Origin of the sequence: Allobacillus halotolerans (genome assembly GCF_018967645.1) — a bacterium.
Lineage (GTDB): Bacteria > Bacillota > Bacilli > Bacillales > Alkalibacillaceae > Allobacillus > Allobacillus halotolerans.
The window spans coordinates 1-57671 of record NZ_JAHLZF010000006.1 but is presented as its reverse complement, the minus strand read 5'-3'; the positions used below and the strand labels follow the sequence as shown (position 1 = coordinate 57671).

Annotated in this window: 54 protein-coding genes (1 of these 54 running past the window's edge); 46 read left to right on the top strand and 8 right to left on the bottom strand. The window is 38.3% G+C overall.

Annotated elements, in window-relative coordinates; all coding sequences use genetic code 11:
• Positions 1-608 carry the 3' portion of a pyruvate carboxylase gene (pyc, locus tag KQ486_RS05710; RefSeq protein WP_144159770.1) on the top strand. Its footprint begins 2836 nt before the window's first position, so only the last 608 of its 3444 coding nucleotides appear in the window; its start codon lies beyond the left edge, outside the window; the stop codon is at positions 606-608.
• A 107-nt stretch (positions 609-715) separates the two neighbouring features.
• Here pyc and KQ486_RS05705 read toward each other — a convergent pair whose 3' ends face one another.
• Complete coding sequence (locus KQ486_RS05705) at positions 716-1630, bottom strand: COX15/CtaA family protein (protein ID WP_144159767.1); 915 nt, start codon at positions 1628-1630, stop codon at positions 716-718.
• A 406-nt stretch (positions 1631-2036) separates the two neighbouring features.
• On the opposite strand from KQ486_RS05705, the gene cyoE reads away from it, so the two are divergent.
• The 15 genes from cyoE (at position 2037) to KQ486_RS05630 (ending at position 19757) form a co-directional block, all read left to right on the top strand.
• Positions 2037-2975, top strand: coding sequence for a heme o synthase (cyoE, locus tag KQ486_RS05700; protein WP_144159764.1), 939 nt, complete (start codon positions 2037-2039; stop codon positions 2973-2975).
• Between the two features lie 85 nt (positions 2976-3060).
• Positions 3061-4266 (top strand): cytochrome c oxidase subunit II, encoded by a 1206-nt coding sequence (gene coxB, locus KQ486_RS05695; protein WP_144159760.1) that lies wholly within the window; start codon positions 3061-3063, stop codon positions 4264-4266.
• Positions 4267-4311: 45 nt separating this feature from the next.
• Complete coding sequence (ctaD, locus tag KQ486_RS05690; RefSeq protein WP_216687034.1) at positions 4312-6177, top strand: cytochrome c oxidase subunit I; 1866 nt, start codon at positions 4312-4314, stop codon at positions 6175-6177.
• Positions 6170-6790 carry a cytochrome (ubi)quinol oxidase subunit III gene (locus KQ486_RS05685; RefSeq protein ID WP_144159754.1) on the top strand — a complete coding sequence of 207 codons (621 nt, stop codon included), beginning with the start codon at positions 6170-6172 and terminating at the stop codon, positions 6788-6790. Before ctaD ends, KQ486_RS05685 begins: the two co-directional genes overlap by 8 nt.
• A gap of 3 nt (positions 6791-6793) precedes the next feature.
• Positions 6794-7126, top strand: a complete 333-nt coding sequence (gene ctaF / locus KQ486_RS05680; protein WP_144159751.1) for a cytochrome c oxidase subunit IVB — start codon at positions 6794-6796, stop codon at positions 7124-7126.
• A 262-nt stretch (positions 7127-7388) separates the two neighbouring features.
• A complete protein-coding gene (locus tag KQ486_RS05675) occupies positions 7389-8405 on the top strand; it encodes an ABC transporter ATP-binding protein (protein ID WP_144159748.1) in 1017 nt (338 codons plus the stop codon).
• A complete protein-coding gene (locus KQ486_RS05670) occupies positions 8386-9354 on the top strand; it encodes an ABC transporter ATP-binding protein (RefSeq protein WP_216687033.1) in 969 nt (322 codons plus the stop codon). The genes KQ486_RS05675 and KQ486_RS05670 overlap by 20 nt, the downstream gene beginning before the upstream one ends.
• Before the next feature lie 45 nt (positions 9355-9399).
• Positions 9400-11103 carry an ABC transporter substrate-binding protein gene (locus KQ486_RS05665; RefSeq protein ID WP_216687032.1) on the top strand — a complete coding sequence of 568 codons (1704 nt, stop codon included), beginning with the start codon at positions 9400-9402 and terminating at the stop codon, positions 11101-11103.
• Positions 11104-11186: 83 nt separating this feature from the next.
• Positions 11187-12188: an ABC transporter permease gene (locus KQ486_RS05660; RefSeq protein ID WP_216687031.1), complete on the top strand. Its 1002-nt coding sequence runs from the start codon at positions 11187-11189 to the stop codon at positions 12186-12188.
• A gap of 69 nt (positions 12189-12257) precedes the next feature.
• Entirely contained in the window at positions 12258-13121 is an 864-nt protein-coding gene (locus tag KQ486_RS05655) for an ABC transporter permease (RefSeq protein ID WP_246569212.1), read from the top strand.
• Between the two features lie 377 nt (positions 13122-13498).
• On the top strand, positions 13499-15034 hold the full coding sequence (gene istA / locus KQ486_RS05650; protein WP_246569211.1) for an IS21 family transposase: 1536 nt from the start codon (positions 13499-13501) through the stop codon (positions 15032-15034).
• A gap of 1 nt (position 15035) precedes the next feature.
• The gene (gene istB, locus KQ486_RS05645) at positions 15036-15803 is read left to right on the top strand and encodes an IS21-like element helper ATPase IstB (RefSeq protein ID WP_144163348.1); all 768 of its coding nucleotides are present in this window, start codon (positions 15036-15038) and stop codon (positions 15801-15803) included.
• A gap of 312 nt (positions 15804-16115) precedes the next feature.
• Entirely contained in the window at positions 16116-16508 is a 393-nt protein-coding gene (gene merR, locus KQ486_RS05640) for a mercury resistance transcriptional regulator MerR (RefSeq protein ID WP_144159733.1), read from the top strand.
• A 24-nt stretch (positions 16509-16532) separates the two neighbouring features.
• Positions 16533-18173 carry a mercury(II) reductase gene (merA, locus tag KQ486_RS05635; protein WP_144159730.1) on the top strand — a complete coding sequence of 547 codons (1641 nt, stop codon included), beginning with the start codon at positions 16533-16535 and terminating at the stop codon, positions 18171-18173.
• A gap of 261 nt (positions 18174-18434) precedes the next feature.
• Positions 18435-19757: an ISL3 family transposase gene (locus KQ486_RS05630; RefSeq protein ID WP_144159727.1), complete on the top strand. Its 1323-nt coding sequence runs from the start codon at positions 18435-18437 to the stop codon at positions 19755-19757.
• Between the two features lie 153 nt (positions 19758-19910).
• Here KQ486_RS05630 and KQ486_RS05625 read toward each other — a convergent pair whose 3' ends face one another.
• Positions 19911-20435: a hypothetical protein gene (locus KQ486_RS05625; protein WP_144159724.1), complete on the bottom strand. Its 525-nt coding sequence runs from the start codon at positions 20433-20435 to the stop codon at positions 19911-19913.
• Positions 20436-20894: 459 nt separating this feature from the next.
• Here KQ486_RS05625 and KQ486_RS05620 point away from each other — a divergent pair, with 459 nt between their 5' ends.
• From KQ486_RS05620 to KQ486_RS05605, 4 genes are all read left to right on the top strand, one after another.
• The gene (locus tag KQ486_RS05620; protein WP_144159722.1) at positions 20895-21212 is read left to right on the top strand and encodes a PadR family transcriptional regulator; all 318 of its coding nucleotides are present in this window, start codon (positions 20895-20897) and stop codon (positions 21210-21212) included.
• The gene (locus tag KQ486_RS05615; protein WP_144159719.1) at positions 21209-21925 is read left to right on the top strand and encodes a DUF2812 domain-containing protein; all 717 of its coding nucleotides are present in this window, start codon (positions 21209-21211) and stop codon (positions 21923-21925) included. The genes KQ486_RS05620 and KQ486_RS05615 overlap by 4 nt, the downstream gene beginning before the upstream one ends.
• 186 nt (positions 21926-22111) lie before the next feature.
• On the top strand, positions 22112-23023 hold the full coding sequence (gene ctaG, locus KQ486_RS05610; RefSeq protein WP_144159716.1) for a cytochrome c oxidase assembly factor CtaG: 912 nt from the start codon (positions 22112-22114) through the stop codon (positions 23021-23023).
• Positions 23024-23029: 6 nt separating this feature from the next.
• Entirely contained in the window at positions 23030-23479 is a 450-nt protein-coding gene (locus KQ486_RS05605) for a DUF420 domain-containing protein (protein WP_144159713.1), read from the top strand.
• Between the two features lie 293 nt (positions 23480-23772).
• Here the strand turns inward: KQ486_RS05605 and ytvI are convergent, their stop codons facing one another.
• A complete protein-coding gene (ytvI, locus tag KQ486_RS05600; RefSeq protein ID WP_216687028.1) occupies positions 23773-24831 on the bottom strand; it encodes a sporulation integral membrane protein YtvI in 1059 nt (352 codons plus the stop codon).
• 242 nt (positions 24832-25073) lie between these two features.
• The gene (locus KQ486_RS05595; protein ID WP_144159707.1) at positions 25074-25448 is read right to left on the bottom strand and encodes a YugN family protein; all 375 of its coding nucleotides are present in this window, start codon (positions 25446-25448) and stop codon (positions 25074-25076) included.
• Positions 25449-25623: 175 nt separating this feature from the next.
• On the opposite strand from KQ486_RS05595, the gene ylbD reads away from it, so the two are divergent.
• The 3 genes from ylbD to KQ486_RS05580 are packed head-to-tail and all read left to right on the top strand — an operon-like array spanning position 25624 to position 26832.
• Positions 25624-26001, top strand: coding sequence for a spore coat protein YlbD (gene ylbD / locus KQ486_RS05590; protein WP_144159704.1), 378 nt, complete (start codon positions 25624-25626; stop codon positions 25999-26001).
• A 60-nt stretch (positions 26002-26061) separates the two neighbouring features.
• Positions 26062-26508, top strand: a complete 447-nt coding sequence (locus tag KQ486_RS05585; RefSeq protein ID WP_144159701.1) for a YlbF/YmcA family competence regulator — start codon at positions 26062-26064, stop codon at positions 26506-26508.
• 39 nt (positions 26509-26547) lie between these two features.
• A complete protein-coding gene (locus KQ486_RS05580) occupies positions 26548-26832 on the top strand; it encodes a YlbG family protein (RefSeq protein WP_216687027.1) in 285 nt (94 codons plus the stop codon).
• A 57-nt stretch (positions 26833-26889) separates the two neighbouring features.
• On the opposite strand, the gene KQ486_RS05575 is transcribed toward KQ486_RS05580, so the two are convergent.
• Positions 26890-27279: a DUF7147 family protein gene (locus KQ486_RS05575; RefSeq protein WP_144159695.1), complete on the bottom strand. Its 390-nt coding sequence runs from the start codon at positions 27277-27279 to the stop codon at positions 26890-26892.
• 454 nt (positions 27280-27733) lie between these two features.
• On the opposite strand from KQ486_RS05575, the gene rsmD reads away from it, so the two are divergent.
• Together rsmD and coaD are read left to right on the top strand one after the other, a co-directional pair.
• Complete coding sequence (rsmD, locus tag KQ486_RS05570) at positions 27734-28306, top strand: 16S rRNA (guanine(966)-N(2))-methyltransferase RsmD (RefSeq protein ID WP_144159692.1); 573 nt, start codon at positions 27734-27736, stop codon at positions 28304-28306.
• Positions 28303-28782 (top strand): pantetheine-phosphate adenylyltransferase, encoded by a 480-nt coding sequence (gene coaD / locus KQ486_RS05565; RefSeq protein WP_216687026.1) that lies wholly within the window; start codon positions 28303-28305, stop codon positions 28780-28782. Before rsmD ends, coaD begins: the two co-directional genes overlap by 4 nt.
• A 12-nt stretch (positions 28783-28794) precedes the next feature.
• Here coaD and spoVV read toward each other — a convergent pair whose 3' ends face one another.
• Positions 28795-30024 carry a dipicolinic acid transporter SpoVV gene (gene spoVV, locus KQ486_RS05560; protein WP_255439629.1) on the bottom strand — a complete coding sequence of 410 codons (1230 nt, stop codon included), beginning with the start codon at positions 30022-30024 and terminating at the stop codon, positions 28795-28797.
• Positions 30025-30170: 146 nt separating this feature from the next.
• Between spoVV and KQ486_RS05555 the strand changes: the two genes are divergently transcribed.
• Entirely contained in the window at positions 30171-30953 is a 783-nt protein-coding gene (locus KQ486_RS05555; protein ID WP_144159686.1) for a patatin-like phospholipase family protein, read from the top strand.
• The gene (locus KQ486_RS05550) at positions 30954-31982 is read left to right on the top strand and encodes a SepM family pheromone-processing serine protease (RefSeq protein WP_216687025.1); all 1029 of its coding nucleotides are present in this window, start codon (positions 30954-30956) and stop codon (positions 31980-31982) included.
• Between the two features lie 151 nt (positions 31983-32133).
• On the opposite strand, the gene KQ486_RS05545 is transcribed toward KQ486_RS05550, so the two are convergent.
• Positions 32134-33345: a nucleotidyltransferase gene (locus tag KQ486_RS05545; protein ID WP_216687024.1), complete on the bottom strand. Its 1212-nt coding sequence runs from the start codon at positions 33343-33345 to the stop codon at positions 32134-32136.
• Positions 33346-33502: 157 nt separating this feature from the next.
• Here KQ486_RS05545 and KQ486_RS05540 point away from each other — a divergent pair, with 157 nt between their 5' ends.
• From KQ486_RS05540 to KQ486_RS05525, 4 genes are all read left to right on the top strand, one after another.
• Positions 33503-34057: a YceD family protein gene (locus KQ486_RS05540; protein WP_144159677.1), complete on the top strand. Its 555-nt coding sequence runs from the start codon at positions 33503-33505 to the stop codon at positions 34055-34057.
• 40 nt (positions 34058-34097) lie between these two features.
• Entirely contained in the window at positions 34098-34271 is a 174-nt protein-coding gene (gene rpmF, locus KQ486_RS05535; protein WP_144159674.1) for a 50S ribosomal protein L32, read from the top strand.
• Positions 34272-34976: 705 nt separating this feature from the next.
• Complete coding sequence (locus KQ486_RS05530; RefSeq protein ID WP_144159671.1) at positions 34977-35738, top strand: enoyl-CoA hydratase/isomerase family protein; 762 nt, start codon at positions 34977-34979, stop codon at positions 35736-35738.
• Between the two features lie 86 nt (positions 35739-35824).
• Complete coding sequence (locus tag KQ486_RS05525; protein WP_144159668.1) at positions 35825-36292, top strand: RsfA family transcriptional regulator; 468 nt, start codon at positions 35825-35827, stop codon at positions 36290-36292.
• A 152-nt stretch (positions 36293-36444) separates the two neighbouring features.
• Here the strand turns inward: KQ486_RS05525 and KQ486_RS05520 are convergent, their stop codons facing one another.
• Positions 36445-36924 (bottom strand): N-acetyltransferase, encoded by a 480-nt coding sequence (locus tag KQ486_RS05520; RefSeq protein ID WP_144159665.1) that lies wholly within the window; start codon positions 36922-36924, stop codon positions 36445-36447.
• A gap of 138 nt (positions 36925-37062) precedes the next feature.
• On the opposite strand from KQ486_RS05520, the gene KQ486_RS05515 reads away from it, so the two are divergent.
• From KQ486_RS05515 to ftsZ, 15 genes are all read left to right on the top strand, one after another.
• Positions 37063-37938 carry a ketopantoate reductase family protein gene (locus tag KQ486_RS05515; protein WP_186278505.1) on the top strand — a complete coding sequence of 292 codons (876 nt, stop codon included), beginning with the start codon at positions 37063-37065 and terminating at the stop codon, positions 37936-37938.
• A 759-nt stretch (positions 37939-38697) separates the two neighbouring features.
• Positions 38698-40320, top strand: coding sequence for a bacillithiol biosynthesis cysteine-adding enzyme BshC (gene bshC, locus KQ486_RS05510; RefSeq protein ID WP_216687023.1), 1623 nt, complete (start codon positions 38698-38700; stop codon positions 40318-40320).
• 185 nt (positions 40321-40505) lie between these two features.
• Positions 40506-40937, top strand: coding sequence for a division/cell wall cluster transcriptional repressor MraZ (gene mraZ, locus KQ486_RS05505; protein WP_144159656.1), 432 nt, complete (start codon positions 40506-40508; stop codon positions 40935-40937).
• A gap of 17 nt (positions 40938-40954) precedes the next feature.
• Entirely contained in the window at positions 40955-41929 is a 975-nt protein-coding gene (gene rsmH, locus KQ486_RS05500) for a 16S rRNA (cytosine(1402)-N(4))-methyltransferase RsmH (RefSeq protein ID WP_216687022.1), read from the top strand.
• A 4-nt stretch (positions 41930-41933) separates the two neighbouring features.
• Complete coding sequence (gene ftsL, locus KQ486_RS05495) at positions 41934-42308, top strand: cell division protein FtsL (RefSeq protein ID WP_216687021.1); 375 nt, start codon at positions 41934-41936, stop codon at positions 42306-42308.
• Positions 42309-42329: 21 nt separating this feature from the next.
• A complete protein-coding gene (locus KQ486_RS05490; protein WP_216687073.1) occupies positions 42330-44540 on the top strand; it encodes a PASTA domain-containing penicillin-binding protein in 2211 nt (736 codons plus the stop codon).
• 136 nt (positions 44541-44676) lie between these two features.
• Positions 44677-46596, top strand: coding sequence for a stage V sporulation protein D (locus tag KQ486_RS05485; protein WP_216687020.1), 1920 nt, complete (start codon positions 44677-44679; stop codon positions 46594-46596).
• 728 nt (positions 46597-47324) lie between these two features.
• A complete protein-coding gene (locus KQ486_RS05480; protein ID WP_216687019.1) occupies positions 47325-48794 on the top strand; it encodes a UDP-N-acetylmuramoyl-L-alanyl-D-glutamate--2,6-diaminopimelate ligase in 1470 nt (489 codons plus the stop codon).
• Position 48795: 1 nt separating this feature from the next.
• A complete protein-coding gene (locus KQ486_RS05475; RefSeq protein ID WP_144159638.1) occupies positions 48796-50142 on the top strand; it encodes a UDP-N-acetylmuramoyl-tripeptide--D-alanyl-D-alanine ligase in 1347 nt (448 codons plus the stop codon).
• 32 nt (positions 50143-50174) lie between these two features.
• Positions 50175-51158: a phospho-N-acetylmuramoyl-pentapeptide-transferase gene (mraY, locus tag KQ486_RS05470; protein ID WP_144159635.1), complete on the top strand. Its 984-nt coding sequence runs from the start codon at positions 50175-50177 to the stop codon at positions 51156-51158.
• The gene (gene murD / locus KQ486_RS05465) at positions 51158-52510 is read left to right on the top strand and encodes a UDP-N-acetylmuramoyl-L-alanine--D-glutamate ligase (RefSeq protein ID WP_216687018.1); all 1353 of its coding nucleotides are present in this window, start codon (positions 51158-51160) and stop codon (positions 52508-52510) included. The genes mraY and murD overlap by 1 nt, the downstream gene beginning before the upstream one ends.
• Positions 52511-52602: 92 nt before the next feature.
• Positions 52603-53718: a stage V sporulation protein E gene (gene spoVE / locus KQ486_RS05460; RefSeq protein ID WP_216687017.1), complete on the top strand. Its 1116-nt coding sequence runs from the start codon at positions 52603-52605 to the stop codon at positions 53716-53718.
• A 440-nt stretch (positions 53719-54158) separates the two neighbouring features.
• The gene (locus tag KQ486_RS05455) at positions 54159-54953 is read left to right on the top strand and encodes a cell division protein FtsQ/DivIB (protein ID WP_144159626.1); all 795 of its coding nucleotides are present in this window, start codon (positions 54159-54161) and stop codon (positions 54951-54953) included.
• 156 nt (positions 54954-55109) lie between these two features.
• The gene (ftsA, locus tag KQ486_RS05450) at positions 55110-56402 is read left to right on the top strand and encodes a cell division protein FtsA (protein WP_144159623.1); all 1293 of its coding nucleotides are present in this window, start codon (positions 55110-55112) and stop codon (positions 56400-56402) included.
• 62 nt (positions 56403-56464) lie between these two features.
• Positions 56465-57589 carry a cell division protein FtsZ gene (gene ftsZ / locus KQ486_RS05445; RefSeq protein WP_216687016.1) on the top strand — a complete coding sequence of 375 codons (1125 nt, stop codon included), beginning with the start codon at positions 56465-56467 and terminating at the stop codon, positions 57587-57589.
• Positions 57590-57671 lie beyond the last annotated feature (82 nt).

Below are 57671 nucleotides of genomic sequence, written 5' to 3'. Positions count from 1 at the left end.
GACCAGGCGAACAGTTAAAACCTGTTAATTTTGAGGCGTTAAAAGAACAATTATATGAGAAAGTAAATCGTCAAGTAACTTCACATGAAGTGATATCCTATGCACTCTATCCGAAGGTCTTCTTAGATTATGAGCGATTTGTCGATCAATATGGGGATATATCCGTACTTGATACACCATCTTTTGTTTACGGTTTACGATTAGGTGAGGAAGTATCAGTCGAAATCGAGCAAGGAAAGACATTGATCATCAAGTTAGTATCCATTGGAGAACCACAAAAAGATGGAACGCGCGTCGTCTATTTTGAACTGAATGGTCAACCACGTGAAGTGGTCGTTCGCGACGAGCGGATCAAAGATGTTCAAGATCAAAAGTTGAAAGTAGATCCTGACAATTCAAAACAAATTGGAGCTTCGATGCCTGGAACGGTCGTTGAAGTGCTTGTTAAAGAGGGAGAAGCTGTCAGCAAGAACGATTATTTGATGATTACTGAGTCGATGAAAATGGAAACGACTATTCAAGCTCCATATGATGGGAAAATCAAATCCGTACAAGTAAAAGATGGAGAAGCGTTGGAATCAGGCGACTTGTTAATAGAGTTTGTATAATTGAAAAAAGCTGTCCAGTAACGATAGGGTTGCTGGACAGTTTAATATTAAAACGTATTTAATCATATAAGAAAGCCGCCACCCTATTTAGTGACGGCTATTCGTATTTACTTATTTGATAACTTACTTCTTCGGGCTAACATTAAGAAATAGCACAGAATTGTAAAGAATAATGAAATGAATGTTGCGTGCAATAATCCAACAAATATGTTCCCAGTAGTGAAAATAATGAATGCTCCAAGTATAACCTGCAATAAAATAAATATCGTTGCAATCAGCCAAACTTTACGAATGAATGGTTGATCTATTTTACGTAGCACTTGAATAAATAAAACAACTACCCATAAAAATAATAACCCAGCCATGAGACGATGTCCCATTTGGATCCATTGATCTAGATTGAGCCCGGCTACACTTGGTGAATCATTATAGCAGAAGGGCCAATCTGGACAAACTAAACTTGAATATTTGTGTCGCACTAACGCACCCGAATAGACAACAATTAATGTGTAAATGAACAATCCCCAAAAGTTTACTCGTAACCATTTAGGTATATGAATCCGTTCGGTGTGAAGCTTTCGATCGACATCAAATATAATCAAAGCTAGGAGTACAGATGCAGCAAAGGCTACTAGAGAGATGCCAAAATGCATCGCTTTAATGATGCTTGACTGTTCAAAAAGAACGGCTGCAGCCCCCAGTAAAGATTGGATGACTAAAAATAGAATCGAAAGAAAGACCAAAAATTTCGTTTCTTTAATATCGCGGTAATCTTTCCAAGCGATATAAGAAAGAAGTAAAACAAGAATGATGCCGAGACCGGACATGATTCGGTGCCCGAATTCAATAACTAATTCAAATGTTATATCGGTAGGTATTAGTTGACCATCACAAAGAGGCCAACTTCGACCACATCCAAGACCCGATTCGGTTTTTGTAACTAATGCTCCACCGATTAAAACCAAAAACATAACAATGGATGTAATGATAGCAATTGGTTTCGGTTGCAATATTTTTTTCATATAATTAATTCACCTTTCTGACAGGCCAGTAAGACATTCATCATCTATCTTAATATAAAATCCATCAGATGAAAATAAACAATGGTTACAACTTTTTAACATTAGCTATAATGTATATATTAGTTGTTGAAAAATATATAACTGCCAGCTTAAAATGAAAAGGGTTTAGTTTCGAAAAAAAATAGGTTAGAATAATGTTATAAACACTTATTGACTGTTTCGAACGAAATTTGTAGAAAAAAATATGACAATCACTTTTCACATATTTTTCACACATAAGAAATCAATATATGCTTTAATAGAAGTAGTTGTGTTTACATGGTACAATAACTATGTAAATAAAATGAAACATTATGTACGTCAGGGTATAAATGTAACAAGGGTTGAAACGAGAGGGGATCCTGCAATGAATGAATCACGCACAGTTCAAACTTCGTCCTCACAGTTGATGGATTCACCGAGTACTGGTGTAAAAGCCCTGTGGACAGATTTTCTCGCATTGATTAAGATTGGAATAGTGAATTCAAATCTTATGACAGCTTTTGCGGGTTTTTGGCTAGCGTTATACTATACAAATCAAACGTTTTCGAGCAATTGGCTAGCGTTTGTTGGAATGATGGCAGGAACAGCGCTTGTAATCGCTGGCGGTTGTGTCATCAACAATTACTATGATCGTGATATCGATCATTTAATGTCCCGAACAAAGGGGCGAGCGACGATTACTGGAACGATTCCATTGAAAGTAGTACTGGCTATGGGGATTGGCTTTTCAGCTATAGGAATGATTATATTGTTCTTTGTTTCTCCAGTCGCTGCTGTCTTTGGATTTTTTGGGTGGTTTGTGTATGTATTTCTATATACAATGTGGTCAAAAAGAAAATATACAATAAATACAGTTGTAGGATGTTTTTCTGGAGCAGCTCCACCATTAATTGGTTGGGCAGCAGTTGACTCCACACTTCATCCAGTCGCATTAGTTTTATTCTTAATTATGTTTCTCTGGCAGATTCCACATTTTCTTTCTTTGGCTATCATGAAAAAAGAAGATTATTCAATAGCTAATGTACCGATGCTGCCAGTTGTATATGGAAATAAGATTACTAAAAGACAAATCTTCATTTATACGATTTGCCTATTGCCTTTACCATTTTATTTCTTTTCATTGGGAATAATATTTATGGTGTTTTCTACATTATTAACACTTGGGTGGGTCATCCTTGCTTTCACAGGTTTTCGTACAAAAGATGACGACAAATGGGCAAAAAGAATGTTTATTTACTCATTAAACTATTTAACCTTATTTTTCATTGGAATAGTCATTGCGACAATTCCACCAATCTTTTGAAATAATTAAGAAATTTTTTCTTAATTCTTTTATAAATTTTCACACAACATAAGAATGAATAAGAGAAAGAGAGGTATCCAAAGACATGAAAGGTTTGACTAGTAAGTTTAAAGCTGTAGGAGCTTTAATGATTCTAGCACTTATATTGTCAGGTTGTGGCGAAGAATTTCTAAGTGCACTCCGTCCACAAGGACAGGGAGCAAGTGATATTCTAAGCCTGATGATTTTAAGTATTGCTGTCATGATGTTTGTTTTTGTTGTAGTTATGGTCATTTATGTATTTGTCATTTTAAAATTCCGTAAGAAAAAAGGGCAAGAAGACTTTATACCTGAACAGGTTGAAGGAAGTCACACATTAGAAACATTATGGACAGTCGTTCCAATTATTCTTATTTTGATTTTAGCTGTACCAACAGTACAATATACCTTCTCCTTGGTAGATACTTCGCCACAAGTAAATGCTGAAGGTGAAGAAGAAGATCAAATTTGGGTTAATGTTACAGGTAAGCAATACTGGTGGCATTTCGAGTATGAGGGAATGGACGTAACAACAAGTCAGGAAATATATATTCCTACTGACCGTCGAGTGTACCTATCGCTACATTCAGAAGATGTCATACACTCTTTCTGGGTCCCTACATTACAAGGTAAGATTGACGTAAACCCAACAGGTAACCGGAACGAAATCTGGATAGACGCTGATAAAGAAGGCGTTTACTGGGGTAAATGCGCTGAATTTTGTGGACCATCACACTCATTGATGGACTTTAAAGTTGTAGCAGTAAGTCCAGGAGAATTTGAACAATGGGTGAAAGACATGCGTAACATTGATCCTGAGGAAACTCCAGAAAGTGAAGTTGCCACAGCTGGTCAAGAAGTTTTCGCGAACAACTGTATGTCATGTCACGCTAACGGAACTTCACCGAACAAAATCGGACCGAACGTATCAAACTTCGGTGATCGTGAGCGAATTGCAGGGGTTCTTGAATATAACAAAGAAAACTTAATGGAATGGATTGAAACAAAAGGTGAAGAGATGAAACCTGGAAACATGATGACAACCGCAGCTTACGACCTATCTGATGAAGAATTGGATCAAGTAGCTGAGTACCTAATGTCATTAAGTCCAAGTGAAATCACACCTGAAAATGCTGAAGATAATGAATATATCGAATCGGACTTAAGCGATTTATTCATTGATCAGGAAGAAAACGAAGATGAAGGCTCTGAAGGTGAATCAGAAGGAGATTCTGAAGGCGAATCAGAGGAAGATTCCGATAGTAATCAATAATGCTATCTTTCGGATGAATAGAAATAATATAGGGAGGTTAATATTGTGAGTGCAACAGCTACTAAAAAGGCTGGATTCGGTTCCGTATTGTGGGATTACTTAACCACTGTAGACCATAAAAAGATTGCCATATTGTACTTGATTGGCGGATTCTTTTTCTTCATTCTCGGTGGTTTAGAAGCTATGTTGGTCCGGATCCAACTGATACAACCAGATAATAACTTTGTTTCGGCTCAGTTTTATAACGAATTAATAACGATGCATGGAACAACGATGATTTTCCTTGCAGCCATGCCATTATTATTAGCTTTAATGAACATTGCAATGCCGCTTCAAATTGGAGCGCGAGATGTTGCTTTTCCGTTTGTGAACGCATTAGGTTTTTGGCTGTTCTTAATTGGAGGAATTGTTCTTAATATTTCTTGGTTTACAGGTGGAGCTCCAGACGCTGGTTGGACGGCGTATACTCCGTTATCAATATTCTCAGAAGGCCATGGACTCGATTATTATTCCATTGGTCTACAAATCGCAGGTTTTGGTACGTTAATGGGTGGTATTAATTTCCTTGTAACAGTTATTACAATGCGTGCTCCAGGAATGACCATGATGCGTATGCCATTGTTCTCATGGACAACATTCATTGCGAGTGTATTGATTTTATTCGCATTCCCTGCGTTGACTGTAGGTTTATTCTTGCTTACATTTGACCGATTGTTCGGAGCAAACTTCTTTGATCCGTCCATGGGTGGTAACGTTGTTATTTGGGAGCATTTATTCTGGATTTTTGGACACCCTGAAGTGTATATACTGATTTTGCCGGCATTTGGTGTATTTAGTGAAGTTATACCAACATTCTCCAAAAAACGTTTGTTTGGTTACTCTTCGATGGTGTTTGCAACCGTATTAATTGCATTTCTAGGTTTCATGGTTTGGGCACACCATATGTTTACAGTGGGCCTAGGACCAATCGCCAACTCAATATTTGCGATTGCAACGATGGCTATCGCGGTTCCTACGGGAATTAAAATCTTTAACTGGCTATTTACGATGTGGGGTGGAACCCTTCGTTTTACGTCACCAATGTTATTTGCACTAGGTTTTATTCCGTCATTTACAATTGGAGGAATGACAGGTGTTATGCTAGGTGCAGCAGCTGCTGACTTCCAGTATCATGACACATATTTTGTTATTGCTCACTTCCACTATGTAATTGTCGGAGGAACTGTATTTGGAATCTTTGCAGGATTAATTTATTGGTGGCCAAAAATGTTTGGTAAAGTACTCAATGAGAAAATGAACCATTGGTTCTTCTGGTTGTTTTTCATTGGTTTCCATTTAACATTCTTCCTGCAGCATTTCTTAGGATTAATGGGTATGCCTCGTCGTTACTGGGTATTCTTAGAAGGTCAAGGTTTAGACCTATTCAACTTTATCAGTACGATTGGTGCATTCTTTATGGCTGCCGGTACAATATTATTTATGTATAATATCGTTTGGACTGCTATGAAAGAACCAAAAGCTTCTGGAGATCCTTGGGATGGTCGTACACTTGAATGGGCAGTCTCTTCACCACCACCACACTACAACTTCAAACAGTTGCCGTTGGTACGTGGATTGGATCCATTATGGATTGAGAAAACAGAAGGTAATGGAAAAATGCAACCGGCAGAACCGCTTGGAGATATCCATATGCCGAACAACACCATTATTCCACTAATCATGTCTATTGGTTTAGGAATTGCAGGTATGGGTATTATCTATCAAGTGGATAATCCAATGTGGTGGATTGTTGCTGTGATCGGATTTATTATCTTCTTCGGTAGCATGGCAGTTCGCTCACTGAAAGATGATTTAGGTCACCACATTCACAAAGAAGACTTGGAAAAAGAGGGGGATGGTTCTAATGGCTGATGAACTTTTAAAATCAACTAACTTGCCACATGATCCCGAAAGAGCCACCCTTGAAGGAAAAAACAAATTCTTAGGATTTTGGTTCTTCCTTGGTGGAGAAACAGTCTTGTTTGCAAGTTTGTTTGGAACGTATTTAGCATTGAAAAATTCTCATTTAGATGGTGTCCCGGCCAGTGAATTATTCGGGCTAGGACTTGTCTTCATCATGACAATGATTCTACTGACAAGTTCCTTGACTAGTGTTTATGCGATGTACCACATGAAGAATAATGCACCGAAGAAAATGATGCTTTGGTTAGGAATCACTGTATTACTAGGCCTTTCATTCTTAGGCTTAGAGATATATGAGTTTAATCATTACGTTAATGATTATGGACATGGATTTACAACTTCAGCTTTTTCATCTGCATTCTATGCTTTAGTTGGATTCCACGGAGCCCACGTAGCCTTTGGTTTAGGCTGGTTCATTCTATTGATGGTGAGAAACTGGAAACGAGGGATCAACTTATACAACGCACCGAAGTTTTATATTGCAAGTCTTTATTGGCACTTTATTGACGTTGTATGGGTATTCATTTTCACAGTAGTTTACTTGATGGGAGTGGTAGGTTAAACTATGGTCGATCAAAATTATTCCACTAACCAAACTGAAAAAGATCTCTTTTACAAAGAGAAAAAGAAAGAAGAAATGAAACATCAAGTAGTCACTTTCGCAATGATGATTATTTTCACTTTGATTGCATTCGGTATAGTAATGGCGGATGTTAGTAAAATGTTTACCATCCCAATTATTATTGTATTGGCAATCGTTCAAGTAGGATTCCAATTCTTTTACTTCATGCATATGAGTAATGAAGGACATACTTGGCCAGTGACGATGATTTTCTCAGGAATATTTGCAGCATTCTTAACCGTATTAGCTCTTACAACCATCGTTTGGTGGGGTTAATAGCAAATAATTATAATGATAAGAACCAATTGCTCTATATAGAGTGATTGGTTCTTTTTTTGGCTTTTTTCAATATAATATATTGTACTTATTGGATATCTCTGGGACATTTTTTATTAACAACAGTGTTTACTAAAAAATTATTGAAATTATTTAGTAAACACTGTTGATAATTATTTGTTTATTCTGTATATTAAGTTATATAATAAAAAATTATTAATATTCTGATAACTAAACTTTCGTACTTATTGGAGGGAACTCTATGCCAGAACCGATTCTGTCTGTCCAAGATTTACATACACATTTTCTTACAGATAATAAAGAAGTGCCTGCTGTTGATGGAGTTAGTATCGAATTACATAAAGGTGAAGTTGTAGGAATCGTCGGTGAGTCAGGTTGTGGAAAGAGTGTGACTTCATTATCAATCATGCAACTTGTTCCAAATCCTCCTGGAAAAATCGTCAAAGGTGAAATTAAATTTAAAGGTAAAAATTTGACCTATGCTACTGAAAAACAAATGCGGAAAATACGTGGCAACGAAATCTCTATGATTTTTCAAGAACCGATGACATCATTAGATCCTCTGTTCACAATTGGTAATCAACTAATTGAAGCGATACGTATCCATCAAAAAGTCAGTAAAAAGGATGCAAAGAACTATTCAATTGAATTATTGAATTTAGTCGGTATACCACGGGCCAGTGAAGTTGTTGATGAATTTCCACATCAACTTTCTGGAGGTATGAGACAACGGGTCATGATTGCTATGGCTATGTCTTGTGATCCAGAAGTGTTGATTGCTGATGAGCCAACTACTGCTTTGGACGTTACTATTCAGGCACAAATTCTTGATTTAATGAGAAATTTGAATAAGGAAAAACAAACTTCTATTTTGCTCATTACACATGATTTAGGCGTTGTTGCTGAAATGTGTGATCGTGTTGTTGTGATGTATTCTGGAAAGGTCGTAGAAGAGGGAAGTGTCCGGGAGATTTTGAAAGACCCCAAACATCCTTATACAAAAGGATTAATTCGTTCTTTACCTAATATTCGAACAACAGAACAAAAATTATATTCAATACCAGGAACGGTTATGCGTCCATCTTTGGATCAAGTTGGGTGTCGATTTGCACCTCGGTGTGAACATTCATTTGATTCGTGTTGGGAAGAAAATCCAAAGCTTCTCAAGCAAGAAAGTGGTAGACAGGTCAGGTGCTTTCTTTATGACGAGGAGAAGTCCGAAAGAGGTGTAACTTCAAATGACAAATCCTATACTTGAAGTCAGTCATCTTAAGAAATATTTCGACATAAAAGGTGGCATTTTCGGAAAGAGTGTCGGTGAAGTAAAGGCTGTTGATGATTTATCATTTTCCGTGAACGAGGGAGAAATTTTAGGAATTGTCGGGGAATCCGGTTGTGGTAAATCAACAGCAGGAAAATCAATTCTTCGACTAATTGAACCAACTGATGGGTCCGTTAAATTTGAAGGGACGGATTTAACTGATTTGACCAGTGAAGAAATGAGGCAACTTCGAAAGAATATGCAAATTATTTTTCAAGATCCTTATGCATCATTAAATCCTAGACATAAAGTTGAACGGATTATCAGTGAACCATTATTGATTCATGGAATGAAATCTTCAAAAGAACGAAAAGAACGGGTTAAGGAACTTCTTGAGATTGTTGGATTAGAGGCTTATCACGCGTCAAGATATCCACATCAGTTCAGTGGTGGCCAGCGTCAGCGGATCGGCATTGCAAGAGCACTTGCGAATAACCCAAAGTTGATTATTTGTGATGAACCTGTTTCGGCGTTGGATGTTTCTGTACAGTCGCAAATTTTAAACTTAATGGAAGAACTAAGAGAAAAATTCAAATTAACTTATGTTTTTATCGCGCATGATCTTAGCGTTGTTAAACATATTAGTGACCGGGTTGGTGTCATGTATTTAGGAAGAATGGTTGAATTAACCGACAAACATACATTATTCAATGATCCGAAACATCCATATACACGTGCTTTGATGTCCGCTGTACCTATTGCAGATCCAGACATTGAACGAGAGAGGATCATCTTGGAAGGGGATGTGCCAAGCCCTTCCAATCCGCCAACAGGCTGTGCATTCCATACGCGTTGTCCTTACGCGATGGACATATGTAAAGAAGTTAGACCTGAGTTTGAAAATGTTGATGATAAACATTTGGTCGCTTGTCACTTGTATAATTAATCAAGCGATCAATGTTTATATAAATTTAATAAAGGGGGCTATTTAATGAGGTACCGATTTATACTTTTTCTTACTTTCATGCTAGCTATTACATTAGTGTTGACAGCTTGTGACGGTGACGAAGATGAATCCGCTGAAGAAGTAGATGCAACAGAATCGTCTGAATCAGATGGTGAAGAATCGAGTGGTTCAGAAGATGATTCTAACTCAGAAGCTTCAAGTGATAGTGAAGGTGACCAAGTACTTGTGTTTGCACGTGGAGGAGATTCAGAAAGCTTAGATTACGCAAGCACAACAGATGGGGAATCCTCTCGTGTGACGAAGCAAGTTTATGAGAGCTTGCTGGAATTTGAAAAAGACTCTTTTGAAGTGAAGCCAGGTCTTGCACACGATTGGGAAGTTAGTGATGATGGGTTAACGTATACATTCTTCCTTGAAGAAGACGTGACTTTCCATGATGGAACTGACTTCAATGCGGAAGCAGTCAAGACGAACTTCGAGCGTTGGGCTGATCCGAATCATGAATTCGCGTTTGCTGATGATGGATATGTTTATTCCATGTATGGCACGATGTTCGGTGGGTTCAAAGGAGATGACGGTCATGTCATTAAAGAAATTAATGTTGTCGATGACCATGAGATCGAATTTGTACTTAATCAACCGTTAGGATTTTTCTTGCAAAATATGGGAATGAGCTATTTTGCAATCACATCGCCTAGTGCACTGGAAGAACATGGCGCATCGATTAACGAAAATCCAGTTGGAACAGGACCATTCAAATTCGTTAGTTGGAGCAAAGATGATTCAATTATTCTTGAAAAATTTGAGGATTATCGAAAAGAAGGCTTACCAAAATTGGATGAAGTCATTTTCCAGGTTATCCCTGATAATGCAGCTCGCTTAATTGCATTACGCTCAGGAGAAATCGATATCATGGATGGACTAAATCCAGATGATGCTGCTGGGATTGAACAAGAAGAAAGCCTTGTGTTGCTTACGAGAGCAGCCAACAACTTTGGTTATCTTGGTTTGAATACTCAGCAAGAACCGTTGGATGATCCTTTAGTTCGTAAAGCGATTAACCACGCTATCGATCGATCCGCTATTGCGGAAGCTTTATATGCTGGATATGCTCAACCAGCTGTCAACCCAGTACCACCTGGTTACTTAGGGTATAACGATGAGCTTGAATTATATGAGTATAATCTTGATAAATCGAAAGAGTTATTAGCAGAAGCAGGTTATGAGGATGGCTTAGAGATTGAATTATGGACAATGCCAGTTGCACGTCCATATATGCCAGACCCTGAAACTGTCTCAGAAATTATTCAAAATGACTTAGGTGAAATTGGTATAACTGCTAAGATTGTACGAGAAGAATGGGCACCTTACCTTGAAAAGACAGCAGCGGGAGAACAAGAACTGTTTATGCTAGGTTGGTCTGGAACAAATGGAGATCCAGATTACTTCTTAAGCAGTCTATTGCATGGTTCGAATGCAGGTTCAAGTAACCGTTCCTTCTACAAAAACGACGAAGTAGATAAGTTGCTTGATGAAGCGAAGCGAGCTGTTGATCAAGAAGAAAGAGCAGATTTATACAAGAAAGCTCAAGAAATCATTTATGAAGAATCACCAATGATTCCACTCGTTCACTCTGAACCAGTGTTAGCTACTTCAAGCGATGTCAAAAATTATGTACCTCACCCTTCAACGAGTGAATCATTAGCAGAAGTAGAATTAGATCGTTAATAAAATGAATAGGGCAGTAGAAAACCTCTACTGCCTTTCATTTTTTATTCTGAATGATACATAGAAAGGATTGAGGTGAAGACATGCTAGCATATACATCCCGTCGCTTACTCATGCTTGTTCCTGTTCTCTTTGGAATGACTGTTATCACGTTTTCAATTATTCATTTAATTCCTGGAAACCCGGCACAAACTATTTTGGGTGAAACAGCGACTGAAGAAGCGATATCTAACTTAGAAGAAACGATGGGATTAAATCGAAATTATTTCATTCAATATACAGCATATGTAGGTGATTTGCTTCAAGGCGATCTAGGAACTTCCCTCAGAACGAAAGCGAGTATTACCACAGAAATCGGTCCTCGGTTGGCTGCTACTATAGAATTAACTTTCTTTGCCATGATATTTGCTGTTTTTATTGGAATTAATGCAGGCATAATCAGTGCCTGGAAACAAAATTCATGGTTTGATTTTTTGGCAATGGTCTTCGCCTTAGTCGGTGTTTCCATGCCTGTCTTCTGGCTGGCATTGATGGAGCAATGGTTATTTGCTCAAGAGCTAGGATGGCTACCGGCTTATGGTAGACAAGAAAGTCGCGATCCGATTGACCCGATTACCCACTTTTATGTAATAGATTCCATACTGCACATGGACATGAAACAATTAATTACGTCACTGAAACATTTAGTCTTACCGAGTATTGCTTTAGGAACCATTCCGATGGCGATTATTGCCAGAATGACTCGGTCAAGCATGCTCGAGGTTATGAAATCGGACTATGTCAGAACGATTAAAGCAAAGGGTTCAGGACAGTTTTTAGTTATTTATAAACACGCTTTAAAAAATTCAATCATTCCTGTTTTAACGGTCATTGGTTTGCAGGTAGGCGTCTTACTCGGAGGGGCAATTTTAACGGAAACCATATTTAGTTGGCCAGGGATTGGACGGTATGTATATGAAGCAATCAATTACCGGGATTATCCTGTGATCCAGTCAGGGATATTGGTCATTGCATTTTTGTTTGTCATTATTAATTTAATTGTTGACTTATTATATGCATTTATTGATCCAAGGATTAAATATTAAGGGGGTATGAAAATGCAAAAAGAAGAAAAACAGCAGGTCGCTACCAATCCATCGAAAAAGAAGCACCAAATGAGTTCAGAAGAAATAGAAGAAACATCTCCTTTAAAAGAAACATTACAACAACTGAGAAAAAATCGGATGGCGATTACTGGATTTATAATTATTATTTTCTTCTTGATACTAGGAATTTTCGCCCCTATACTCACACCATATGGATTCGAAGACCAAGACCCTGTCAATCGATTAATGACGCCATCAGCGGAGCATTGGTTAGGTACAGATGATTTAGGCAGAGATATATTTACGCGCATTGCCTATGGAGCAAGAATTTCTCTTTATGTTGGTTTTTTTGCAGTTATTGGTGCATTGATCTTCGGAACATTACTTGGGATTTGCGCCGGTTATTTCGGGAGATGGATTGATATGCTCATCTCGCGAATATTTGATATCCTGCTTGCTTTTCCAAGCATACTTCTAGCCATTGCAGTTGTTGCGATTCTTGGTTCTTCGTTGGAGAACGCGTTGATCGCCATTGCAATCATCAATATACCTATATTTGGACGTCTCGTACGCTCAAAAGTCATAAGTTTGCGTGAAGAAGAATATGTGCTGGCAGCTAAAGCACAAGGGATGAAAAACGGACGAATCATTTTGTATCATATTTTACCGAACAGCTTAGCACCAATTATTGTTCAAGCTACTCTAGGATTCGGTACCGCTATATTGGAAGCTGCAGCCTTAGGGTTTTTGGGATTAGGTGCTCAACCGCCAACACCAGAATGGGGAAAAATGCTTGCAGATTCAAGAGACTTCCTTCAGCTTGCACCATGGACGTTAATCTTTCCAGGCGTTTCCATTATGCTTGTCGTCTTAGGATTTAATTTGATCGGTGACGGATTAAGGGATGCGTTAGATCCAAGAATGAAAAACTAACTTGATCTATATCGAACCAAGAAAAGTTGAGTTTTTTCTATAATATTTTTATTAGTAATATAGCCATTGGCCATGAGATGACCTTAATCTTGAATTGAGGTCTTCTTTTTTAGGGTCTTCGGAATATATGGTGGAATTACTTTTTTAATAGCTTAAAAACAACTGTTGTTTAAATCGGATTATCTGGTGGAATATTGAGACAAATAATAGTATTATAAGGTATCAATCAAATACGAGGGTGTAACTGCTAAACTAAATTGAACAGTTTCTGCTTGATAAAAATGAACACTTTCTATCAAATAAACCCAAACTCAGCTAAACTAAAAAGGCATGAATAAATAGTTAGTTTGGGGGATAAGAAGGTGTGGAAGTTAGAAATGATTCTAAAGGTACATCAATTGAAGATGCAGGGTTTCAAGGTGTCTGAGATCGCAAGAAAATGTAGTTTATCAAGAACAACTGTCTATGAGTATCTTGAAAAAAATTTACATGAGGCTTTTGAGTGGGTAGAGCTATTGAAAACAAGAAAAAGGAAGCTGGATCCCTATCGTGAACATATTCTTTCTTGGCTGAAAGAGCATCCAGATCTTTCGGCTTCGCAAGTCCAGGATTGGTTAGAAGAACGATGTTCTTTTAAAGAGGTAGGTGACAGCACAGTCCGCACTTATGTTCGCGAACTGCGAGAACAGTATCACATACCTAAAACATTGACCTATCGGAGTTATGAAGCAATAGAAGAATTGCCGAAAGGAAAACAAATGCAAGTTGATTTTGGCGAAATGAAAGTACAAACGGTAGAAAAAAGATGGAAAAAGTTATACACGATTGCCTTTGTCTTGTCTCACTCAAGATATAAATACTCAGAGTGGCAGGAACATCCCTTTACTACTCGAGACGTCATACGGTGTCATGAAAATGCATTTGAATATTATGGAGGTGTAACAGAAGAAATTGTTTATGACCAAGATAAATTGATGACTGTCAGTGAAAATGGAGGAGATATCATATATACCGAGGAATTTCAAGCTTATAAGCAAGAGAGAGGTTTTTCAGTCTATTTATGCAGGGCAGCTGATCCTGAATCCAAAGGAAAAGTTGAGAATGTCGTCAAATTCATCAAAAGAAACTTTGCCAAAAATCGAATCTTTCACCAATTAGAAACGTGGAATGAACAGTGTTTAGCTTGGCTTGAAAGAAAAGGAAATCACCAAGTTCATAACACAATAAAAAAGAGACCTGTCGAAGTGTTCGCCGTCGAAAAGCCACACTTACGAAAAGTCTCATCCATTCTCTCTTTCGAGAGAAATTCTAACTCAAGTATATCAAGAACAGTCCATAAGGACAATATTATTAAATACAAATCGAATCGTTATTCTTTGCCACTAGGAACGTATACTCCACACGGTGTGAATAAAGTCTATGTAACTATTGATAAGAATCAATTAATAATTACTAAAGAACCCGAAGGTGAGCCACTAGCGATTCATCCATTATCCCTTGGAACGGGTCAGCTAATAAAAAACAAAGACCATTCTAGAGATAAAACAAAAGGAATACAAGCATATAAGGACACTGTAATAGAGACTTTTGAAGACAGTGAAAAAATTAGTGTGTTCCTTGAACAAATTCAATTACTATACCCTAGGTATATTAGAGATCAATTACAACTTATTCAAAAAGCAGCAAAGGAGTATAAACCTTTTATAGAGCAAGCCTTGAATAAATGTGTTGAGCAGAAACTGTGGAGTGCAAATGATTTACGGGATGTAGCAAAGCATTTTAAAAACATAAAGGAAGAAAAGACTTTATCCTCATCCATTGACATACCAGTAAAAGGACTTCCTCCTGAAAAAATGGCAACAGCCGCAAAAAGAGAATTAAATGGCTACCTTGAGATATTAGGAGGTGTCTGAGATGGGGAACTCAGTGGAAGGGTTACAACAACAACTCAAAAACTTAAGAATAGTTGAGACATCAAAAGAATTACCATCTTTACTAAGAAAAGCAGAATTACATTCTTGGACCTATCAGGAATTCTTAAGGGAAATGCTTACATTCGAAGAAAACCGTCGAGAGGAGAAAATGATTGAGAAGCATTTAAAGTGGGCAGCATTCCCGTTTCAAAAAAACATTAATGAATTTGACATTAAAGAACTGCCATCCCTAAGTGAAAGGCAACTCAAGCAACTGAAGGAATTAAACTGGCTAGATGAGGCTTTTAATCTAATATTCTTGGGTCCGCCTGGAGTTGGTAAGACACATTTAGCAATTGGATTAGGTTTAGAAGCTATTCATAAGGGACAACGTGTTTCATTCATTACAATGGGTGATTTGATTTCCGTTTTGAAATCGGAAGATTACCTACGGAAATCACAACTCAAATTGAAACGTATTCGAGAAGCCGATTTGATTATTATCGATGACCTGATGTATATGGCAATGGATCAGAACGAGGCAAACTTATTCTTTCATTTAATCAATCACCTATACGAACGGAGTTCGATTATATTAACGTCCAATAAAGGACCTGAAGAATGGGGAGAGCTGCTTGGTGACCAAGGAATAACAACGGCGATCCTAGATCGCCTCCTCCATCGCTCAGAGGTTGTTCATTTAAATGGATCCAGTCATCGAATTAAATATAGGCAGTCTCTGTTCCAAGAAAAAAGTGTTCAAAATTAATGAGCAGAAATTGTTCATTTCTACTTGACGGTTACAGAGGGCTATGTTGAGAGAAAAATAAAATTGTCCAACGAACAAGAGCGAGGGAAATATATTGCCCAATACATGGTAAAAGTGTCATGACATACTCCAAAAAGGATACTTATTGTTATGAATACACTTTAACGGGATATTCGAATTATTGTATGGATGAGTTTAAATGGTATCTTGTAACTAACGATGCAGAATACTTGAACAAGAAAAGTTGAATAATATATTTACTTGACCGTGTACTATGGTACACGGTTTATAATTTTGATGGGGTGAAATAAGGTGATCTATCGTATTAGTGAGTTCGCAGATAAATGTGGGGTTAACAAAGAAACGATTAGATATTACGAACGAAAAAATTTATTACAAGACCCTCTCCGAACGAAAGCTGGTTATCGGATATATTCAGATGATGACGTTAAGCGTGTAGGGTTTATTAAACGAATACAAGAGCTTGGTTTTTCTTTAAGTGAAATTTATAAATTACTTGGGGTTGTAGATAAAGATGAAGTTCGTTGCCAAGATATGTTTGAATTTGTTTCTAAAAAACAAGAGGATGTTCAAAAGCAAATAGAGGATTTAAAACGAATTGAAACTATGTTAGATGACTTAAAACAACGATGTCCAGATGAAAAGCAATTACATTCGTGTCCAATAATAGAAACATTAACATGAGAGATTAATGAAAGGAGCTTTATTATGAATAAATTTAAGGTAAACATTAAAGGAATGACTTGTACAGGCTGTGAAAAACACGTAGCATCAGCACTTGAAAATATAGGTGCTAAAAATATTGAATCTAGTTTTCGTCGTGGTGAAGCAGTGTTTGAATTACTTGATGATATAGGGATTGAAAGTGCAAAAAAGGTTATTGGTGAAGCAAAATATCAGCTTGGGGAAATAGAAGAAGTATCACCTAACGAAAATGTGGTGTTAGGTAATGAGGGCAATTATGACTTACTTATCATCGGTTCTGGTGGAGCTGCTTTTTCGGCTGCCATTAAAGCGATTGAATACGGGGCGAAAGTTGCCATGATAGAGCGCGGAACGGTTGGAGGAACATGTGTAAATATCGGTTGTGTTCCATCAAAAACACTTCTTAGAGCTGGGGAAATCAATCATTTAGCAAAAGTAAATCTGTTCACAGGGTTACAAACATCTGCTGGTGAAGTGGAATTAGCTCCTTTAATCAAGCAAAAAAATGAATTGGTGAGTGAGCTTCGCAATCAAAAATATGTGGATTTAATCGATGAATATGGCTTTGATTTGATTGAGGGTGAAGCGAAATTCGTTGATGAAAATACGGTTGAAGTAAATGGGAAGAAACTGTCTGCAAAACGTTTTTTAATTGCAACGGGGGCTTCTCCTTCTTTACCTCCAATTTCAGGACTTGAAGAAGTGGAATATCTAACAAGTACAACACTACTTGAATTAAAGAAAGTGCCAAAACGATTAACGGTGATTGGTTCAGGATACATTGGAATGGAGCTTGGGCAACTATTTCATAATTTAGGTTCAGAAGTAACGCTTATGCAAAGAAGTGAGCGACTTTTAAAAGAGTATGATACAGAGATTTCAGAAGCAGTTGAAAAAGCATTAATTGAACAAGGTATAAACCTTGTCAAAGGGGCAACATTTGAGCGTGTCGAGCAAGATGGAGAACTAAAAAAGGTTCATGTAACAGTAGATGGCAAGAAAAAAGTCGTTGAATCAGAGCAATTACTTGTTGCAACAGGAAGAAAACCCAATACGGAGTCTTTAAATTTAAATGCGGCAGGTGTTGAAGTTGGAAAACGTAATGAAATCGTAATCAATGATTTTGCTCAAACAAGTAATAAAAAGATTTATGCAGCAGGAGATGTGACATTAGGACCGCAATTTGTATATGTAGCAGCCTATGAAGGTGGAATTGTTACTGATAATGCTATTAGTGGGTTAAACAAGAAATTAGATTTAACGATAGTTCCTGCTGTTACGTTTATGAATCCATCGGTTGCAACGGTTGGTTTAACAGAAGAACAAGCAAAAGAGAAAGGGTATGAAGTGAAGACGTCTGTATTACCTTTAGATGCTGTTCCAAGAGCAATTGTTAACCGTGAAACAACTGGTGTATTTAAACTAGTGGCAGATGCGAACACATTAAAAGTATTAGGAGTTCATATTGTATCTAAGAATGCAGGAGATGTCATCTATGCAGCGACACTGGCTGTTAAATTTGGCTTAACCATAGGAGATTTAATAGAAACCCTAGCACCATATTTAACAATGGCTGAAGGGCTAAAATTAGCTGCACTTACGTTCGATAAAGATGTATCGAAATTATCTTGTTGTGCAGGGTAAGAGAACTTTTTTACAATACTCCTTATTCAAGTATACCAGCAAATAGAAGATTTTCTTATCGTGCTAAAGGGTGCATTAGTTAAGCAAAGTCTACAAAAGGAACATTTTCACACTATTTTACGATCATCTATTATATATAAATGCTTTATGGGATGTTCTAAGAGCATTTGTGCTCACGAAAAATAATTTAACAATGATGATTTCGATATTAAGCCTATACTTGATACCCTTAACACCACAGAGTAGTAAAGGATGAACATTATGTCAGACCTATTATTCCTACCAGACCTTAAAACAATGGAACCACCACAAGAAAATGAAACCGACATGATGTTTAAAGTGGAAGCAATCAAACCACCTGAACGTTGTCCTGAATGTGGTTTCGACAAACTGTACAAACACAGTTCAAGAAAGCAACTAATCATGGACTTGCCCATTCGTTTAAAGCGAGTGGGCTTACAACTAAACCGCACAAGATATAAGTGTCGTACATGTAACTCTACCTTTTGGGAACGCCTTATATCCGTGGATGAAAAGCGTAGCATGACCAGAAGACTGTTAAAGTCTATTGAAGATCAGTCCATGTCTAAAACTTTTGTGGAAGTAGCTGAAAGCGTTGGTGTAGACGAAAAGACCGTTAGAAACGTCTTTAAGGACTATGTGGCATTCAAAGAACGAGAATACCAATTTGAGACTCCTAAATGGCTTGGAATAGATGAAATACACATTATCCGTAAACCTCGTCTTGTACTAACTAATATCGAACGTAAAACCATCTTTGATATTAAGCATAACCGTAACAAAGCGACTGTTATACAACGGCTTTCAGAGATTAGTGATAGACATTATATTGAATACGTCACAATGGATATGTGGAAACCTTACAAAGATGCAGTTAATACTGTCTTACCACAGGCTAAAGTAGTCGTAGATAAGTTTCATGTAGTCCGTATGGCTAATCAAGCCTTAGACAGCGTCAGGAAGTCTCTTAAAGCCAATATGACTGCCAAAGAAAGGCGTACTCTTATGCGTGAGAGGTATATCCTTCTTAAACGCAAACATGATTTGAATGAACGAGACTTTTTCCTTTTAGAAACTTGGTTAGGTAATATCCCTGACTTAAAAGAAGCCTATGAACTCAAAGAAGAGTTTTACTGGATATGGGACACAGCTAATTCGGACGAAGGAAGAGATCGCTACAGATATTGGAAACAACGTTGTTTATCAAGCAACTCTAAAGATGCATATAAAGACCTTGTGAGAGCCGTAGACAACTGGCAAGACGAAATCTTCAACTACTTTGATAAAGGGCTAACTAACGCTTATACAGAGTCCATAAACAGCATTATTAGGCAAGTTGAACGAATGGGTAGAGGTTACTCATTTGAAGCCTTACGAGCAAAGATATTGTTTAATGAGAACCTCCATAAGAAACGTAAGCCACGATTTAATTCAAGTGCTTTTAGCAAAGCTATGTTATACGATACATTCAATTGGCATGAAGTAACAGACCACGTCATAACAGGTAATTATGGTGTCGATTTTTCCACACTTATTAAAAAATTGGAAAAGGGTGACTTATAAGCCCTTTCCACCATAAAATCCGAATACCCCTTTTTTATATAGCTCTTTTATTAAGGCGCTGTTAAAGTTCATTGTTGATCTATAGGTTAGAAAAAAGTGACCTCCATAACTTGTAAGTCATTTTTGAATTGATAAGGTGATTTTGACGAGGTATTATTTCCTTTCGACCATTGAATTAGCAACTTCAACCAAATCATCTATTGTATAATTACGTTCCTCTGAAGTTTGCATCAATAGCAGTGAATTAAGTTCTCCATTTTCATTGATCCATTCCAAAACTTTTCCTTGGCTATTCTTTTTAATATTTGCTTCTATACCATTTGTCAAAGTTACAGTTTCATAATCACTGCTATCCAAGTTGGGAACTTCCGAATGCCAAGTAGTGACGTGAAGCATCCAACCTTTCTCGTCACCTCCATAAGTAAATTCTGTAAATATGATATCACCATTTAGTTCATTATTTATATCGGTAGTTTGATAGGAAAACGAAACAAATGAAGGGTCGTTGGGAAATTCTGTTGGATATTTTAAGTTTGATTGTATTTCTTCAGGTAAGTTTTCAATTTTAGTCTTAACATCTGTTGGGAAATCAAGCGATACATTCTTTGAGCCAACTTCATTGGAACAACCGGATATCAGAAAGACCAATAGTAGAAAGGCCATAGTTATTTTTTTCAAATTGCCATCTCCCTTTCTTGATAACTCAAACTGCCCGGTTACTTAGAAAAATAATTATAATATCAATTTAGATATTCTAATCGTATCATAAGTTCCAATATTTTGAATTATATTCTTGTGAACCATCAAATCGTTTTTGATTGCTTTGTTTCTTTGAAGATGAATGCTCTCCAAAACTTTGTCCCGATCTCAGGCAACCAATACACAGTCTTTGTGCTTACTGATTTCACGTTTCATAGCAGAACCGCTTCGTTTGTAGGATTATCTTCCTTTTATTTTTCTTTATTCTATTCGGAATACAGGAAGTAAGTTCAAGGCAAAGAATAGGTCTGAGCAATAGATTACCATTAGATATATCAATTGATGATATGCTTGTAGACAACTATATCATATTGTGATACATTGATTTTAGATATATCGTTTTGTGATACATTATAGGGAGAATTAGAGGGTGATCAGTTGAAAGAAACGGGGCAATTAACAGAGTCAATGGCTTATATTATGGCTGCTTTGACTAAACCGAGACATGGCTACGGTATTATGAACTTAATTGAGGAAACAACAAAAGGAGCTGTTACTATAGGCCCTGCCTCCATGTACACCATTATTAAGAAATTATTAAAACAAGAATGGATTTATTTGTATGATAAGTCAGACTCAAGACGTAAAACTTATATGCTTACTAAAAAAGGGAAAAAAGTGTTGGAAGAGGATATTAAAATAAGGAAACAGATGATTGAACTAGCAGAGACAGGATTGAAGGAGGATGAAGAATGAACCAAATAAAATATATTACATCAGGCGGTTTAGCCTTTTCAGAAAATAAAGATATGGAAAAATTACGTCGATATTCTCTGAAGGGCAGGCACGTATTTGATTTTAGTTTTATGGGTTATTCACTTGAGAGAGGTAAGAAATCCGATTATATATACAGTATAGATTATCGTTGGTTAAAGGAGGATGAGAAAAAGGAATACTTTGACTTCTTCTCGTCTGCTGGATGGACACATGTTAACTCAGAAGGGAACATACATTTGTTTCGTGCACAACCCGGTACAAAACCGATCTATACTGACAGCGACTCTACGATTGAAAAATATAGAAGTTCAAGTAGCATGATGAAGAACTTAGCCATTCCATCAATGTTAATGACTGCACTTTCCTGGGTTGGCGTGATGAACAGCTCAGGTACATTAAAATCACTACTTATAGTAATAGCCACTATACTCAGTGCAATTTCTGTACCAGCAGTTTGGACGGCAATCACAACTTACAGTAACAAATGGAAGGCTGAAGGAAGAAGAGGGTTAGCAAATATAGGGTCCATCATACCATTCCTTTTACTCGTAATAGCTGTCATTATTTTGTTTTTTGTCAGTGGTACAGGTTCTGCAGTTAATATTATAGCAGCAGGAGTAATTGGGGGCATAGTACTTCCGACAGCAATTTGGATCATCGTGTCCCTTTACCACAAGCTAAGCAGGAATTAGAAATTATTGCTGCATAAGCATTCATGGTGAAAAGATGAAACGATTTAAATAAGTCAATAATGTGAATGAAAGAGAAATTATTTATTACAATTTTTCAAACGTTGGTTTTATGAGTCGAGTACAATGAAAAATTGTTGTATACTGAGGTAAATACGCTATAGACAAAACTCCCGAGGTGAATTCAAAATGTGGGATAAACTACAAATTTTTGGTTTCCAAGCACTTTGGAATCCATTAACGTTACTCATAACCATTTTATTAGGCTTATTATATTATTTATTTACAGGCCCGCTGAAAGAAAAGACAGGGTTAAAGGAAAGACCAAGCGGAAAGCAACAACTTTGGTTTTATCTCGCGCTTACACTATTTTATTTAGTCAAAGGCGCTCCTTTGTATATCATGTCCCATATCTTTCTGTCTGTCCATATGTTACAAATGGTAATTTTCTATCTTATTATACCCATGCTTGTGATTAAGGGAATTCCAGAACAATGGTGGAGAAATGTATTTAACAGTCGTTTGATTGGTCCAATCATGAACTTCTTTACTAAGCCACTGATTGCGATCATTGTATTCCATGCGCTGTTTTCGTTTTATCATCTACCTGTGGTTTTGGATTTCTCCAAAACGAATAACTTTGTCCACTGGAGCATTACATTGTTGATTTTTGTTGGGGCATTCTTTTTCTGGTGGCCACTAATGACACCGTTTAAAGAACGTGTCATCATTCGACCGCTCTATAAGATCTTTTATATCTTCGCAAGCGGCTTATTGATTACGCCATCGTGTGCGCTAATTATCTTTGCTGACGCGCCTTTATATGCGACTTACTCACAGCCGGATGCATTTATGAATGCGCTGGCCCTATGTGTTCCAGTTGAAGTATTGCAAGGGTTAAATTTAGGAGGACCACAAATTTTTATGAATGTTGACATCGTTAATGATCAACAATTAGCAGGAATTGTGATGAAAGTATCCCAAGAATTTATATACGGTGGTGTTCTAGCAGCATTGTTCTATCAATGGTATAACAGTGAAAACAGAGGAATCGATCCGTTGCCATCATCACAGCAAACCATCACACCAGAAAGAGGTTGATTTTAAATGCCATTTCTACCAACCATCAGTACATTTTTTATTGTTTTAAGTGCGATACTTGTGGCAATCGGTTGGATATTTATCGCAAAGAAGAAATATAAAGCTCATCGGATTTCAATGATTTTAGCATCGATATCAGCACTGTCTTTTTTCATCCTATATATGTCACGTACACTCTTTTTAGGAAACACGGCGTTCGGTGGTCCAGATGACATAAAAATTTATTATACGATCTTTTTAATCTTTCATATCTTTTTGGCTACTACAGGTGGGATATTCGGAATTATTTCACTGACCTTGGCATTCAAGAGAAAGATTACGAAACACCGAAAAATCGGTCCTTATACAAGTGTTATTTGGTTCTTTACAGCTATTACAGGCGTTGCCGTTTACTTGTTGCTGTATGTACTTTATGACGGAGGACACAGTACAAGTTTATTTAAAGCTATTTTTTAACGCAATCAATTCATTGACTCCAGTTAAGAGGCAGTTTGCTCTCTTACTGGAGTCTTTTCGTTTTCATAAAGGGCAATTTGTTGAATCGTATGAAGTAGAAGTGATGTTTTCAGCGGGAAAAGAAGTGGTGAAACATTTACTTGAAAAAGCCAATGTCCGATGTGTGCCACGCAAAAGTCAGCGGTCTGTTTTATTTTTCATAAAATACCCCCATTTCCAGTCGTGTTGATCATTAACAGATTGTTAATAACCATCAACACTCTTCAAATGGGGGTATTCATTCATTATTTAACTTAAAATTTTACTTTAAACCGAATGATTCCTGCTTCACGTGCCGAATTGAATAAGATGACAACCAATGGTCCAAGGAAAAATCCAACAAAACCAATTAATTGTAAGCCTAGATACATAGAAATTAATGTCGGTAACGCTCGTAATCCAATATGATGACCCATCATTTTCGGTTCAATGGTACGGCGGATTGCGAGTAAAACAATCGCTAATATAGAGAGTTGTATACCCATGCTCATATCTCCAGTTATGAACATATACAATGCCCAAGGTCCGAGAACGATAATGGAGCCGATAATCGGAATTAAATCGACAAGCCAAATGATAATTGACATTAATATAGCAATCTCAGGAGTGATAAATAACAATCCAACTAGAGTTACAGCCAGGATGATCAGAGAGACAAGAAATTGTGCTTTAAAAAAACCGAGGAACACATGAGATAACCGAGCGTTCATGTATTTCAATTTTTCTTGGGACTTTTCAGAAAGAAACGAATAAACTTTGTTTCGTAGTAATGGCAAATCGAGCATGAACAAGAATAGCGCAATTAAATAGACGATCAAACCAACTAAGAACTCTGGAATCTTAACGAAAATTTGGGCGATATTGTCTATTTCAATATATTCCATCAACTGTGATTGAAAGTTATCGAAGTTTTGAACAGCTCGCTTTTCCACTTCCTGTATAAATTGAGGTGGCCAATCCCGTGTATACGACTCAATATCTTCTCTTAGATCGACCAATACATCTTCAACATTTGAAATATAAGAAGGTGCATTTTCTGCCATGTGAACGACCTGGCCAATCGTTTTAACTGTTGTATATGTTCCGATCGTTCCCAGCAATATGATGAATATGAAGAAAACAATTAACACGGAAGTTAATCTGCTTAACCGAAGATTACGTATTGCTAAACGAATCAAGGGGTTTAAAACAAGAGCTGTCAACAATGCTAAGATGAGAGGTATTGAGATCGGCAAGATAAAATATAAAAATAAAATGAAGAGAATAATGAGTAAAATGATGATCCAATATTTTTTATTTAAATTTCTTACCACTTAACGATTAAACCCCCTTCATAATGCTGTGTATGTTCAATATACCACGTTCAGTAAAATGCTAACAACAAATAAAAGAAATAATATGAAATTATTTTAAAATCATTGTCAATTCAGTAGACATTACGAACAACGATCCATTATATAAATGGCCGATATTGAAAAGACGACTTTATCAATCCAGTATATACAAAAAAACTTCATCTCATTCTATTTTGAATGAAATGAAGTTTCACAAACAATTATTGATTGTTTTCTTTATATTTCTGTAAATCTTCACCGAGTTTTTTGACAACCCGGTCTACTTTGTCCAAGATTTGTTGCGGATATTCTTCATCTTCTCCGTATTCTACACCGTGTGGATAATAGTGAGTTCCTAAGTATGGTTCTTTTAAACGAATGACTGCTGATTTAAAATCAACATCACCTTCAATAGCTTCTCCCGCTACACGTAAGTAATAAGTAACATTTTTTAAAGTAGAGTTCATTTTATAATCAAAAGTCATACGTTCATAGTCCCACTGGGAACCCAACACAAATCCGTTTTTTTCCATGATGTGTGTCAATGGTTCTTGGTGAATTACTGTTCCATCAAAATTTTTATTCTCGATTTTCATTCAATCACCTCTTCTATATCTTCTCACTAAGATTATCATAGTATGAAACGCGACATTAATCAATTATTAATCCGGAATTATCATCAATGTGTAACAAATTAGACATAATTGATTTTTGAACCAATTTGCCTGGTTTGACGTAGTATATAGCATAAAAGTAAGGGAAGGGATGTAAATGTCAGGTATCATACTGCCGAAGCGGGTTCAAGAGTTTCGTGATTTTGTTCGTGATCATCCAAAATTATTCGAACAATTGAAGAAAGACGGATATGATTGGCAATCACTCTATAATGAGTGGGATGAATATGGCGAAACGGCTATCCTGTTTCAAAAAGACATTGAATCAAAAACAAAACAGGATGAACAAAAGGATTCCAACCAGAAAATTAAATGGCAAGATATTTTGCATAAACTCTCCGAAATGGATGTTGACCGTATTGAAAAACATGTCAAACAATTATCCACTACAATGGAACAAATTCAGCGGATATCAGAACAAGTGAATCAATCAAAGCGTCAAAACAAAAGATCAGATATGGGCCCTTTTTTCTAGAGATTAAAGCATGGTAAAATGTTCTTCATTTTGTTATGATAGCCCTATGGAGGTGTCAGAGTGCTAGCCAATATTGAAGTTATTGAATTGCTCGAGCAGGCTGAGAAACTTGGTCAAATGATCAAGCGTTCAGAAGAATACGAAGCTTATCAGATAGAGAAAGATCTTTTATATAAAGACGAGGGGGCTGCACAGCTGATTCATAATTTTGTTGCGATGAAAGATGATTATGAAGATGTGCAGCGCTTTGGTCGTTACCATCCAGACTATACAAAAATCATGAAGGAAATTCGAGGAACAAAAAGAGAACTCGACATGCATGATCGGGTAGCAATATTCCGTCAAAAAGAAACAGCTTTGCAAGGTTTATTGGATGATGTTTCTGAAATTGTGGCCTTCTCAATCAGTGAGAACATCAAAGCACCTCGTGAAGGGCTTGCTTTGAAGGATCATGGTTCTGGTTGTGGATGTGGCAGCGGCGGTTCTTGTGGCTGCCAAGCTTCTTAATAATTCGGTAGACGTAATCAGTGAAAGCGGGGGTAGATGATGTTCACAAAACGACAAGGTCTTATTATTTGGTTTAGACATATGAAAAATCTGCGAAAATTAAAGCGTTTGGGGCATCTGATCTATGCCTCTAAGAAAAAGAAATACGCATTGATTTATGTCAATCAAGATGAGCTTGAAGATGTAAAAAAAATAGCTGAAAACTATAATTTCGTCAAAAGTGTGGAGATCTCACATCGGCCAGAGGTTGAAATGGAATTTGAACAACTAAAAAAGCCGATTAAGAAACAAGGGGAGTTAGAAAGCTTTCCAAAATCCAGTTAACATAAAAGCTCCGGGCTTATTAGTGGTTCACTAAAGCCCGGAGCTTAATTTATACTGTTATAGAGGTGGCAATAGATGGTTAAGACGTAAGATGGATATCAATTGATTAAAATATAAGGTTAATTCGTGATAGCTTTCAGAAGAAGGAACCTCCATCTCGACAAGTTGGAAATTATATTTGTCAGCTAGCTGTTGAAATTGCTCAAAACGGATATTTTTATCAATCCCGTTAGGACGAGGGATTCCCTCTAAACAAATATAGATGGGTTGGAAATTTCCTTGTTCGGTGGGCTGGAAAGATGCCGCTAATGAGGTTCTTTCTTTGCCATCTATTTTTGTGTGAAACGCATAAAGGTGTTTCACCCGCTTATGCATATATTCGATCAAAGTCATTAACTCATAAAAATCACTGTAACCTTCACCTAGTTGAATAAATCGTTGTCCCATAATCAATCTCCTCGTGTTGCACAAAAGTTTCATGCAAATTCATTTTTTCCGTATGAATCTCTTTTAAATCTATCATGTTGAAAGAAGTTTGTGAATTCATTCGCAAGAGAGCAGACTTTTTGGTAAAATGAAAAAGAATTTGCTGAATGGTGGGACATTTTGTCGCATGTTAGGTGAACAATTGAAAATAGTTGGTAAGTCACTATTATTAAACCGCTTCCAAATGGTCACGATGTTTTCTCATAAAAAAAGCTCTTTTTCAAAAATGAAAAAGAGCAAAAGGTCTCTTTGCATAACAAAGAGTACAAAAAGGGAGAGGAGAAACCGGAAGAAGTACTTATGGGGAATGATAAGACTTCTCCGTATAGAACGGTTCCTCTAATACCGCTCTTGTGAATATCCTTCACTGAATCGATCAAAGATATACATAAACTTTTAAAAAAAGGTGATTTTCATGCGTGTTATTTCTGGAAAATACAAGAGTCACCCGATAAAAACGGTATCAAATCAAAAGACAAGACCTACTTCAGATAAAGTGAAGGAGGCACTTTTCCATTCGATCGGACCTTACTTTCCAGGTGGCAGTGCATTGGATCTATTCGCTGGAAGTGGCGGGTTGGGAATTGAAGCGTTAAGCCGTGGAGTGGACCATGTAATTTTTGTGGACAAAGATTATCAAGCAAACCAATTGATCAAAGAGAATATTCGTCAATTGAATTTAACTGAACAGTGTGAGATCTATCGAACAGACGCTTTTCGAGCAATCAAGGCTGCAGGTAAAAGGGATAAAAAGTTTGATTATGTATTTCTCGATCCACCTTATGGAAAAATATCTTTTGACCCTTTATTTGAAGCCATGCATGATGCGGGTGTTTTAGCAGATCAAGCACTTATTGTGTGTGAACATGATCAGGATGAAATATTACCTGAGAGCACAGATTTATTTCATAAAGAGAAGCAATCAGCGAAGACATCCTTAACATCGATTACTATATATCGTTATTATCAGAGGGGGAATATAAAATGAGTAAGATAGCGGTTTGTCCAGGGAGTTTTGATCCAATTACAAATGGACATCTGGATATTGTTCGGCGAGGAGCTGAAATTTTTGAAGAAGTGATTGTAGTTGTATTCAAAAATCAATCAAAATCGCCGTTATTTACAGTCGAAGAGCGAATTGAATTGATTAAAGAAGCAACAAAAGATCTACCGAATGTATCAGTCGACGAAAGTAAAGGGCTTGTCGTTGATTATGCCAAAGAGAAAAACGCTTCAGCTATTTTACGTGGTCTACGTGCTGTCAGTGACTTTGAATATGAAATGCAGATCACCTCAATGAACCGCAAACTGAATGCGGATATAGAAACGTTATTTATGATGACGAATAACCAGTATTCTTTTTTAAGTTCCAGTATTGTCAAAGAAGCTGCCAGATATCAATCCGATGTTTCTGATTTAGTACCAGCAGCTGTTGAAAAAGCGTTGAAAGAAAAATACCGCTAATAAAAGAGGTCGTTAACGCGAGTGCGATTTTTTGATTTGAATCATCATATACAAGCAAAATGTAATCAGCGTCAACACTGTGAAAATTGGCCCGAGTTGAGTGAACTGTTCATAAAATTGACTAAACCAACTCGGATTGGGTTCCGTTTGCATGACTGGTAATTCGTTCGTTGATTCCGAGAAACGGTTGACATAAAGCGGCTTATAGAGAATGAATGTTAACGTTGTTGCGAATAAAATATGCAAAAATCGAGCAAAGAAATAAGGGGCAAATCGTAAGTCCGTTTCAGCAACAATGGAAGCGATTTGCGCATGAATCGATAATCCATTAAATGCAAGTACTCCACTAACAACAATCAATTGTGCAAGTATTGTCGTATGTTCTGTTTGAGTGATTAACTGAGAACCGATAGTGACTTCAAATATGCTTGATACGATTGGTAAAGTGAACTGTTTGAGGTCCTCAAAGGAATAGAGCATGGTATTCAATAGATCTGCCAATTGAACGGTTATACCAGTAAGGTATAAAATTTGGTTAAGTACAGAAAAGAGAACAATAAATCCACCAATCATACATAATGTTTGAATGGCTGAGGTGACAGCTCGACCAAGCACATGTCCGAGTGTCTGCTTATGTTCCAATCGGTGAGTGTGGAGTTCGCTCCATGCTCTCTTGATAAGCAGACCCTCTTTTTTTGTTTTTCCTACCGCATTCACTGTTGAGCGTTCATTTTTTTTGTAAAAACGCATGCACAATCCAACCAAAATAGAGCCAAGATAATGACTGACTGCAAGGAGTAAACCAACTTTTGCATTTTGGAAAAAACCAATACTGACGGCCCCAAAAATAAAAAGTGGATTAGAAGCATTCGTAAACGAAATTAGACGCTCTCCTTCTGTTTTGCTAATCGCATTCTCTTTTCGTAACTGACTCGTTATTTTCGTGCCGGCTGGATATCCACTGGCTAACCCCATGCCTAATACAACGCCACCTGTCCCTGGAACATTGAATAATGGACGCATCATCGGTTCCAATAAAACACCAATAAACTTAACGACTCCAAATGCCATTAATAATTCCGCTACAATGAAAAATGGCAGCAGGGAAGGGAAAACTACCTCGATCCATAATTGAATACCTCGGAAGGAAGCCTCAAAGGATTGTTCAGGAAAAAGAATTATACTAACACCTAAAAAAGAAGCTGAAATTGCCATAACGAGTGATTTAATTTGTTCTTTCACAATGGTTCCTCCCTGAAGTACCCTGACTGTACGAATAGTCTTGTACATAGTAAAATAAACTTGTAAATAACTACCTGCTTCAAATATACGCTTGTACATCATTCAGTTATGCATTGAACTGACGAAGAGTGGAGGAGTTCATTCATATGGCAAGACCGAAAATTGGTTTAGCACTAGGCTCTGGAGGCGCTCGTGGCTTTTCTCATCTAGGTGTTATAAAAAAATTACAAGAAGCCAACATTCCCATTGATTACATAGCCGGATCCAGCATGGGGGCATTAGTCGGAGCATTTTATGGTGCAGGCCAAAAAATTGATGATTTATATATGCTTGCCTCGACCTTTAAGTTGAAATACTTTATGGATTTTACCGTTCCAAAATTGGGGTTGATCCAAGGTGATCGAATCAAATCATATATCCAAATGTTTACCTATCAGAAGCAATTGGAGGAATTTCCGATTCCTGTTCATGTCGTTGCGACAGATATTTACAATGGGGAAAAAGTTATTTTAAAGGAAGGGAACGCTGCTCAAGCTGTTCGCGCAAGCATATCCATTCCAGGTATATTTACACCTGAAAAGATAGATGGTCGTATGTTGGTTGATGGAGGAGTGATAGACCGGGTTCCAATCTCTGTTGTCCGTGATATGGGAGCAGATTTGATTATTGCTGTAGATTGTTCGAAGTTTGAGAACAATTCAGACGTAAATACGATTTATGATGTGATTATGCAAAGCATAGACATCATGCAAGATGATATAACCCAGCAAACCATCATGGACGCAGAAGTTGTTATGCGACCGCAAGTCTATCAATACAGTTCAAGAAACTATACACAAATTGAAGAAATCATTCGAGAAGGTGAGATTGAGGCTGTGAAATATCTCGATCCCATTAAAAAGATGATGGCAGATTGGAAGGATCAATAAATGTATTTTAGACGAAAACATATACTTGTCTTAGTGGTAACATTAGCCGTTGCGTTCTTTTTAAGCTTTTATAAATTAGACTATTACATTTATCAACCAGGAGATATACGAGCGTTGGATGGAGTAGTGAAAGTAGAAAACGGAAGCAAAAGTGAAGGTGAAATGAACCTTGTAACGGTCCGTGGCGGACAGGCAACTCCGATTTTTTATTTGATGGCAAAAATTCGTCCGTATTTCGAGATATATGATTTGGAAGACGTCCGACCGGAAGGAATCAGCCAAGATGAATATATGGAAGCACAGTTGCACTTCATGGAGAATTCTCAAGAAGCAGCGACAATGGTTGCTTTTCAGGCAGCAGATGAAGATTTGACCATTAATTATCAAGGCGCTTATGTAGGTTTGGTGATGGAAGATATGCCGGCCGAAGGGATTCTGAAATCGGGTGATCAAATTGTCGAAGTGGAAGGTGAACGAGTCAATTCTGCAGAAGAAGTCATTGAACTTACTTCAAAAAAATCCATTGGTGATCAATTGCATTTGACCATAAGCCGAGAAGAGGAGGAAATGGATCTACAAATTGAACTCGCTTCATTAGGTGAAACGCCTGATCGGCCTGGTATCGGAATCTCGCTTGTAACTGATCGTGAAATTGTTCATGATCGTGAGGTGACCTACGACAGCGGTCGAATTGGTGGCCCAAGTGCAGGGTTGATTTTTTCCTTGGAGGTTTACGATCAACTTGTTGATGAAGACATAACAAAAGGTTATCAAATTGTAGCAACAGGTGAAATTGATTACGACGGTAACGTCCATCCGATTGGTGGCATTGACAAAAAAGTCGTTGCAGCCGATGATGCAGGGGCTGACATTTTTCTTGCTCCTAACGAAGGTGGAAAAGAAGGCTCTAACTATGAAGTAGCTAAGCAAACGGCTGAAGACATCGAGACGGATATGAAGGTTATACCAATTGATGAATTTCAGGATGCCGTTGATTACTTGGAAGGCCTCCCTGTAAAAGGTGAATAAATCGATACAATGTTTTCAATTTGATGCGAATGTCGGAAGCAAACCAACGAACTACAAAAGCTTCCGATATTTTGCGTTTATCGGAAGCAAGGAATAAGTTTTTTGTGAAGCTACATGACGCTCGCTAATAAATTGATCTGGCGTTCTACAGTTAAAACAAAATCGGCCCCGTTAACTCTTGTTTTTTTAATTTCCGGGCTACTTCAGGTTCGATGATGGCGTAATAAGCATTTGTCGCCCGCTCTTCAATCGTCAAAAATTCATGATTCATTTGTTGTAAATTTGAGATTAAAGGAACAGTCATTTCTTTCTTCTGTTTATTGATAAAGGCCCTACCTTGCGCATTCATGCCAAGAATTCGTACGTATGGAACTTGATTGATTTCAGTAGCTTCCAGCATATCTGTTGCTTTAAGCTGGGTTAATAGGTGGACAAACATCCGTTGAAGGCGAGTGTATGTATAGCGTTTCGTCTTTAGATGTTCCAACCATTCATGAAAGCTGTTGACTTTACCAGCCGTCTCTTTCAGTCGATATTCGAGGCCTTCAATGACGCCATGAATCTGTTGCAGATCTTTAAGTGGTGTCACCTGAACGATGTATCGAAGCAATGTGAAATAACCTTCCCATTCATGCCAACGACCGGTTGTTTGCTGATAAGCTTTTAATTGTTTGACTGTCGACTCCGGCATCGCTTGCTTTGCATGAGCTGTCATTGAATGTTGGTTGAAAAGTTCTTTTCGAATACTTGTTGCACTTGCGATGGAATACTCGATCTTCTCATCGTGATACTGACTTTTTGTTCGAGTAACCGTTGTGGGTTCGATGTTAGCATTTAGTTCTTTAATGGCTTTCACGTAACTAAAGCCAAGAATATTATTTGGCTGACTCAAATCAAAAGTTTCAGAGGTTAAGTTCAACTTTCGGTAAGCTTCTCGGCTCGCCTGCGGAAATGAAGCTCCGCTCGTTAATGATTCTTTTAACGTTTTCTCAAAAAAAGTTTTTTCATTAGACCACTTCTCATAACCATTTAAAAATGGCTGTATATTGCCAGATTCACTCCCGAAACATATCTGATCTACACCTAGAGCATCCAATGTGGCTATTGCTCCTTTTGAAAAAAGGTCGGCGTATTGACAGGCAAAGACATATGGTAATTCAACAACTAAATCAACACCATTTGTTAAAGCTGCCTTTGTTCGGGAAAACTTATCATTAATTGCAGGTTCACCGCGCTGAAGAAAATTTCCGCTCATAACTGCAATTGTTGTGTCAGCATTTGTTTTACGGATGGATTGTTCCAAGTGATACGCATGCCCGTTATGAAAAGGGTTATATTCGACAATCAGTCCACAAGTACGCATATTCCTCGCCCTTTCTCAGTTCTTTACGTATAATTTAGAAGGAAATGGAGGAAAAAATCAAGGAAGGACAAAAATATTTATCCGCTGTTAAGAAAAAATATTGACAAAAGGTGTATTTCCTTTTAAAATTACTCTTGTTGCCTTGAGGTGATAAACAATGATTATACCGCTTCAAAAAATCAAAGCACATGAACCGTATATGTTCCAAGGTAGTCTGGACGTTTCTGAATTGGAAGAGATGAATAATGATATTCGTCGGATTTCTGATGTAAAAGTTGACGGAAAAGCTACATTGGTCGGTAAGGTTTATCAATTTGATTTGAACCTAAAAGGGACGATGATTTTACCTTGTGCGAGGACATTGGTCGATGTTAAATATCCTTTTTCGATCGATGCGACGGAGAATTTCACAAAAGTGGATTATGTGGCATCAGAAGAGGAAGAGATTTTCTTAGTTGATCAAGAAGTACTTGACTTAGAGCCTTATATCAAGGAAAATATTTTATTGGAAGTCCCTGTACGGGTATATAGTGATGAAGAACAGCTGAGTGAAGCCGAAGATGAAGGTGAAGGTTGGGAAATGCGAACCGAAGATACCCACATCGAACAGCAAGAAATCACTCACGAAGAAGATAACGGAGAAGATAAACCGGTAGATCCGCGTCTAGCTTCGTTACAGAAATTTTTTGATAAAGATCAAAACAACGAATGATGAAATGGGTTTGTTGATACATTAGAGGAGGTGTAGAATCATGGCAGTACCAAAAAGAAAAACTTCCAAAAAGGTGAAAAACCAACGTCGTACACATAAAAACCTACATGTGCCTGGTATGGTTGAATGCCCTAACTGTGGCGAAATGATGAAACCACACCACGTATGTAAAGAATGTGGACAATACAAAGGTGAAGAAGTTGTAGAAAAGTAAATCTACGATAAATGAGATGTCTCTTTTATAAGAGGCATCTTTTTTAACAGGACTAAGTATGTTGAATTAATTTCATAAGTTAGATCCCATCGTTGTTGGAGAAGTGCAAAACGTCGTTCCGAGAGTTTCGATGCCCTACCAAATCGCAATCAAAAGTTTGATTTTGGTTGAATAGAGAGCGTCTAAACACCCGAATCGGAAGCGAAAGTCTGATTTTGGTCGAATAGAGGGCGTCTAATCACCCGAATCGGAAGTGAAAGTCTGATTTCGGTTGAATAGAGAGCGTCTAAACACCCGAATCGGAAGCGAGAGTCTGATTTCGGTCGAATAGAGAGCGTCTAAACACCCGAATCGGAAGCGAAAGTCTGATTTCGGTCGAATAAAGAGCGTCTAATCACCCGGATTGGAAGCGAGAGTTTGATTTCGGTCGAATAGAGGGCGTCTAATCACCCGAATCGGAAGTGATAGCCAAGTTTCGGTCGAATAGATCGAGTATTAAGTAGGTTCTCAGCCGATCAAGTGTAAAATTAAAACGGGTACAAGGCTTTACGAAGAAGTCTCGATATCGAAGACCTGTTCAATTGAACGATCCCACTATCATTCGGTCGCTAATCGTGAGAATCACTGAACGTATGCTAACAAATATATTTGATTAATTGGCTTTTTTAAAATGTAGTCAATATTGTGCACAAGGGGGAATCCTTTATGGAAGAAGTGCTGAAATATAATCTTTATGATCATGGTCTTGCCGTCCTGACGATTAACCGACCAAATAAACGAAATGCGATTTCAAAAGAAGTTGTCTCCTTATTCGCTCAATACATAACTGAATTAGAAAATAATACTGACATAAAATTGCTTGTGATTACAGGTGAGGGACAACAAGCTTTTTGTGCAGGAGGCGACTTAAAAGATTTTCACGGTTACTTAAAAGCTGATGAAGCATTTGAGTTGTTGAAACCAATGCAAGAAGTTTTATATCGGATTGCCACACTTCCATTCCCGACGCTTGCATGGATGAATGGTTCTGCCCGAGGAGGCGGCTTGGAGATCGCATCAGCATGTGATTTTCGCTTTGCTACGGAGAATGGGGACTATGGATTTGTCCAAGGGAACCTCGGCATTGCTACAGGTTGGGGAGGGGGTTCTCTTCTATATAGACGAATCCATCCTCAACAGGCTCATTATTGGTTAATTGAATCAGGGATCAAAACGGTGAAGGAATTAAAAGAAGCTGGGTTTATTCAACAAGTTATACAGGAAAATATCGAACCTGATGCTGAAGAATTAACCATTTTTCTATCAAAAAGTGTGGACCAATTAAGACATTGGAAATCTCAATGGCTACATCACCATTCTATGGAAAAATTAAAGAATGAAATGGTTGAAGAAGTAGCAGGTTGCAGCAAACTTTGGGAAAGTGAAGCACATATCGAAGCTGTCAATCGATTTTTCTCGAAAAAGTAATCCTATAATTATTATATTTTTCGTCTATCTTCTCAAGCCTATGCATAAATATTTAATACAGTAGCTAGGTTAAGGGGGGAAGATGTGTGGTAACTCGCCAGGATTCTTGGACAAAAGATGAAGATTTATTGTTAGCCGAAACAGTCATTCGGTACATACGAGAGGGCAAAACACAGATGAAGGCTTTTCAAGAAGTCGCAAATAAACTCTCAAGGACACCTCAGGCATGTGGTTTTCGGTGGAATGCCAATATAAGGAAGCAATATAATAAAGCTATTACTTTGGCAAAAGAAGAGCGGAAAAATTTGAAAAGTGAACCTCCAGTCAGCAAGGCATTTTCAAAGCAGGTGAACGAATCGTCCGAAAAAATCGAATCATTCGATGAAGTAATCGATCAATTGGAACGATTAAAGGGAGAGTATTCACAGCGACCACATAAAAATGGCTCAGTTGACAAAAGGGTAGAAGAATTGACCAAGAAATTAGCTTTATATCATCAAGTCTTAGACGAAATATCCGAAAAGATCCAGTCATTAAAAGAACAAGAAGAATGATGAAAAAATAAGTGACATTGATCAAAAGGGTCAACAAGATACCGAAAAATCCGGAAATTGAAATCAATTCTTGTAGGACAACTAAGTGTTCAACACTCAGTTGTCTGCAGGAATGAAATCGGTTTCCGGATTGACTTGTTTTGAGACGTTATTTAATTAGGGTCAACTTGCTCTGAAACACCTTCTGGTAACCAAATATATGGATTTTCACCAAAATCACGGTCTACTTCATAGTGTGCTGGTTGAAAGCCCATTCTTTCCCAGAAATCGTGTGAATTCACTCGAGCATTCGTTTTAACAGGCAGATTAAAACTCTTGGCGTACTCCACTAATTCTTCGCCAAAACCTCTTCTACGATAGCCTTCTAATACTTCCAACTTCCATAACTCCAAGTAATCTTGTTTTGGTTCAAAATAATAATCATACTTCGCTTTAACTTTATACAAACTCATGCGTGCGACTAATGAATCACCGAAATAAATTCCATAGAACGGAGATTCACTATTATTTTCGATCATATCATGTTCAAGATCTTCCTTCATCGAAAGCTCTTGCATCCCGTACTGTTTAAACTTCTTGAATTCCTCAATCGTCCGGAAATTTATCAATAATCTTTCAACTTCTACCGACATAAGCTTGTTCCTCCTTTTGTTTCTCTTTATTATTATAGTATATTGGAGATTGAAATTAAATGAAATCGTTCACAATAAGTTGATAGAAAAAACAACTTACTTATATCTTACACTGAAATGAAAAGAGGGAACAATGGGATGAATATTGCCGTAATTGGAATGGGTGCTGTCGGTATGTTCGTGGCGCATCATTTAGCAAGGATCGGGTTGGATGTGACAGGTTATGTCCGGCGAGAAGAACAACGGATTGAATTGGAGAAGAATGGCATTCAATTGGATGGCGAGCGAATACATATTCCGGTTTACTCATATACCGATTTATCGGCTCAGCATGATTATCACATCATTGCGACAAAGAAAACAGCGAATGAAACCTTATATCCTTATTTTAAAAAACTGAATGCATCTAGCTATCTAGTATTTATCCAAAATGGAATAACGAATGCACAAGAACTAAGAAATCTACAAGCAAAAGTTTTTATTGGTGTTTTCGACCATGGTATTACCCGCTATGGAAATGATAAGATCCAGCAAAAAGGGGCTGGAAGACTATCTCTTGGAAGCTTGGGGGATGAACAAGAAGCATCGGTTAACAAATTTGTTACACAGATAGATGATCCGAAGTTTCCGGTATTTTTCGAAAAAAATATTCAAAGTAGGCAAGCAGAGAAGATGGTGATTAATTGTGTCATCAATCCGTTAACGGCATTATTCGAATGCTTTAACGGAGAAATTTTAAAGAATCCTTACTTGAAGCAACTAGCAAAAAAATTAAATGAGGAAGCTTGCCAAGCTTTAAATATACCAACAGAAGAAATGTGGCAAAGAACGTTAGCAATCTGTGAAAAAACAGCTCGGAATAAATCATCGATGCTAGCAGATATTCAGTCAGGTAAACGAACAGAAATAGACTATTTAAATGGCTATTTGGTTAACCATTTTCCAGGCAACGTACCGACCCATGAAACGATTACTTTATTAGTGAAAGCAAAGGAAATAATTCATAAGGATTAGCCAATAAGTGGTATGGAAAACGCCACTGTGTAAACTCTACTCTTTCCGATCCAATAACTAGTGGTAACGGAATGCAAGCCTGTTCATTCAGTCAAAGGACATACAATGGTACCGGTAATAAAAATGAGGGATGAAAATTGTAGAAGAGATATTTGAGTTACCATCATTGTGGTTGATTATGGCGTCTACAAATCCATCAATATCATTACAAACATAATTTGATGCAACTGACCGTGATTGAATATAATGAAAGGTGCTGTCTTAATTATGGCAGTTATCGCAGCATCATAGTCTGATATATTTTCTATAGGACTTTCTGGGATTATTTCTTGTCCGTGCGGGTGTATAGAAGGCTTCTATAGGACTTTCCGGCATCAATTCTTGTCCGTTCGGGGGTATAGAAGGCTCCTATAGGACATTTCGGTATCATTTCCAGTTCACTCGGGAGTATAGAAGGCTTCTATAGGACGTTTCGGTATCATTTTCAGCTCACTCGGGGGTATAGAGCGCTTCGATGACTACGAATTCAGTTGGTCATATGGCAAACCATCGATATAGGTAATGAGGTGGCCGATGCAAGAAAGCGGCATGGACGACTTGGCGACTTGCTTTGTCCTGGCTGTCATTGCATACATATATTTCACCAGTTATACACTATTCCTCAGCGTCACTAAACAGATTTAATGAAAGTCATTGGGTTTTTCGATAAAATAACAGCTAGGTATTGAACGAGTAAAGTAATAAAGGCAGGGTTATAGGATGCAGACAATTCCAATTCAGTTACAACCATCACAATTGTTACAGGATTATCGAGATCGCAAGGAATCGATCTTTACGCAATTTGAATATGATCCGTACCAGATTCGGAGTTATAAAAATCGGTTATCTCAGATCCAGCAAGGCGAATATCAACGCGAAGAGCTGGCGAAAGTATTGTTGGAACAAAATCAAAAATGGGGAGCGGGCCCTGCTGTTGAAAAAAATATTGAAGCGTTAAAAAATCCAGCCTCATCGGTCGTCATTGGCGGACAGCAGGCGGGACTTTTGACGGGTCCACTCTATACCATTCATAAAATAGTTTCTATCCTTGTCCATGCAAAAGAGCAAGAAGAACACTTGCAGCAACCTGTCATTCCGGTTTTTTGGATTGCAGGTGAAGACCATGATTTTGAAGAGATCAATCATGTTTATATTCATAAAAATGCTAGTCGATTGAAAAAGATTGCTATTGACGATGAGTTAGAATCCAAGAAATCTATCTCCTCAAGAGTGTTGCCGAAGCAAGAAACGGCTACATTTTTGAAAGATATATTTTCTACATTCCAGGAAACCGAACATACAAAGAAAATATACCAGAAACTCCAAGAAGCTGCGGACCAAAGTGAAACATATGTGGATTTTTTTGGAACTCTTATTCATCAAATGTTCCAAGAAGAAGGCTTAGTATTGGTTGATTCAGACGATCCTAATTTAAGAAAGCTGGAATTAGCTTATTTTGTGCGGATGATTGAGGAACAACCAAACATTGCTAAAGCTGTCGTTAAGGACTTACAACTTCAAGAAGAAAAAGGATATACGATTTCAGTTGATGCTGCGAGTGACGATGGTCATCTGTTTTATCATATCGACGGTGAGAGGCAGTTACTCATAAAAGAAGACGATCAATGGAAGACGAAGGATGGAAAGGTTTCTCTACAAACAGAAGAGCTTCTAACGATTGCAAAAAATGAGCCAGAGCGATTGAGCAATAACGTCATCACACGTCCGCTCATGCAAGAGATGGTTTTCCCTGTATTGGCTTTTCATGCAGGACCTGGCGAGTTGGCCTATTGGTCAATTTTGAAAAATGCCTTTCGATGTTTGAATTTGACGTTGCCAATCGTCATGCCTCGACTATCGATCACACTTCTCCAATCCAATCATCAATCATGGATGGATGAGATGGATATATCAGTCGAGTCATTAATTCAATCGGGTATTTATACGCAAAAGATGAACTGGTTGAAGCGGCAGACAAAACTGCCGATTGAAGAAACATTCCAAGAAGTTCAGAAACAAATAGAGACGATTCATCAATCCGTGCAAGAAATCGCAGAATCGATCAGCTCTGATATGGAAGGCCTTTCGAGTAAGAATCTTGAAAAAATCCAAAAAGAATTAGCTTTTGTTGAGAAGCGGTTCATCAGAAGTGTTGAAAAAAACCATCAACTGCGAATGAACAGGTATGACACGTTAGATACGTATTACCATCCGGATGGTGGGTTACAAGAACGGAAGTGGAATATGATTCATTGGATCAACCAATATGGGTTGGACTTGCCATCGAGATTGGCTACACTTCCACCAAAATGGGAAGTGGACCACCTATTGGTAGAGCTGTAACCACTCATCTACCACCACTCACCACTTTTTAATTAAATCAGAAAAAAGCTATATATATTAAGGTTTATAGCATGTTTAGTCGACTGGCTAAACATGCTTTTTTTATGTTTATATAAATTTTTATTAAAAAAGTGGTTGAAAGTGGTGGATTGTGGTAAACTATAAAAAAAGGTGGGGCGAAGTCTATGTTTATGGGTGAGTTTCAACATAATATTGATACAAAAGGCCGGATCATTATTCCATCTAAATTCAGAGATGGCTTAGGCCAGTCATTTGTGCTCACTCGTGGAATAGATCATTGTTTATTCGCCTACCCAATGGATGAATGGAAAGTCCTCGAAGAAAAACTGAAAAAGTTACCAGTTACTAAGAAGGATGCACGTGCATTTACACGTTTTTTCTTCTCTGGTGCTGTTGAATGTGAAATCGATAAGCAAGGTAGAATCAATGTTCCATCCCCCCTCCGGAAATATGCCAATCTGGATAAAGAATGTATCGTAATCGGCGTTTCAAACCGAATCGAATTATGGGCACGCGATGCTTGGACAGACTATGTAGAAGAATCAGAAGAATCGTTTGCTGAAATCGCAGAAAATATGATGGATTTCGATATTTAATGGTGGAGGGTGAAGAGATGTTTGAACACTTTAGTGTATTGAACCAAGAAACAATTGAAGGACTGTCTATTCAACCGAATGGCACCTATGTAGACTGCACACTTGGAGGTGCAGGACATTCAAAGAAAATTATTGAAAAATTGACAGAAAAAGGCCACCTGGTTGCTTTTGATCAGGATGAAACGGCTATTGAACATGCTAGAGAATTATTATCCGAATACGAGAATCAAGTTACATTCATCCACCGAAACTTCTCACAGTTAGAAGAAGCATTGGATGAGTTGGACATTAGCGAAGTTGAAGGGATTGTCTTTGATTTAGGCGTTTCCTCACCGCAGCTCGACCAAATCGAAAGAGGATTTAGTTATCATAATGATGCGCCACTGGATATGCGGATGAATCAGACCCAGAAATTAAGCGCATATGAAGTTGTCAATCATTGGACGTATGAGCAGCTCGTTAAATCCTTTTTTAGATATGGAGAAGAGAAATTTTCTAAACAAATCGCAAGGAATATTGAGCGTAAAAGAGAAGAAAAGCCGATTGAGACGACGCTCGAATTAGTGGAAATTATTAAAGAAGCTATTCCCGCACCTGCAAGAAGAAAGGGTGGGCATCCAGCCAAACGAATCTTCCAAGCAATCCGAATTGCTGTGAATGATGAATTGAATGTCTTTGAAGAAGCTCTACATCAAGCGGCAAGAAAAGTGGCGATCGGCGGTAGGATTGCTGTGATCACCTTTCACTCATTGGAAGATAAGATTTGTAAGCAAGCAATGAAGAAATGGAGCACGCCAGAGGATGTTCCTAAAGAAATACCTTTATTGCCTGAAGAAATTCAACCACCCTTTAAGCTCATCAATAAGAAGCCGATTGTTCCAAACGAGAATGAATTGGATGAAAATCGCCGATCAAGGTCGGCCAAATTAAGAATTTGTGAAAAAGTCACGGAATGGGACGAAAAATACGCACTGAATGGAAAGGGGAAGTAAAAAAATGAGTGCTGAAAGACTGAGACAATATCAAACATTACCACACCGGAAGGACCAAACATCCCATCAAACGGAACATCATGCGGAACAAGCCAAAAAAACATTATTTACAAAAGGTGAAAAGTTTTTGTATACTTTAGGAATATTGGTAATAACTTGTTTCGCTATTTACATGGTTATGTTTTCTACATCAGTCAATTCATTGAACCGTGATATTCAGCAATTGGACAGTAATATTGAAACCATACAATCCCAAAACGTTTCCCTTCATGCAGAAGTTCAAGAACTGAGTAATCCAACAAGAATTTTGACCATCGCAGAAAAACATGGACTTGATATTAAAAACAGTAACGTGAAACAAGCCAATAATACCCCTTAAGGGAAGGGATCTTCGGTGAGAATGAAACAAAAAAACATCATGCTGATCTTACTGGTTAGCATATTTACATTAGGGTTTTTAATCATAATCGGCCGGTTTGTGTACATCCAAGTAGGAGGAGAAGTGCAATCGGTCGATTTAATTGATTATTCGAATAAGTATCGTCAGGTTGGTAAGGAATTGAGTTATGAAAGAGGGAAAATCCTTGATCGGACAGGTATGGTTCTGGCAGATAATCGGCCGACGTATAAACTTTATGCAATTGTTGATGAATCATATTCCGAAAATTCACCAACTCCTTTACACGTGAAAAACCCTTCAAAAACGGCTGAAAAATTAGCTGCGTTTTTGGAAAAAGATCCGAATGAAATTGAACAAACTATTACAAATGGCATTGAAAATGATCGATTCCAAGTGGAATTCGGCGTACAGGCAAATAATCTATCTGAGGCCAAAATGGAAGAAATAAAAGCGCTTGGATTACCTGGAATCAATTTCGAACAACAAATGCAACGGTATTATCCAAACGGTGCATTTGCTTCTCATATACTCGGATACACACGAGCAGAAAAGGGGAAACCAGTCGCTGAATTTGGCGTCGAACTAGAATGGGATGAATATTTACAAGGTGAAGCTGGCTCTGTTAGCTATAAGCGAGATAAATATGGGTATAAGTTATTGAACGCCGACGAAGTCGTTCAACCACCTGAAAATGGAGATCATGTGTACTTGACGATCGATCAAAAAATCCAAACCTTTTTGGAAGATGCAATGACAACGATTGAAAAAGAATATCAACCAGAACGCATGGTGGCTGCTGTTATGGACCCTAAAACAGGTGAAATGCTGGCCATGAGTAATCGGCCGACATTTAATCCAAACCAACCTGAAAATATTACCAATTGGTACAACGACGTCATATCCTACCCAATTCAGCCGGGTTCGACGATGAAAATGTTCACGGTCGCTGCAGCAATGGAAGAGGGCGTCTACAACGGAAATGAAACGTACCAATCTGGAAAATATCGTATCAACGAGAATCACCGATATATCCGTGACCATAATAACGTCGGTTGGGGTGAAATTACCTATGATGAAGGAATTCAACGCTCATCCAACGTCGCAGTGGCCAAATTATTATGGGAAAAAATCAAACCAGATACGTTTATGGAATATATCGAAGCTTTTCATTTAGACCGTATGACAGGGATAGACTTATCTGGAGAACGTCTTGGAAAGATGGTTTACCAGTATCCGATGGAGAAATTGACAATGGCCTATGGACAAGGATCTACTTTTACTCCTATTCAGATCATGAAAGGTGCTACAGCCATTGCGAACGATGGTAAGATGGTGAAGCCGTACGTCATTTCGAGTGTCGTTGACTCAGAAACAGAGGAAATTCTTCATGAAAAGAAAACGGAAATCGTAGGAGAACCCATTAGTGCTGAAACCTCAAAACAATTACGGGATTTATTCGAAACTGTCATTACCGGAGAACACGGAACAGGTAAAAGTTTTAAATTAGATGGTTACTCATCTTTAGGAAAGACAGGGACCTCTCAACTACCTGACCCTGAAACCGGTGGTTGGCTGACGGGACCTTCGAATTACCTGTTTTCATTTATGGGGATGGCGCCAAAAGATGATCCGGAATTATTGATGTTCGTCGCTGTCAAACAACCAAAACTTGATTATTCTTATGAAGGATCACGGACGACATCCTATATTTATAAAACGGTTATGGAAAACAGTTTGAATTACTTGAATGTACAACCAGACCAAGAAAGTTCTGACGAAATGGAACCGATCATACTCGATAATATTATAGGAGCATCAATAAAAGAGCTGGAAGCGTCCTATGAAGAAAAAGGTATCGAGGTAGTTCCTTTAGGTACAGGCGAAAAAGCTACAGATTCAAGACCAATAGAAGGAGATCGTTTATTTCCGAGTAATCGCTTGCTCGTTAAGACGGAAGGCGAGGCTCAAATGCCAAATCTGTCAGGTTGGCCTTTGCGTGATGTGCTTCACCTAAGTGAATTACTTGATTTAGAGCTTGAATTTGATGGAAGTGGTTTTGTTATCGAACAGAGTATAAAGCCCGGAACAAAACTTAATAAAGGTGATCGGTTGGTCATAGAATTACAAAGCAAACAACAACAATTCGAAAAACAACAAAGTGAATCAGAAAACGACGAACCATCCGATCAAAATTCAAGCGCTGATGAATGATCAAGTCAATAAATGAACGACCTGATTGTATGTTATTTTCATTATTCAAATTGATATTAAAAAAGACAATGGTTGGTCTAAAAAGACAAGCTTTCTCATAAATTAGGTACTACGCTAACTTCAGGAGGATTCAAGAATGAAGCATGTATCGATGTTAACGGTGAGAAGGCGATTGATCATTGTCTTTTTTTTATTGGCCGTTTATTTTTTGATTATGTTTGGAAGGCTCGCTTTTGTTCAACTGGTCTCAGGCGATGAGATTATGGAAAGTGCTGAAGATTTGTGGACAAGAGATATACCATTCCAAGCTGAACGTGGAGAGATTCTCGATCGAAATGGTGAGGTGTTAGTAGGTAATACTGTAGCACCAAGTCTTGCAGTGGTACCCAAACAAATTGAAGATCCGGAAAAAGTGGCAGACGAGTTAATGAGTATTATTTCCATTGACCGAGAGAAATTGATGGAACATTTAACAAACAACGTTTCTGTCGAGATGATTCACCCAGAAGGAAGAAAATTATCGAAAACGCAAGCAAATGAAGTTCGTAATTTAAACTTACCTGGCATCTACTTGGCTGAAGACTCAACGCGATTTTATCCGTATGGGACACAACTTTCACATGTACTCGGATTTACAGGGATTGATAACCAAGGGTTGGCAGGTCTTGAGGCAAGCTATGACGATCAGTTAAGTGGTGAAAATGGCGCGCTTTCATTTTTTTCTGATGCAAAAGGGGGAAGAATGAATGATCGATCGAATCGTTATACGGAGCCAGCGGATGGTAAAAAATTATCGTTAACCATTGATGCCGAAATACAGGCAATTGTGGAGCGCGAATTAGATCAAGCTGTGGCAACTTATAACCCCGATAGTGCATTAGCTATTGTTATGGATCCGCAAAATGGAGAAATTCTTTCGATGGCGACAAGACCCACTTATCATCCGAATCAATATCAGTCGGTTAGCCCAGAAGTATATAATCAAAATTTACCTGTATTCAATACCTTCGAACCGGGATCCACTTTCAAAATCATCACGTTGTCCGCAGCGCTGGAAGAAGGATTAATCGATTTGGATAAAGACACGTATTACGACCAAGGGTATGTAAAAGTGGATGGCGCTCGATTGCGATGTTGGCATAAAGGTGGGCATGGTGATCAAACCTACCTAGAAGTCGCAGAGAATTCCTGTAACCCTGGATTTGTTAACCTTGGACAAATGGTTGGCAAAGAACGTCTGTTTACGTATATTAAAGAGTATGGATTTGGAAAGAAAACCGGAATTGATTTGGAAGGTGAGAGCTCGGGTATTCTATTTAAGGAAGATCAAGTAGGGCCTGTCGAATTAGCCACGACATCTTTCGGTCAAGGTGTATCTGTTACGCCAATTCAGCAAATTACAGCTGTTGCTGCTGCGATCAATGGTGGATATTTATATGAACCTTATGTTGTGAAAGGTTTATATGACCCGAAGACAAATGAACCGGTTATGGAACGGGAACCTAAATTGAAAGAGCAAATTATTTCAAATGAAACTTCGAAGGAAGTAAGAAGGGCCTTAGAACACGTCGTCAGTAAGGGGACAGGTCGTGGAGCCTATGTAGAAGGTTTCCGAGTTGGAGGAAAAACAGGAACGGCACAGAAAGTTGGCGAAGATGGGAACTACTTAGAAAATAACCATATCGTTTCATTTATGGGTTTTGCACCAGCTGACAAGCCGGAAGTCTTAGTTTATGTTGCGATCGATAATCCAAAGGATACCGTTCAATTTGGGGGTGTCGTGGCCAGTCCAATTGCTGGAAGAATTATCGACGATGTTTTGAGTCATAAAAACACGGATAAACAACAAGGATTGGAAAAGGAGTATCAGTGGCCTGAATCCCCACCAGTAGAGGTTCCGAACTTAATCGGAGAAACAACGAACGATCTACAACAATACTTATCAAGCTTGGCTATTGACGTAAAGGGTGAAGGGGAAAAAGTCATTTCCCAATCACCGGAAAGCGGAACGAAGGTGAAACCTGGCTCAACAATCAGAGTTTTCATGGGAGAGTAATGATTTTTTAAGCTGAAAAAGAATCCTTCGACACGGAGCACTCCCTCCGTGTCGTTCACTCTTTGTGACGATCTACTTCTAAAGCTTGGAAAAGCATCTACAACCGACGTACATCAATATAAAGAGTCAAAGCTTATATAAAAGAATTATCCGCTTGAATAACGTTCATTATCGAACTGCTAAACGAGCTAAAATTCATTTCCAGTTTGATGACACTTACCATGCATTAATCATAGCAGCTGAGTGCATTCAGAAGAATACAGATAGCATGACTAAAGCTTTTTAAAAGACTTTGTTAAAGTCCGTTGTTGATGATTCAAAATTGGTCTCTCCACGTTTTATCAGCGGCTTCGCCCGTTTTATCGGCGGCTTCACACGATTTATCGACGGCTTCGCACGATTTATCGTCGGCTTCGCACGGTTTATCAACGGCTTCGCACGGTTTATCAACGGCTTCGCTCGTTTTATCGGCGGAAAGCTTTCACCCTAGGATGTGTGCGGTTTTAGCGGAAGTTCCTTTATTTTCTGGCCGCTGTAGTCGCCACCAATGCGATTCACAATACAACTACTCAGTGCTATATCAATTGAAAATCAAAACTAATCTTTAACAGAGCCTTTTAAAAAAAGAGTAATTATGGCATTGATTCACTTAGTAATCATCGTTTTATCAATTAAAGTTTGCTATAATAACCAATACAAAGATACGATTCGTAAGGTAGGAGATATGTATGCAGTTAAAGAAATTGATCGATCAATTGAAGATCAAAAAAATAGAGGGAGAGATATCTGATCAAACGATCACATCGATTGAGATGGACTCTCGCAAAGTGAGTAATCACTCACTTTTTGTTTGTATAGATGGTTTTACTGTCGATGGACATGATTATACGGATCAGGCAACTGAAAATGGAGCCGTGGCAATTATTGCTGAAAAACAAGTGAAAGCGAGCGTTCCTGTCATCCTAGTACCTGACACATCAAAAGCGATGGCCCAATTAGCTGATTATTTTTACGGACACCCTAGTAGCCAGCTGAATGTAATTGGTGTGACGGGGACAAACGGTAAAACAACATTGACATATTTGCTGGATGATATTTTCACGCTTTACGGTCATAAGACGGCTGTTATCGGAACAATCGATATGAAAATCGGAGACCAGCGTTACCCGGTTAAGAACACAACACCAGATGCTTTGTTCTTACATAAAAACTTCCGTAAGATGGTCGGTGAAAACGTCGATACGGTCATCATGGAAGTTTCTTCGCATGCACTGAGCATGGGACGTGTGCATGGGGTTGATATTAACACGGCTACCTATACGAATCTGACGCAGGATCATTTGGATTACCATTTGGATATGAATGACTATGCACATGCAAAATCACTGTTATTTTCACAATTAGGGAATCGATTTGATGAGCTGAAAACAGCCGTCATCAATATCGATGATCATTATGCCGGCATTATGGAACGAGCGTGTGCTCAACCGATTGTGACTTATGGATTAAGTGAAAAAGCATTTATCAGAGGAGATGCTCTGCAATTAGGCGCAGATTACAGTTCTTTCACTGTCAGTTCGCCATCATTTACAACAAGAATTGAAACGCAGCTCTCGGGAAAATTCAACGTTTATAATATGTTGGCTGCAATTGCTGTAGCTTATACGTATGATGTGCCGATCGAAACGATTAAAGAAGCGCTGCAGCAAACAAAAGGAGTACCAGGTCGTTTTGAATCAGTTTCCAATAATTATCCGGTCTCTGTCATTGTTGATTACGCACATACGCCTGATTCATTGGAAAATGTATTGCAATCGATCTCTGAAATTAAAACTAATCGAGTGTTCACTGTCGTTGGTAGTGGTGGCGATCGAGATCGAACAAAACGACCTAAAATGGCAGATGCAGCAATGAAATATAGTGATTATGTTATTTTTACGTCAGATAACCCACGGACTGAAGATCCACAAGCTATTTTGGATGACATGACAAGTCATTTACAAGAAGGTTCGTTTACCGTCATTGAGGGCAGAAAGGCTGCCATACAATATGCGATTGACCGGGCTGCGGATGATGATATCATTTTGATAGCCGGTAAAGGGCACGAGACATATCAAGAAATTAACGGCGTAAGAAATCACTTCGATGACCGTGAAGTCGCAAAAGAAATGATTGCCGAAAAGTACGAGGAGTCTTAGAATGGAAAAATTCACATTACAATTCGTCGCTGAGCTATTTGATCACCGACTAACAGAGCAACAGAAGAATATATCAATTCATCACATTTATACAGATAGTCGTCAATCAGTAGAAAATGGACTTTTCATCCCGATTGTCGGAGAAAGATTTGACGCACATGACTTCATTTCCGGAGCAATTGAGCGTGGGGCGGTGGCTGCTTTATGGTCACGTTCGGAACAACCAGAAGGCATACCGAAAAATTTTCCGCTGATTTATGTAGACGATACGTTGAAAGCATTACAAGAATTAGCGAAAGCATATCGTCAAGCGCTCGATCCAACCGTAATCGGTGTCACAGGATCAAACGGAAAAACAACGACAAAGGAACTGATTGCAGCTTGTTTAAGTGCCACATATAAAACAGCGAAAACAGAAGGAAATTTAAACAATCACATTGGACTTCCCTTAACGATTTTACGGATGGAAAGGGATGTCGAAGTATTAGTTGCAGAAATGGGAATGAGTGCATTCGGTGAGATTGAGTTATTGTCTTCCATTGGACAACCTGATCATGCAGTCATTACGAACATTGGTGAATCACATATTGAATTTCTAGGAAGTCGTGAAGGAATCGCAAAAGCCAAATTAGAGATAACGGCAGGCTTACGAAAACAAGGACAGTTAATCATTGATGGTGATGAACCATTGTTAACAACGAATGCCTACCCGAATAAAATTCGTTGTGGATTCACTGCTGAAAATGATTATCGCGTCGAAGCGTATGAGCAACTTCAGGAAGCATCCAGTGTGACGATCAATCAGACAACGTTTACGTTACCATTATTGGGGCAACATCAAGCGTTGAATGCGGCTTTTGCAATCGCGCTAGCTGAATTAATGGGGGTTCCAACTGACCAAGCAATCAATCAATTGGAATCTGTCGTTATGCCTGGAATGCGTTTTGAAAAAATAGAAACAAAGCAAGGCGCATTAGTGATTAATGATGCGTATAACGCTTCAGCCACATCAATGGTTGCATCGATTGATGTCGTCAAGCAAATGAACTACCAACGTAAGGTTGCCGTACTCGCGGATATTCTGGAATTGGGTGACTTTACAGAACAGGCGCATAATAAGGTTGGACAATCGATTGATGATCAGTTTGATGCTATTTTTACATTTGGGACGAGCAGCCGATTTATTTTGGAAGGATTACCTGAAACATTTTCAGGAAAGCAAAAACATTTTACGTCTAAGCAAGCATTAATCGAAGAATTGACCTCAGAGCTCGATGAAAATACAGTCGTACTATTGAAAGGCTCGAGGTCAATGAAACTAGAAGAAATAATTGAAGCACTACAATAAGAAAAACGCATCAATAGAAGGGGAAAAATGCTGTGAGTGTACTAACAATTATCTTAACAATCGCGATATCATTTTTAATTACGGTTTTGCTATCACCGATTATCATCCCTTTTTTGCGTCGATTAAAATTCGGCCAAAGTATACGGGAAGAAGGTCCAAAATCCCACCAAGCTAAATCAGGTACTCCGACGATGGGAGGCGTCATGATCATCGTATCGATTGTTTTGACAACCTTGATCATGATTGTGAAGGATGGAATGAGCGAGTTCACAAGTTCAACGTTCATCTTGCTTTTTGTTTTACTTGGGTATGGATTAATTGGGTTTTTGGATGATTTCATTAAAATTAAGAATAAAAGAAATCTAGGACTAACCTCGAAACAAAAAATGCTCGGTCAAATAATCATTGCCATAATTGTATTTATCATTCTTGACCGGCAAGGATATAACACGGAAGTTGCTTTACCAGGTACAGCGTTATCAATTGATTTCGGTTGGTTTTATGCCGTGTTTTTATTGTTAATGCTTGTAGGAGCATCTAATGCCGTGAACTTAACCGATGGATTGGATGGACTTGTTGCAGGGACTGCCTCTGTAGCATTCGCGGCCTTTGCTGTTATCGGTTGGTATCATCAAATGCCACCTGATTTGATCATTTTCACTCTAGCTGTTGTTGGTGCATTACTCGGATTCTTAGTTTTCAACAGCCATCCAGCAAAGGTTTTTATGGGAGATACGGGATCATTAGCATTCGGAGCTTCATTAGCCATGGTTGCCATCTTAATGAAACTTGAAATCTTGCTCGTTTTGATTGGTGGCGTATTCGTCATCGAGACGCTTTCTGTCATTATTCAAGTGATCTCTTTTAAAACAACTGGCAAACGTGTGTTTAAAATGAGTCCACTACATCATCACTATGAATTGATTGGTTGGTCAGAATGGAAGGTTGTTACAAGTTTTTGGCTTGTCGGTATTTTATGCGCGGCGCTAGGTATACTTATTGAGGTGGGGATCTGATGAAAACATTGACGAACTTCCCATATAGTAAAGTTTTGGTCTTAGGCTTGGCCAAAAGTGGTGAAGCAGCTGCACAGTTATTATATGATTCTGGCATTGACTTTAGAATCAACGATCAACTTCCGTTGGATGAAAATGAAACGGCAAAGCGATTCACTGAATTGGGTTGTGACGTGATAACTGGCGAACATCCACTGACTGTGTTGGATGATATCGATCTTGTCGTTAAAAATCCAGGAATACCTTATGATAATCCAATTATTCAAGAAGCTTCCGAGAGAAAGATTCCTGTGATCACTGAAGTTGAATTGTCGTATTTATTGGTGGATGGCCCGCTAATTGCAATTACCGGTTCGAATGGAAAAACAACGACTACGACATTGATTTATGAATTACTTCAGGCAGGCGGGCTCGATCCACTCATTGCAGGAAATATTGGTAGTGTTGCATCCGAAGTATTGCGAAAGCAACAAAGAGGCCAGCCTGTTGTGATGGAGTTGTCATCATTTCAATTAAAAGGTACGAAAACGTTCAAACCTAACTATGCAATCTTGCTGAATTTGACAGAAGCTCACTTAGACTATCACCATTCCATGGATGATTATATCGGTTCGAAATTAAAGTTATTTCAAAACCAAACGGACTCTGATGTTGCTATTTTGAATCGGCTTGATTCTTTGATTTCCGAACAGCATATCCCTGGAGATGGAGAGCGTTTCTATTTTTCCGTTAGTAATGATTCCGAAAACGACATTATAGTAACAGAAGATGATCAAATCCAATATCGTGGAAACAATTTGATGAGCAAGCACGAGGTCGGTCTACCAGGAGACCACAATCTCGAAAACATTTTAGCAAGCATTGCAATCGCCAAATCATTTCACATACCAGATGAGTTGATCATTGAGAAATTACGGACATTCACGGGCGTTAAGCATCGTCTGCAATTTGTAGATCGGATAAATGATCGGTTGTTTTATAATGATTCGAAAGCGACGAATATACAAGCTACGTCAAAAGCTGTCCGCTCATTTAAACAACCGGTAGTGCTAATTGCAGGAGGCTTGGACCGTGGTGGTGAATTTGATGAGTTATTCGATTCATTTACAAATGTTACGAATTGCGTTGTTTATGGCGAGTCCAAAGACAAACTGTACGAAGCAGGAAAAAGAAAAGGATTTAATCATATAACCATTACAGATAGCTTAATGGAAGCTACAAAAAAAGCATATGAATTGAGTGAACCCGGTGACATCCTTCTACTTTCCCCAGCCTGTGCCAGTTGGGACCAATTCCCATCATTTGAAGCACGCGGTGACATGTTCATTGAAACTGTGCATAAACTTAAGTAGGGGGCTTTGGACAAGGTAGTATATGTCTTTTGTTTCTTACCGGACTCATTGAGCCCCTGACTTCCGAATGACGAAGTAAGGGGATGTTTTTTATGGGTAAAAATCATACAGAAAAATCGATTGATCTCGTTTTGATGACGGCTATTCTGATCCTTCTGTTTGTGGGTGCAGTTATGGTTTACAGCTCTTCTTCCATTTGGGCGGGTTATCAATTCAATGATGAATTTTTTTATTTAAAAAGGCAGATTTTATTCATTGGATTTGGTTTGTTTGCGATTTGGTTTACGATGAAAGTATCTTATCATCATTGGTTACGATTTTCTTTGTGGATTTATTTGCTTTGTTTACTTTTATTGATTGCTGTGTTGATTCCTGGAGTAGGTCTTGTGCGCGGTGGAGCGCAAAGTTGGATCGGCGTAGGTGCATTCAGCATTCAACCGAGTGAATTTATGAAAATTGGCCTGATTATTCTGTATGCATCGTTACTTCCTAAAGTCCAAAAGAAATTAAAACATTTTACAAAAGGATTTCTGCCGATTTTATTGTTCATTGTGGTCCCTTTTGGCTTAATGATGTTGCAACCTGATTTAGGAACAGGTCTCGTTTTCATTTGTACCGGGATTTTCATGATTTTTATTTCCGGAGCTAAAATAAAGCACTTTGCGATTTTGGGAGGTGCTGGCATTGCGGGTTTCATCGGATTAATCGCTTCTGCGCCTTATCGGATGAGTCGTATTCATGCATTTTTGAATCCATGGGAAGACCCGTTAGGCGATGGTTTCCAAATCATTCAGTCATTATATGCCGTAGGACCTGGAGGATTAATGGGGCTTGGGTTCGGTAACTCGATGCAGAAGTATTTTTATTTACCAGAACCGCAAAACGACTTTATTTTTGCAATTATCGCTGAAGAGTTAGGATTGATTGGGTCAACCTTTATCCTCTTTCTATTCTTTGTGATTATCTGGCGTGGTGTGCTGATATCTTTACATACAGAGGACATATCTGGCTCGTTACTTGCCTTTGGTGTCACAACGATGATAGCGATACAGGTGATGATCAATATTAGCGTCGTCATCGGATTGATTCCAGTTACCGGAATCACTTTACCATTGTTAAGTTACGGGGGATCTTCATTGACCATCACATTATTTGCTTTAGGTATTTTATTGAATATTAGTAAATATGCTAAATTCCCCGTTCGTTGATTTGATATTGTCGTTTGAATAAGGCTGGGACAAAATCTTTAAAGTTGACTCAGATACGAACATTCTAATTTAGCGTGGCGGAAATAACCGCTTCGGAAATATACTGCGCTTTTCGCGGGCAGCTGTTGAGCCTCCTCGTGCTTCGCACTGCGGGGTCTCACCTAGGCTTTTGCTCCCGCAGAAGTCTCCGTATATTTCCTACGCTAAGTTAGATTGTTATTCGTGTTTCTGAATGTAAAACTTTGATTTGTCCCAGCCTCGTTTTTATGTCCAGATTTTAATGCTCGCAAATCGTCAAATTGTCAATTGTTATAAAACAGTAAACTTATCCCTCAAAGATTGGATAAAAATTGAGCAAAAAACCATATTTTAAGTCAATCAAACTATGCTATAATGAAAGAATAATAAATTTGAAATGTACTGTTTAGGAGAAGCATTTCATGACTGATAAAAAAATTGTTTCAATTGAAGATCGAATTCCGCAACTAAAAAAAGCGAGAAAACGAAAAGCAAACCGACGTTTTGTCATGTATTTAACCATGATTCTGTTGTTGGTTTTAGTGATTGTTTATATTCAATCCCCTTTGAGTTATGTAAAAAGCATAGATGTAAAAGGCAATCATCGCGTCGAAGAATCTGAAATCATTGCTATGAGTGAGATTTCGATGGATGAGAATTACTGGGGAGTTGAATTGGAGCAGGCAAAAGATCAAATTTTACAGCATCCAGAAATTAGCAGTGTAGAAATCGACCGAAAGTGGTATAACGGTTATGACATCACCATTAGTGAACTGGCACGAGTGGCCTATATACGTGAAGGTGATTATTATTATCCTATTTTGGAAGACGGAACCATGCTGAAGGACCAGCAATTAGACCAACCGCTAGGTGACGCGCCGTTATTACATGACTTTGAACGCCCAGAAATGTTAACATTATTAACAGAACAACTTAAAAAATTACCTGAATCTATTAATCAACTATTGTCAGAAATTTACTGGATCCCTAACGAGATCAACAACTACAAAATTTTAGTCTATACAGCGGATGGTCATGAAGTCATTGCCTCGATCCGTGATTTTTCAACAAAAATAAAGCTTTATCCTTCGATTGCCTCACAAATCCAACCGAATCAGGAAGGTGTCATTCATATCGATGTCGGTGCTTATTTTCAACCATATTCGAGTGAGGGTGAAGCAATCACACCAGAAAATCAAACGGAATCTGATCAATAAAGGAATACCTCTTCATTCTATAGATGTGGAATTTTGTTGAATTTGCAGGGATTTAAAGAAATCAATCGAATTAGTATGGAAGAAGTAAATGAATTATATTTGTTTTGCAAAGCAAATTTGAATAATGACGGATGAGCCTTACATGGAGGTGCAGGCATGAATCGCAGTAATGTATTAGTTAGTCTAGATATTGGTACATCAAAAGTAAAAGTAATCATTGGTGAAGTAACCAACGACGGTTTAAATGTCATTGGCGTAGGTACAGCCGAGTCCAATGGTATGAAAAAAGGAGCAATTGTTGATATTGACCAAACTGTCCACTCCATTCAAAATGCCGTTGAACAAGCTGAACGAATGATTGATATGGAAATAAAAAATGTAATCGTGTCGATAAATGGAAGCCATGTTCAATTGCAAAACTGCCATGGTGTCGTTGCTGTTTCGAGTGAGACAAGAGAAATTGGCGATGAAGATATTCGAAGAGTCATTGATGCATCCCAGGTAATCTCTATTCCTCCAGAAAGAGAGATTGTCGATGTATATCCACAACAGTTTGTTGTCGATGGCCAAGATGAAATCAAAGATCCACGCGGAATGATTGGTGTTCGTCTGGAAATGCATGGACTTCTTGTCACTTGCGGAAAAACGAACCTACATAACATTCTGAAGTGTGTAGAGCGAGCTGGTTTGGAAGTTGAAGATATTTGTTTACAACCTTTAGCAGCAGGTGAAGTCGCCCTCTCAAAAGATGAGAAAAATCTAGGTGTAGCTCTTGTGAACATCGGAGCTGGCAGTACTACTGTCTCTGTATTTTTGGAGGGTCAGATGATTGATACTTTGGTCGTTCCACTAGGTGGGGACAATATAACCAAGGACTTATCCATCGGGTTGAAAACAACAACCGAAGAAGCTGAAAACGTGAAAAAGGACTATGGACATGCTTATGTTCCAGAAGCCCAAAAAGATGTTACGTTCTCAGTCACAACCATTGGAAGTAATGAGAAAAAAGAATTCGATCAAGTGTTGATTACGGAGATTATTGAAGCCCGACTCGCCGAGATCTTTGATTTCGTCAGAAAAGAAATCCGACGTATGGGTTTGCTCGAATTACCTGGTGGGTATGTGATGACAGGTGGCGTCGTGAATATGCCTGGTGTAACGGATCTTGCCAGAGACATTTTCCGGACAAATGTCAGAACATCGATTCCTACTTACATAGGTGTTCGTGAACCACAATTCACTGTAGGTCTGGGAACCTTGCAATTCGCTCATCGAAATGCGAAAATACAAGGTAAAGTTTTTCAGGAAGGTATTGGAAATCTAAATCAAGCTGAGCCGGTTCCTTCCATTGAAAAACGAGAAAAACCTCGTCGAGAACAAAAGAATAAGCCAAAAAAAGAAGAAAAAGAACCGATTCTTAAAAAATTGCAAAATTATTTCTTTGATTAAGATAAAGCGTCTCCTACGATACAGAAAAAGTAAAAAGGGATAATGAATGGGAGGAACGAATCATGTTGGACTTTGAATCAAATAATGATCAATTAGCCACAATAAAAGTCATCGGTGTCGGTGGCGGTGGTAGTAATGCTGTTAATCGTATGATAGAAAATGGTGTACAAGGTGTCGAGTTTATCGCCGTTAACACAGATGCACAAGCTTTGAATTTATCAAAAGCGGAAACAAAACTACAGATTGGTGAAAAACTAACCCGCGGTCTTGGAGCAGGCGCGAATCCAGAAGTTGGTAAAAAGGCAGCTGAAGAAAGCAAAGAAGCTATTGAAGAAGTTCTTCAAGGAGCAGATATGGTTTTTGTCACTGCTGGAATGGGTGGCGGAACAGGTACTGGAGCGGCTGCTGTCATTGCACAAATTTCAAAGGAATTAGGTGCTTTGACCGTTGGCGTCGTGACACGTCCATTCTTATTCGAAGGTCGTAAACGCTCTGTCCAAGCAGGCAGTGGTGTAGATTCCTTAAAAGAAAATGTTGACACATTAATTGTCATTCCAAATGACCGGTTACTTGAACTCGTAGATAAAAACACACCGATGCTTGAAGCGTTTCGGGAAGCCGATAACGTTCTTCGACAGGGTGTCCAAGGCATCTCTGACTTGATTGCTGTACCAGGATTGATCAATGTGGATTTTGCAGACGTAAAAACGATTATGCAAGACAAAGGTTCTGCATTGATGGGAATTGGTATAGCAACAGGAGAGAGTCGTGCTGGCGAAGCTGCGAAAAAAGCTATTTCATCTCCATTATTGGAAACATCAATCGATGGTGCACACGGTATTTTAATGAACATTTCCGGTGGAACCAATTTAAGCTTGTTCGAAGTACAGGAAGCCGCTGAAATTGTTACTTCTGCAGCAGATCAAGAAGTGAACGTCATTTTCGGTTCCGTAATCAACGAAAACTTAAAAGATGAAATTGTTGTAACAGTTATCGCAACAGGGTTCGATGAAAGTACGCAAACAAGTGAGCAAAGACCGCACACCCAGCGACCAGCTACAGGTCCAGCTCCATCAGCAGCTCCTCAGCCACAGCGTAAACCTGAGCGTCCAACTGCACAACAACCAGCCTACGAAGAAGATACGTTGGATATTCCGACATTCTTGCGTAATCGTAACCGCGACTAAATTTATCGCTCTGTTAAAGTTCGTTGTTGTTATGGTGATTCGCTTACGGTGAACGCTTTTACCCAAAGGGCATAAGGGCGAC

Coding starts and splice junctions, on each gene's coding strand:
- KQ486_RS05705 (WP_144159767.1), bottom strand. CDS start 1,630: ATGAAAAAAATATTGCAACCGAAACCAATTGCTATCATTACATCCATT.
- cyoE (WP_144159764.1), top strand. CDS start 2,037: ATGAATGAATCACGCACAGTTCAAACTTCGTCCTCACAGTTGATGGAT.
- coxB (WP_144159760.1), top strand. CDS start 3,061: ATGAAAGGTTTGACTAGTAAGTTTAAAGCTGTAGGAGCTTTAATGATT.
- KQ486_RS05685 (WP_144159754.1), top strand. CDS start 6,170: ATGGCTGATGAACTTTTAAAATCAACTAACTTGCCACATGATCCCGAA.
- ctaF (WP_144159751.1), top strand. CDS start 6,794: ATGGTCGATCAAAATTATTCCACTAACCAAACTGAAAAAGATCTCTTT.
- KQ486_RS05675 (WP_144159748.1), top strand. CDS start 7,389: ATGCCAGAACCGATTCTGTCTGTCCAAGATTTACATACACATTTTCTT.
- KQ486_RS05670 (WP_216687033.1), top strand. CDS start 8,386: ATGACAAATCCTATACTTGAAGTCAGTCATCTTAAGAAATATTTCGAC.
- KQ486_RS05665 (WP_216687032.1), top strand. CDS start 9,400: ATGAGGTACCGATTTATACTTTTTCTTACTTTCATGCTAGCTATTACA.
- KQ486_RS05660 (WP_216687031.1), top strand. CDS start 11,187: ATGCTAGCATATACATCCCGTCGCTTACTCATGCTTGTTCCTGTTCTC.
- KQ486_RS05655 (WP_246569212.1), top strand. CDS start 12,258: ATGAGTTCAGAAGAAATAGAAGAAACATCTCCTTTAAAAGAAACATTA.
- istA (WP_246569211.1), top strand. CDS start 13,499: ATGATTCTAAAGGTACATCAATTGAAGATGCAGGGTTTCAAGGTGTCT.
- istB (WP_144163348.1), top strand. CDS start 15,036: ATGGGGAACTCAGTGGAAGGGTTACAACAACAACTCAAAAACTTAAGA.
- merA (WP_144159730.1), top strand. CDS start 16,533: ATGAATAAATTTAAGGTAAACATTAAAGGAATGACTTGTACAGGCTGT.
- KQ486_RS05630 (WP_144159727.1), top strand. CDS start 18,435: ATGTCAGACCTATTATTCCTACCAGACCTTAAAACAATGGAACCACCA.
- KQ486_RS05615 (WP_144159719.1), top strand. CDS start 21,209: ATGAACCAAATAAAATATATTACATCAGGCGGTTTAGCCTTTTCAGAA.
- ctaG (WP_144159716.1), top strand. CDS start 22,112: ATGTGGGATAAACTACAAATTTTTGGTTTCCAAGCACTTTGGAATCCA.
- KQ486_RS05605 (WP_144159713.1), top strand. CDS start 23,030: ATGCCATTTCTACCAACCATCAGTACATTTTTTATTGTTTTAAGTGCG.
- KQ486_RS05595 (WP_144159707.1), bottom strand. CDS start 25,448: ATGAAAATCGAGAATAAAAATTTTGATGGAACAGTAATTCACCAAGAA.
- ylbD (WP_144159704.1), top strand. CDS start 25,624: ATGTCAGGTATCATACTGCCGAAGCGGGTTCAAGAGTTTCGTGATTTT.
- KQ486_RS05580 (WP_216687027.1), top strand. CDS start 26,548: ATGTTCACAAAACGACAAGGTCTTATTATTTGGTTTAGACATATGAAA.
- KQ486_RS05575 (WP_144159695.1), bottom strand. CDS start 27,279: ATGGGACAACGATTTATTCAACTAGGTGAAGGTTACAGTGATTTTTAT.
- rsmD (WP_144159692.1), top strand. CDS start 27,734: ATGCGTGTTATTTCTGGAAAATACAAGAGTCACCCGATAAAAACGGTA.
- coaD (WP_216687026.1), top strand. CDS start 28,303: ATGAGTAAGATAGCGGTTTGTCCAGGGAGTTTTGATCCAATTACAAAT.
- KQ486_RS05555 (WP_144159686.1), top strand. CDS start 30,171: ATGGCAAGACCGAAAATTGGTTTAGCACTAGGCTCTGGAGGCGCTCGT.
- KQ486_RS05550 (WP_216687025.1), top strand. CDS start 30,954: ATGTATTTTAGACGAAAACATATACTTGTCTTAGTGGTAACATTAGCC.
- KQ486_RS05545 (WP_216687024.1), bottom strand. CDS start 33,345: ATGCGTACTTGTGGACTGATTGTCGAATATAACCCTTTTCATAACGGG.
- KQ486_RS05540 (WP_144159677.1), top strand. CDS start 33,503: ATGATTATACCGCTTCAAAAAATCAAAGCACATGAACCGTATATGTTC.
- rpmF (WP_144159674.1), top strand. CDS start 34,098: ATGGCAGTACCAAAAAGAAAAACTTCCAAAAAGGTGAAAAACCAACGT.
- KQ486_RS05530 (WP_144159671.1), top strand. CDS start 34,977: ATGGAAGAAGTGCTGAAATATAATCTTTATGATCATGGTCTTGCCGTC.
- KQ486_RS05520 (WP_144159665.1), bottom strand. CDS start 36,924: ATGTCGGTAGAAGTTGAAAGATTATTGATAAATTTCCGGACGATTGAG.
- KQ486_RS05515 (WP_186278505.1), top strand. CDS start 37,063: ATGAATATTGCCGTAATTGGAATGGGTGCTGTCGGTATGTTCGTGGCG.
- bshC (WP_216687023.1), top strand. CDS start 38,698: ATGCAGACAATTCCAATTCAGTTACAACCATCACAATTGTTACAGGAT.
- mraZ (WP_144159656.1), top strand. CDS start 40,506: ATGTTTATGGGTGAGTTTCAACATAATATTGATACAAAAGGCCGGATC.
- rsmH (WP_216687022.1), top strand. CDS start 40,955: ATGTTTGAACACTTTAGTGTATTGAACCAAGAAACAATTGAAGGACTG.
- ftsL (WP_216687021.1), top strand. CDS start 41,934: ATGAGTGCTGAAAGACTGAGACAATATCAAACATTACCACACCGGAAG.
- KQ486_RS05490 (WP_216687073.1), top strand. CDS start 42,330: ATGAAACAAAAAAACATCATGCTGATCTTACTGGTTAGCATATTTACA.
- KQ486_RS05485 (WP_216687020.1), top strand. CDS start 44,677: ATGAAGCATGTATCGATGTTAACGGTGAGAAGGCGATTGATCATTGTC.
- KQ486_RS05480 (WP_216687019.1), top strand. CDS start 47,325: ATGCAGTTAAAGAAATTGATCGATCAATTGAAGATCAAAAAAATAGAG.
- KQ486_RS05475 (WP_144159638.1), top strand. CDS start 48,796: ATGGAAAAATTCACATTACAATTCGTCGCTGAGCTATTTGATCACCGA.
- murD (WP_216687018.1), top strand. CDS start 51,158: ATGAAAACATTGACGAACTTCCCATATAGTAAAGTTTTGGTCTTAGGC.
- spoVE (WP_216687017.1), top strand. CDS start 52,603: ATGGGTAAAAATCATACAGAAAAATCGATTGATCTCGTTTTGATGACG.
- KQ486_RS05455 (WP_144159626.1), top strand. CDS start 54,159: ATGACTGATAAAAAAATTGTTTCAATTGAAGATCGAATTCCGCAACTA.
- ftsA (WP_144159623.1), top strand. CDS start 55,110: ATGAATCGCAGTAATGTATTAGTTAGTCTAGATATTGGTACATCAAAA.
- ftsZ (WP_216687016.1), top strand. CDS start 56,465: ATGTTGGACTTTGAATCAAATAATGATCAATTAGCCACAATAAAAGTC.